Origin of the sequence: Streptomyces sp. NPDC048424, from assembly GCF_040651555.1 — a bacterium.
Taxonomy (GTDB): Bacteria; Actinomycetota; Actinomycetes; order Streptomycetales; family Streptomycetaceae; genus Streptomyces.
Genome location: NZ_JBEZKE010000001.1, coordinates 224774 through 281305, shown reverse-complemented (window position 1 = coordinate 281305; position 56532 = coordinate 224774). Strand labels below are relative to the sequence as shown.

Annotated in this window: 51 protein-coding genes and 1 tRNA gene (2 of these 52 only partly in view); 24 read left to right on the top strand and 28 right to left on the bottom strand. The window is 69.1% G+C overall.

Annotated features, from left to right (window positions below; genetic code table 11):
* Together grpE and dnaK are read right to left on the bottom strand one after the other, a co-directional pair.
* Positions 1-556, bottom strand: the 5' portion of a protein-coding gene (grpE, locus tag AB0D29_RS01370) for a nucleotide exchange factor GrpE (RefSeq protein ID WP_362851608.1). 95 nt of this gene lie to the left of the window's left edge; the window shows 556 of its 651 coding nt (coding positions 1-556); its start codon is at positions 554-556; its stop codon lies off the left edge, out of view.
* Positions 556-2403 carry a molecular chaperone DnaK gene (gene dnaK, locus AB0D29_RS01365; protein ID WP_362851607.1) on the bottom strand — a complete coding sequence of 616 codons (1848 nt, stop codon included), beginning with the start codon at positions 2401-2403 and terminating at the stop codon, positions 556-558. The genes grpE and dnaK overlap by 1 nt, the downstream gene beginning before the upstream one ends.
* Before the next feature lie 243 nt (positions 2404-2646).
* On the opposite strand from dnaK, the gene AB0D29_RS01360 reads away from it, so the two are divergent.
* Both AB0D29_RS01360 and AB0D29_RS01355 read left to right on the top strand, forming a co-directional pair.
* The gene (locus tag AB0D29_RS01360) at positions 2647-3183 is read left to right on the top strand and encodes a sugar transferase (RefSeq protein ID WP_362851606.1); all 537 of its coding nucleotides are present in this window, start codon (positions 2647-2649) and stop codon (positions 3181-3183) included.
* Between the two features lie 110 nt (positions 3184-3293).
* Positions 3294-5873, top strand: a complete 2580-nt coding sequence (locus AB0D29_RS01355) for a (Fe-S)-binding protein (RefSeq protein ID WP_362851605.1) — start codon at positions 3294-3296, stop codon at positions 5871-5873.
* Positions 5874-5964: 91 nt separating this feature from the next.
* Here the strand turns inward: AB0D29_RS01355 and AB0D29_RS01350 are convergent, their stop codons facing one another.
* Positions 5965-6990: a hypothetical protein gene (locus AB0D29_RS01350; RefSeq protein ID WP_362851604.1), complete on the bottom strand. Its 1026-nt coding sequence runs from the start codon at positions 6988-6990 to the stop codon at positions 5965-5967.
* 246 nt (positions 6991-7236) lie between these two features.
* On the opposite strand from AB0D29_RS01350, the gene AB0D29_RS01345 reads away from it, so the two are divergent.
* Entirely contained in the window at positions 7237-8169 is a 933-nt protein-coding gene (locus tag AB0D29_RS01345) for a Yip1 family protein (RefSeq protein WP_362851603.1), read from the top strand.
* Between the two features lie 83 nt (positions 8170-8252).
* Here AB0D29_RS01345 and AB0D29_RS01340 read toward each other — a convergent pair whose 3' ends face one another.
* Both AB0D29_RS01340 and dcd read right to left on the bottom strand, forming a co-directional pair.
* Complete coding sequence (locus AB0D29_RS01340) at positions 8253-8753, bottom strand: phosphoribosyltransferase (protein WP_362811234.1); 501 nt, start codon at positions 8751-8753, stop codon at positions 8253-8255.
* Entirely contained in the window at positions 8750-9337 is a 588-nt protein-coding gene (gene dcd / locus AB0D29_RS01335; protein ID WP_030709189.1) for a dCTP deaminase, read from the bottom strand. The genes AB0D29_RS01340 and dcd overlap by 4 nt, the downstream gene beginning before the upstream one ends.
* 457 nt (positions 9338-9794) lie before the next feature.
* Here dcd and AB0D29_RS01330 point away from each other — a divergent pair.
* Positions 9795-9865 (top strand) — tRNA-Gly (locus tag AB0D29_RS01330).
* Positions 9866-10159: 294 nt separating this feature from the next.
* On the opposite strand, the gene AB0D29_RS01325 is transcribed toward AB0D29_RS01330, so the two are convergent.
* On the bottom strand, positions 10160-10822 hold the full coding sequence (locus AB0D29_RS01325; protein ID WP_362851601.1) for an HSP18 transcriptional regulator: 663 nt from the start codon (positions 10820-10822) through the stop codon (positions 10160-10162).
* Between the two features lie 129 nt (positions 10823-10951).
* Here AB0D29_RS01325 and AB0D29_RS01320 point away from each other — a divergent pair, with 129 nt between their 5' ends.
* From AB0D29_RS01320 to AB0D29_RS01305, 4 genes are all read left to right on the top strand, one after another.
* A complete protein-coding gene (locus tag AB0D29_RS01320) occupies positions 10952-11386 on the top strand; it encodes an Hsp20/alpha crystallin family protein (protein WP_362851599.1) in 435 nt (144 codons plus the stop codon).
* Positions 11387-11485: 99 nt separating this feature from the next.
* On the top strand, positions 11486-11881 hold the full coding sequence (locus AB0D29_RS01315) for a DUF2267 domain-containing protein (protein WP_362851597.1): 396 nt from the start codon (positions 11486-11488) through the stop codon (positions 11879-11881).
* 50 nt (positions 11882-11931) lie between these two features.
* Positions 11932-12375, top strand: coding sequence for a DUF2267 domain-containing protein (locus AB0D29_RS01310; protein WP_362851595.1), 444 nt, complete (start codon positions 11932-11934; stop codon positions 12373-12375).
* A gap of 802 nt (positions 12376-13177) precedes the next feature.
* On the top strand, positions 13178-13492 hold the full coding sequence (locus tag AB0D29_RS01305; RefSeq protein WP_362851593.1) for a MerR family transcriptional regulator: 315 nt from the start codon (positions 13178-13180) through the stop codon (positions 13490-13492).
* 30 nt (positions 13493-13522) lie between these two features.
* Here AB0D29_RS01305 and AB0D29_RS01300 read toward each other — a convergent pair whose 3' ends face one another.
* Positions 13523-14365, bottom strand: coding sequence for a 4'-phosphopantetheinyl transferase superfamily protein (locus AB0D29_RS01300; protein WP_362851591.1), 843 nt, complete (start codon positions 14363-14365; stop codon positions 13523-13525).
* A 372-nt stretch (positions 14366-14737) separates the two neighbouring features.
* On the opposite strand from AB0D29_RS01300, the gene AB0D29_RS01295 reads away from it, so the two are divergent.
* The 3 genes from AB0D29_RS01295 (at position 14738) to AB0D29_RS01285 (ending at position 17669) form a co-directional block, all read left to right on the top strand.
* On the top strand, positions 14738-15436 hold the full coding sequence (locus tag AB0D29_RS01295; RefSeq protein ID WP_362851589.1) for a lysophospholipid acyltransferase family protein: 699 nt from the start codon (positions 14738-14740) through the stop codon (positions 15434-15436).
* A gap of 146 nt (positions 15437-15582) precedes the next feature.
* Positions 15583-16263 carry a TetR/AcrR family transcriptional regulator gene (locus tag AB0D29_RS01290; RefSeq protein WP_362851587.1) on the top strand — a complete coding sequence of 227 codons (681 nt, stop codon included), beginning with the start codon at positions 15583-15585 and terminating at the stop codon, positions 16261-16263.
* Positions 16260-17669, top strand: a complete 1410-nt coding sequence (locus AB0D29_RS01285; protein WP_362851585.1) for an MFS transporter — start codon at positions 16260-16262, stop codon at positions 17667-17669. Before AB0D29_RS01290 ends, AB0D29_RS01285 begins: the two co-directional genes overlap by 4 nt.
* 508 nt (positions 17670-18177) lie before the next feature.
* Here the strand turns inward: AB0D29_RS01285 and AB0D29_RS01280 are convergent.
* The 11 genes from AB0D29_RS01280 to AB0D29_RS01230 form a co-directional block, all read right to left on the bottom strand.
* Positions 18178-18825: a VTT domain-containing protein gene (locus AB0D29_RS01280; RefSeq protein ID WP_362851583.1), complete on the bottom strand. Its 648-nt coding sequence runs from the start codon at positions 18823-18825 to the stop codon at positions 18178-18180.
* Between the two features lie 271 nt (positions 18826-19096).
* Positions 19097-19930 carry an SDR family oxidoreductase gene (locus AB0D29_RS01275; RefSeq protein WP_362851581.1) on the bottom strand — a complete coding sequence of 278 codons (834 nt, stop codon included), beginning with the start codon at positions 19928-19930 and terminating at the stop codon, positions 19097-19099.
* Entirely contained in the window at positions 19927-21111 is a 1185-nt protein-coding gene (locus AB0D29_RS01270) for an acyl-CoA dehydrogenase family protein (RefSeq protein ID WP_362851579.1), read from the bottom strand. The genes AB0D29_RS01275 and AB0D29_RS01270 overlap by 4 nt, the downstream gene beginning before the upstream one ends.
* Positions 21108-24059: a 3-phosphoshikimate 1-carboxyvinyltransferase gene (gene aroA / locus AB0D29_RS01265; RefSeq protein WP_362851577.1), complete on the bottom strand. Its 2952-nt coding sequence runs from the start codon at positions 24057-24059 to the stop codon at positions 21108-21110. The genes AB0D29_RS01270 and aroA overlap by 4 nt, the downstream gene beginning before the upstream one ends.
* A gap of 44 nt (positions 24060-24103) precedes the next feature.
* Positions 24104-24358: an acyl carrier protein gene (locus AB0D29_RS01260; protein WP_362851575.1), complete on the bottom strand. Its 255-nt coding sequence runs from the start codon at positions 24356-24358 to the stop codon at positions 24104-24106.
* A gap of 2 nt (positions 24359-24360) precedes the next feature.
* Entirely contained in the window at positions 24361-25437 is a 1077-nt protein-coding gene (locus AB0D29_RS01255) for a beta-ketoacyl-ACP synthase III (protein ID WP_362851573.1), read from the bottom strand.
* Entirely contained in the window at positions 25434-26486 is a 1053-nt protein-coding gene (locus AB0D29_RS01250) for a ketoacyl-ACP synthase III (RefSeq protein WP_362851571.1), read from the bottom strand. The genes AB0D29_RS01255 and AB0D29_RS01250 overlap by 4 nt, the downstream gene beginning before the upstream one ends.
* A 61-nt stretch (positions 26487-26547) precedes the next feature.
* On the bottom strand, positions 26548-27735 hold the full coding sequence (locus tag AB0D29_RS01245; RefSeq protein ID WP_362851569.1) for a beta-ketoacyl synthase N-terminal-like domain-containing protein: 1188 nt from the start codon (positions 27733-27735) through the stop codon (positions 26548-26550).
* Positions 27732-28952, bottom strand: a complete 1221-nt coding sequence (locus AB0D29_RS01240) for a beta-ketoacyl-[acyl-carrier-protein] synthase family protein (protein ID WP_362851567.1) — start codon at positions 28950-28952, stop codon at positions 27732-27734. Before AB0D29_RS01240 ends, AB0D29_RS01245 begins: the two co-directional genes overlap by 4 nt.
* A gap of 36 nt (positions 28953-28988) precedes the next feature.
* Entirely contained in the window at positions 28989-29783 is a 795-nt protein-coding gene (locus AB0D29_RS01235; RefSeq protein ID WP_362851565.1) for an SDR family oxidoreductase, read from the bottom strand.
* Positions 29784-29854: 71 nt separating this feature from the next.
* Positions 29855-30706 carry an alpha/beta fold hydrolase gene (locus AB0D29_RS01230; protein WP_362851563.1) on the bottom strand — a complete coding sequence of 284 codons (852 nt, stop codon included), beginning with the start codon at positions 30704-30706 and terminating at the stop codon, positions 29855-29857.
* A gap of 515 nt (positions 30707-31221) precedes the next feature.
* Between AB0D29_RS01230 and AB0D29_RS01225 the strand changes: the two genes are divergently transcribed.
* From AB0D29_RS01225 to AB0D29_RS01200, 6 genes are all read left to right on the top strand, one after another.
* Entirely contained in the window at positions 31222-32481 is a 1260-nt protein-coding gene (locus AB0D29_RS01225; protein WP_362851561.1) for an acyltransferase, read from the top strand.
* The gene (locus AB0D29_RS01220; RefSeq protein WP_362851559.1) at positions 32478-33719 is read left to right on the top strand and encodes an NAD(P)/FAD-dependent oxidoreductase; all 1242 of its coding nucleotides are present in this window, start codon (positions 32478-32480) and stop codon (positions 33717-33719) included. Before AB0D29_RS01225 ends, AB0D29_RS01220 begins: the two co-directional genes overlap by 4 nt.
* Entirely contained in the window at positions 33716-34696 is a 981-nt protein-coding gene (locus AB0D29_RS01215) for a ketoacyl-ACP synthase III (protein ID WP_362851557.1), read from the top strand. The genes AB0D29_RS01220 and AB0D29_RS01215 overlap by 4 nt, the downstream gene beginning before the upstream one ends.
* A gap of 100 nt (positions 34697-34796) precedes the next feature.
* Positions 34797-36029 carry a cytochrome P450 gene (locus AB0D29_RS01210; protein WP_362851555.1) on the top strand — a complete coding sequence of 411 codons (1233 nt, stop codon included), beginning with the start codon at positions 34797-34799 and terminating at the stop codon, positions 36027-36029.
* 53 nt (positions 36030-36082) lie between these two features.
* A complete protein-coding gene (locus AB0D29_RS01205) occupies positions 36083-36853 on the top strand; it encodes an aldo/keto reductase (RefSeq protein ID WP_362851795.1) in 771 nt (256 codons plus the stop codon).
* A gap of 137 nt (positions 36854-36990) precedes the next feature.
* Positions 36991-37662 (top strand): lysophospholipid acyltransferase family protein, encoded by a 672-nt coding sequence (locus AB0D29_RS01200; RefSeq protein WP_362851553.1) that lies wholly within the window; start codon positions 36991-36993, stop codon positions 37660-37662.
* Between the two features lie 291 nt (positions 37663-37953).
* Here AB0D29_RS01200 and fabG read toward each other — a convergent pair whose 3' ends face one another.
* The 6 genes from fabG to AB0D29_RS01170 form a co-directional block, all read right to left on the bottom strand.
* A complete protein-coding gene (fabG, locus tag AB0D29_RS01195) occupies positions 37954-38700 on the bottom strand; it encodes a 3-oxoacyl-[acyl-carrier-protein] reductase (RefSeq protein ID WP_362851551.1) in 747 nt (248 codons plus the stop codon).
* 3 nt (positions 38701-38703) lie between these two features.
* Positions 38704-38961 (bottom strand): phosphopantetheine-binding protein, encoded by a 258-nt coding sequence (locus AB0D29_RS01190; protein ID WP_362851549.1) that lies wholly within the window; start codon positions 38959-38961, stop codon positions 38704-38706.
* Between the two features lie 103 nt (positions 38962-39064).
* Positions 39065-40045: a beta-ketoacyl synthase N-terminal-like domain-containing protein gene (locus AB0D29_RS01185; RefSeq protein ID WP_362851547.1), complete on the bottom strand. Its 981-nt coding sequence runs from the start codon at positions 40043-40045 to the stop codon at positions 39065-39067.
* Positions 40045-41217, bottom strand: coding sequence for a beta-ketoacyl synthase N-terminal-like domain-containing protein (locus AB0D29_RS01180; protein WP_362851545.1), 1173 nt, complete (start codon positions 41215-41217; stop codon positions 40045-40047). Before AB0D29_RS01180 ends, AB0D29_RS01185 begins: the two co-directional genes overlap by 1 nt.
* A 5-nt stretch (positions 41218-41222) precedes the next feature.
* Positions 41223-41900, bottom strand: coding sequence for a lysophospholipid acyltransferase family protein (locus AB0D29_RS01175; protein WP_362851543.1), 678 nt, complete (start codon positions 41898-41900; stop codon positions 41223-41225).
* Positions 41901-41973: 73 nt separating this feature from the next.
* The gene (locus AB0D29_RS01170) at positions 41974-42843 is read right to left on the bottom strand and encodes a sterol desaturase family protein (protein ID WP_362851541.1); all 870 of its coding nucleotides are present in this window, start codon (positions 42841-42843) and stop codon (positions 41974-41976) included.
* A gap of 429 nt (positions 42844-43272) precedes the next feature.
* On the opposite strand from AB0D29_RS01170, the gene AB0D29_RS01165 reads away from it, so the two are divergent.
* The 4 genes from AB0D29_RS01165 to AB0D29_RS01150 are packed head-to-tail and all read left to right on the top strand — an operon-like array spanning position 43273 to position 48883.
* Positions 43273-44259, top strand: a complete 987-nt coding sequence (locus AB0D29_RS01165) for an isocitrate lyase/phosphoenolpyruvate mutase family protein (RefSeq protein WP_362851539.1) — start codon at positions 43273-43275, stop codon at positions 44257-44259.
* Positions 44256-45380, top strand: coding sequence for a phosphonopyruvate decarboxylase (gene aepY / locus AB0D29_RS01160; protein WP_362851537.1), 1125 nt, complete (start codon positions 44256-44258; stop codon positions 45378-45380). Before AB0D29_RS01165 ends, aepY begins: the two co-directional genes overlap by 4 nt.
* On the top strand, positions 45377-46543 hold the full coding sequence (locus AB0D29_RS01155; RefSeq protein WP_362851535.1) for an aminotransferase class V-fold PLP-dependent enzyme: 1167 nt from the start codon (positions 45377-45379) through the stop codon (positions 46541-46543). Before aepY ends, AB0D29_RS01155 begins: the two co-directional genes overlap by 4 nt.
* A 51-nt stretch (positions 46544-46594) precedes the next feature.
* Entirely contained in the window at positions 46595-48883 is a 2289-nt protein-coding gene (locus tag AB0D29_RS01150) for an FAD/NAD(P)-binding protein (RefSeq protein WP_362851533.1), read from the top strand.
* Between the two features lie 65 nt (positions 48884-48948).
* On the opposite strand, the gene AB0D29_RS01145 is transcribed toward AB0D29_RS01150, so the two are convergent.
* The 3 genes from AB0D29_RS01145 to AB0D29_RS01135 form a co-directional block, all read right to left on the bottom strand.
* Entirely contained in the window at positions 48949-50697 is a 1749-nt protein-coding gene (locus tag AB0D29_RS01145; protein WP_362851531.1) for a 3-hydroxyacyl-CoA dehydrogenase family protein, read from the bottom strand.
* A gap of 41 nt (positions 50698-50738) precedes the next feature.
* The gene (gene ccrA, locus AB0D29_RS01140) at positions 50739-52082 is read right to left on the bottom strand and encodes a crotonyl-CoA carboxylase/reductase (RefSeq protein WP_362851529.1); all 1344 of its coding nucleotides are present in this window, start codon (positions 52080-52082) and stop codon (positions 50739-50741) included.
* A 316-nt stretch (positions 52083-52398) separates the two neighbouring features.
* Positions 52399-53169: a BTAD domain-containing putative transcriptional regulator gene (locus AB0D29_RS01135; protein WP_362851527.1), complete on the bottom strand. Its 771-nt coding sequence runs from the start codon at positions 53167-53169 to the stop codon at positions 52399-52401.
* A gap of 505 nt (positions 53170-53674) precedes the next feature.
* On the opposite strand from AB0D29_RS01135, the gene AB0D29_RS01130 reads away from it, so the two are divergent.
* From AB0D29_RS01130 to AB0D29_RS01120, 3 genes are all read left to right on the top strand, one after another.
* On the top strand, positions 53675-54184 hold the full coding sequence (locus tag AB0D29_RS01130; RefSeq protein WP_362851525.1) for a helix-turn-helix domain-containing protein: 510 nt from the start codon (positions 53675-53677) through the stop codon (positions 54182-54184).
* Positions 54185-54258: 74 nt separating this feature from the next.
* Entirely contained in the window at positions 54259-54948 is a 690-nt protein-coding gene (locus AB0D29_RS01125) for a hypothetical protein (RefSeq protein ID WP_362851523.1), read from the top strand.
* On the top strand, positions 54945-56129 hold the full coding sequence (locus AB0D29_RS01120; RefSeq protein WP_362851521.1) for an MAB_1171c family putative transporter: 1185 nt from the start codon (positions 54945-54947) through the stop codon (positions 56127-56129). The genes AB0D29_RS01125 and AB0D29_RS01120 overlap by 4 nt, the downstream gene beginning before the upstream one ends.
* Before the next feature lie 40 nt (positions 56130-56169).
* Here the strand turns inward: AB0D29_RS01120 and AB0D29_RS01115 are convergent, their stop codons facing one another.
* On the bottom strand, positions 56170-56532 hold the 3' portion of the coding sequence (locus AB0D29_RS01115) for a cupin domain-containing protein (protein WP_362851519.1). Its footprint extends 117 nt past the window's final position; the window shows 363 of its 480 coding nt (coding positions 118-480); its start codon lies beyond the right edge, outside the window; its stop codon occupies positions 56170-56172.

The following is a 56532-nucleotide window of genomic DNA, read 5'->3' as shown; positions in this document are numbered from 1 at the left end:
CCGCGACCCGTGCGGGACGGATCGTACGCTCGCCGATCCGGTACCCCGGCTGCAGGATCGCCACGCAGGTCGTCTCGGTGACGTCCGGCGCGTACGAGTGCATCAGGGCCTCGTGGATCGTCGGGTCGAAGGGCTCGCCCTCCTTGCCGAACTGCTGCAGCCCCATCTTGGCGGCCACCGTCTCCAGCGACTCGGCCACCGACTTGAAGCCGCCGACCAGCTCGCCATGCTCCCGCGCCCGGCCGATGTCGTCCAGGGTCGGGAGGAGCTCCGTCAGGAGGGACGCGACCGCGATCTCCTTGACGGTGATCCGGTCCCGCTCCACCCGGCGGCGGTAGTTCTGGTACTCCGCCTGGAGCCGCTGGAGGTCCGCGGTGCGCTCGGAGAGCGCCGTACGGGCCTGGTCCAGCTGCGCGAGCAGCGCCACATCCTGTGCTGCGTCCCCGGCCGGGGCCGCCGCCTCCTCCTTGGCGGAGTCGGCGGCCTGCGGCTCGTCGGGCGTGCCGTCGACGGGGACTTCGGGCTTCTCGTCAAAACCCGGGGTCTCCTCCGACATCAGGCAGCGCCACCCTTCGGCTTCTCGTCGTCGACGATCTCGGCGTCGACGACGTCGTCGTCGGCCTTGGCCTCGCCCGCGTCACCGGCGGCGCCGGCCGCACCCTGGGCGGCCTGGGCGTCGGCGTAGATCGCCTGGCCGAGCTTCTGGCTGACCGCGGCGAGCTTCTCGGTCGCGGTGCGGATCTCGGCGGTGTCCTCGCCCTTGAGGGTCTCCTTCAGCTCGGAGACGGCGGCCTCGACCTCGGTCTTGACGTCGGCCGGGACCTTGTCCTCGTTGTCCTTGACGAACTTCTCCGTCTGGTAGACGAGCTGCTCGCCCTGGTTGCGGGACTCGGCCGCCTCCTTGCGACGGAGGTCCTCGTCCGCGTACTGCTCCGCCTCCTGGCGCATGCGGTCGACCTCGTCCTTGCCGAGCGAAGAGCCGCCGGTGACGGTCATCTTCTGCTCCTTGCCCGTGCCGAGGTCCTTCGCGGTCACGTGCATGATGCCGTTCGCGTCGATGTCGAAGGAGACCTCGATCTGCGGGACGCCACGCGGGGCCGGCGGCAGGCCGGTCAGCTCGAACATGCCGAGCTTCTTGTTGTACGCCGCGATCTCGCGCTCGCCCTGGTAGACCTGGATCTGCACGGACGGCTGGTTGTCCTCGGCCGTCGTGAAGATCTCGGACCGCTTGGTCGGGATCGTGGTGTTGCGCTCGATGAGCTTGGTCATGATGCCGCCCTTGGTCTCGATGCCGAGGGACAGCGGGGTCACGTCGAGGAGCAGGACGTCCTTGACCTCACCCTTGAGCACACCGGCCTGGAGGGTGGCGCCGATGGCGACGACCTCGTCCGGGTTGACGCCCTTGTTGGCGTCCTGACCGCCGGTGAGCTCCTTGACGAGCTCGGCGACGGCCGGCATGCGGGTGGAGCCGCCGACCAGGACCACGTGGTCGATCTCGGACAGCGCGATGCCGGCGTCCTTGATGACGTTGTGGAACGGGGTCTTGCAGCGGTCGAGCAGGTCCGCGGTCAGCTGCTGGAACTGGGCGCGCGTGAGCTTCTCGTCCAGGTGCAGCGGGCCCTCGGCGGAAGCCGTGATGTAGGGCAGGTTGATCGTGGTCTCCGTGGAGGAGGACAGCTCGATCTTCGCCTTCTCGGCGGCCTCGCGCAGGCGCTGGAGCGCCATCTTGTCCTTGGAGAGGTCCACGCCGTGACCGTTGGCGAACTGCTTCACCAGGTAGTCGACGACGCGCTGGTCCCAGTCGTCACCACCGAGGTGGTTGTCACCGTTGGTGGCCTTCACCTCGACGACGCCGTCGCCGATCTCCAGGAGCGACACGTCGAAGGTGCCGCCACCGAGGTCGAAGACGAGAATGGTCTGGTCGTCCTTGTCGAGACCGTAGGCCAGGGCGGCGGCGGTCGGCTCGTTGACGATGCGCAGGACGTTCAGACCCGCGATCTCACCGGCCTCCTTCGTCGCCTGACGCTCGGAGTCGTTGAAGTAGGCCGGGACGGTGATGACCGCGTCCGTGACCTTCTCACCCAGGTACGCCTCGGCGTCGCGCTTCAGCTTCTGCAGGATGAAGGCGCTCATCTGCTGCGGGTTGAAGTCCTTGCCATCCAGGTTGATCTTCCAGTCAGTGCCCATGTGGCGCTTGACGGAGCGGATGGTCCGGTCCACGTTCGTGACCGCCTGGCGCTTGGCCACCTCGCCGACGAGGACCTCGCCGTTCTTGGCGAAGGCGACGACGGACGGCGTGGTCCTGGCGCCCTCGGCGTTGGTGATGACGGTGGGCTCGCCGCCTTCCAGAACGCTGACGACGGAGTTAGTGGTGCCCAGGTCGATGCCGACCGCACGTGCCATTTCGATTCCTCCAGCTGACTTGAGTGGAACAGACTCAACCATGCCGTATCGCTGCGCCGGCGTCAACAGAGCTGAGTCGAGTCGGCTCAACCTTTAGGCTGCACTTACGCGCAACCACACGGGGCTCCGCCCCGGACCCCGCGCCTCAAACGCCGGCGGGGCTGCATTTCAGCGGCGGCCGAACGGGTCACCGTGGCCGCGCGCCACCGCAAGACCGCCGGAGGCATACGGCAGCGTGCTGGCATGCCCCTGCTCCTGCCCCTCCCCGCCCTGCCGGGGCTCCGGCCGGCCCCGCCGCCGGCCAAGCGGGTGGTGGACCTGCTCGGGGCGGTGATCCTGCTCGCGGCGCTCGGCCTGCCGCTCGCCGGCGCCACCGCACTGCTGTACGCGACCCACGGCCGCCGCCCCTTCGTGCGGGAGGCGGCCGTCGGCCTGGCCGGGAGGCCGTTCCGGACGTGGCGGCTGCGCACCGCCGACACGGGCCGGCTCGGCGCCGCCCTGGACCGCTGCGCCCTCGACGCGCTCCCCCAGCTGCTCAACGTGCTCCGCGGCGAGATGTCACTGGTCGGGCCGCGCCCGGAGGCCCGTACGGACCGCCCCGACCGGCTCCTCGTACGGCCCGGAATGACCGGATTGTGGCAGGTGAGCGCGCGCTCGGACCTCCCCTGGGAGGAGATGGCCCTGCTGGACCGGCATTATGTGGAGAACCACTGGCTCGGGATGGACCTCGCGATCCTTGCGCAGACCCCGCGGGCAGCCTGCAGACAAAGGCTCGCCTGAGCGACACAGATCACCGCACGCTCGGCTACATTGCGGCGTCGGGAGTGGGTAACCTCAAGCCTTGACTTCATAAGTTACCGCTTAGTAAGTGCCGCCCGAGGAGCCCTCCCATGCAACTCGCCGCGATCATCGTGTCGCTGGTCCTGACCGTGGTCGGCGTCGCGCTGCTCGCCCGAGCCGTGGCGCAGATCTACCGTTTCGTGAAGATCGGCCAGCCCGTGCCGGCCGGCAGCCGCACGGACGACCCGAAGGCCCGATCCCTCACCCTCGTCCGGGAGTTCCTCGGCCACAGCCGGATGAACCGCTGGGGCATCGTCGGCTTCGCGCACTGGTTCGTCGCGATCGGCTTCCTGACGCTGCCGCCCACCCTCGCGCAGGCGTACGGCCAGCTCTTCCAGGCCGACTGGACCCTGCCGATCGTCGGCGGGTTCCTGCCGTTCGAGCTCTACATCGAGTTCATCGGCCTGATGACGGTCGTCGGCATCGTCATCCTCATGGCGATCCGACTGCTCAGCCTGCCCTCGCGGGCCGGCCGCAAGTCGCGCTTCACCGGCTCGAAGGCCTGGCAGGCGTACTTCGTCGAGTACATCATCCTGACCATCGGCCTCGCGATCCTGTGCCTGCGCGGCCTCGAGGGCGCGATCCACCACGTGGACTCGTACGAGCCGGCGTACTTCGTCTCGTACCCGCTGGTCCTGGCCTTCAAGGGGCTCTCGGCGAGCGCACTGCAGAACGCCATCTACTTCACCGCGATGATCAAGATCGGCACCTCGCTGATCTGGATGATCGTCGTCTCGCTCAACACCAACATGGGTGTCGCCTGGCACCGCTTCCTCGGCTTCCCGAACATCTGGTTCAAGCGGAACGCGGACGGCGCGACCGCGCTCGGCGCGCTCCAGCCGATGACCAGCGGCGGCAAGGAGATCGACTTCGAGGACCCGGGCGAGGACGACGTCTTCGGCGTCTCCCAGGTCGAGCAGTTCTCCTGGAAGGGCATCCTCGACTTCTCCACGTGTACGGAGTGCGGTCGCTGCCAGTCGCAGTGCCCGGCCTGGAACACCGGCAAGCCGCTGTCCCCGAAGCTGCTGATCATGTCGCTGCGCGACCACGCGCACGCCAAGGCCCCGTACCTGCTCGCCGGCGGCGGCAAGGACATGGAGGGCAACGAGAAGGCCACGGCGGAGCAGCTGAAGGACGTCCCGGCCGCGGCCATCGCGGAGGCCGAGCGCCCGCTGATCGGCACCGTCGAGGAGAACGGCGTCATCGACCCGGACGTGCTGTGGTCCTGCACGACCTGCGGTGCGTGCGTGGAGCAGTGCCCGGTCGACATCGAGCACATCGACCACATCGTCGACATGCGCCGCTACCAGGTGATGATCGAGAGCGCCTTCCCGTCCGAGGCGGGCACGATGCTCAAGAACCTGGAGAAGAAGGGCAACCCCTGGGGCCTGGCGAAGAAGCAGCGCGTCGAGTGGACCAAGGAGGTGGACTTCGAGGTCCCGATCATCGGGAAGGACGCGGAGGACCTCTCCGAGTTCGACTACCTCTACTGGGTCGGCTGCGCCGGCGCCCTGGAGGACCGGGCCAAGAAGACCACGAAGGCCTTCGCGGAGCTGCTGAACATCGCGGGCGTCAAGTTCGCGATCATGGGCGGCGACGAGAAGTGCACCGGTGACTCGCCGCGCCGCCTGGGCAACGAGCCGCTGTTCCAGCAGCTGGGCCAGGAGAACGTGGCCATGCTGAACATGGCCTTCGGCGAGGACGACGACGACCCGGAGACGAAGAAGCCGAAGTCGGCGAAGCGGATCGTCTCGACCTGCCCGCACTGCTTCAACACCATCGCGAACGAGTACCCGCAGCTGGGCGGCGAGTACGAGGTCATCCACCACACGCAGCTGCTGCAGCACCTGATCGACGAGGGCCGCCTCACGCCGGTCACGCCGGTGGACGGTCTGATCACGTACCACGACCCGTGCTACCTGGGCCGGCACAACAAGGTCTACACGCCGCCGCGCGAGATCATGTCGGCCGTGCCGGGCCTGCGTCAGCAGGAGATGCACCGCCACAAGGAGCGGGGCTTCTGCTGTGGCGCCGGTGGCGCGCGGATGTGGATGGAGGAGCGGATCGGCAAGCGCATCAACAACGAGCGTGTCGACGAGGCCCTGTCCCTGAACCCCGACATCGTCTCCACCGCCTGCCCGTTCTGCCTCGTGATGCTCACCGACTCGGTGAACGGCAAGAAGAACGACGGCCAGGCGAAGGAACACGTCCAGGTCGTCGACGTGGCGCAGCTGCTGCTGGAGTCGGTCAAGGCGCCCGGCCCCACGGAGGCCGAGCTCGCGGCCGCGGAGGCGGAGGCGGAAGCCGAGGCGGCCGCCGCGGCGGAGGCCGAGGCCGCTGCTGCCGCTGCTGCCACTGCGAAGGCCGAGGCGGAAGCCAAGGCGAAGGCGGAGGCCGAGGCCGCTGCTGCCGCGGCGAAGGCCGAGGCGGACGCGAAGGCCAAGGCGGAAGCCAAGGCGGACGCGGAAGCCAAGACCGCTGACGAAGCCGAGCCTGAGGCTGAGGCCGAGGCGGAGGCTGCGGTCGAGGCCGCGCCTGCGGCCGAGGCGGAGGCTGATGCCAAGCCCGAGGCGGAGCCCGCCGCGGAGTCCGAGGCGGAGGCAGAGGCCAAGCCCGAGGACGCCAAGTAGCACCAGCCCGCACCACGCGGAACGCCGGAACGGCCGGTCCCCCACACGGGGGACCGGCCGTTCCGGCGTTCCGGGCCGCGAGAGGCGGGGCTCAGCCCTCGCCCCCCGCGCGGCGGCGGCGCAGCAGCGCGAAGCCGAGGCCGGCCGCACCCGCCGAGGCCATGCTGCCGCCCGCGGCGACCAGCACCGGGCTCTCGCCCCCGGACGGGTCGACCCCCTCCGCGCCGGCCTTCACCGCGCCCTTCGGAACGACCCTGACGTCCCGCTTCTCGTCCCGCTTCTCGTCCTTCTTCACCGGGTCGACCGTGTACTTCTCGATCAGCCTGCCGCTGAAGTCGTACACCCAGCTGTTCCCGCCGCCCTTGCCGTCGATGACGACGAACTTCACGCGCTTGCCGTCCTGAACGAGCTTGTACGTCCAGCCGTCGTTCTGCGTGCTGGGCCGCTTCAGGTCGATCGTGCCGAGGGCGTTGCCGTTCGGCGTGGAGATCTCGACGCGCTTGCCGTTCGGGCCGTCGACCAGCTTGGCGATCCGTCCGTCGGGCATCGTGACGCGCACCGAGCTCTCCTTCTTGACGTCCTTCGCGACGTCCTTCTCGACGTCCGGCTTGGGCTTCGGCTTCGGCGCGACCTCCATCCACGAGGTCACGGTGCCGTTCGGCTGGAGCACGACGTGCAGGCCGTTGTTCTGCCCGTACGCCGCGGCACCGCCCTTGCTGACCAGCGTGTCCAGCTTGGTCGAGCCGGCGAAGACGTCGGCTTCGAAGTGGTTGTCGCCGATCTTGTAGACCTTGGCGACCGAGCCGTCCGCCAGCTTCACGGTGGTGACGTACGCACGGACGCCCGGCTTCGGCTTCGGCGTGACCGGCGGCGTCGTGGGCCGCGGCGTCGGCGGCACGGACGGGTCGACGGACGGGTCGACCGACGGCTCCACGGGCGGCTCCACGGACGGGTCCACCGACGGGTCGACCGCCGGCTGCTCGATGCCCGGCAGTACCTCCGGCTCCGGAACGGCCGGGGAGTCCGCGAAGGCGGATCCGACCGGGAGGGCCAGGACGGTGGCCGCGCCGGCGACGACGGCGGCGGTACGGAGGGTGGTTCGGCGGGTGCTGCGCATGATGTGTGCTCTTCCTCGGGCTCGTTCGTGCTGCGGGGCGGCGACGGATACGAAGCTACGGGCCCGATATGTGCGTATTCCGTCGGCAATGTAACGAAGAGCCGCAGACTGTGGCGCAGCCGCGTAAACCGGACACTCGGTAAGGCCCTCGGGGTACCCCTAGGGGATGTCACAGGTCAGCCGCAAAGGGTGCGTGTTCCGGGCGACCGTCCACAGGGGCTCGCCGGACCAGGTACGTTCGATCACGTGGCTGGATTCAGGATCGGACGCGGCCGGGACAACAACCGCACTCCGCAACAACCCCCGCAGCAGCAGCAGTCGTACGGCCGGCAGCAACCACCGCCGCCGTACGGCCAGCAGCCCTACCCTCCCGCCGGAGGCCCACCTGCGCAGCAGCAGTGGCCGCAGCCGGGCGCCGGGGGCCACGGCGAGCCGGAGTACTTCGACCCGTACGGGCAGCAGCAACCGCCGCACCCGCCGGGCCCGCAGCAGTCCCCGTACGGCCACGGAGGCCACGGCGGTGGCGGCGGCTACACGAACGACGCCCCCGGGCACACCCAGATGTTCGCGGTCGGCGAGGACCCGTACGGCCAGGCCGCGACCTACCACGCGGGTGCGGCCGCGGCCGCGCCGTCCGGGCCGCGACTGCCGTGGAAGGAACTCCTCCGCGGCATCGTGACCCGGCCGGGCCAGACCTTCCTCCAGATGCGCGACTACGCCGTCTGGGGCCCCGCGCTGACCGTGACCTTCCTCTACGGGCTCCTCGCGGTCTTCGGCCTCGACGACGCCCGCGAGGACGCGATCAACGCGACCCTGTCGAAGGCCGTCCCGATCGTCCTCTCCGCGGGCGTCGCCTTCGTCATCTGCGGTCTGATCCTGGGCGCGGTCACCCACACGCTCGCCCGCCAGATGGGCGGCGACGGCACGTGGCAGCCGACGGTCGGCCTGTCCATGCTGATCATGTCCATCACGGACGCGCCGCGCCTGCTGTTCGCGGTGTTCCTCGGCGGCGACAACATGGTCGTGCAGGTGCTGGGCTGGGCCACCTGGGTGGCGGCCGGAGCGCTCTTCACCTCGCTGATCAGCAAGTCGCACGACCTGCCGTGGCCGAAGGCGCTGGGCGCCTCCGCCATCCAGCTGATCGCACTGCTGTCGATCATCAAGCTGGGCACCATCTAGCCCTCGCACCGCATGCGAAAGGCCCGCCGCGCAGTCTCTGCGCGGCGGGCCTTTCGCATGGTTCGGACACTCGATGTCCGGGCCTAGGCGTCGAGGACCTGACCCTCACGCTTCACGACGGGCGGTTCGACCGACCAGGGGAAATTGATCCACTCGTCGGTCTTCTTCCACACGTACTCGCACTTCACGAGCGAGTGGGACTTCTCGTAGATGACGGCGGAGCGCACCTCGGCGACGTGGCCCAGGCAGAAGTCGTGGACGAGCTTCAGCGTCTTGCCCGTGTCGGCCACGTCATCGGCGATGAGGACCTTCTTGTTCGTGAAGTCGATCGCCTCGGGCACGGGCGCCAGCATGACCGGCATCTCCAGCGTGGTGCCCACACCGGTGTAGAACTCGACGTTCACGAGGTGGATGTTCTTGCAGTCGAGCGCGTAGGCCAGCCCGCCCGCGACGAACACGCCGCCGCGGGCGATGCTCAGGATGATGTCGGGCTCGTACCCGTCGTCGGCGATGGTCTGCGCGAGCTGTCGCACGGCCCGCCCGAACCCCTCGTAGTCGAGGTTCTCGCGTACTACGTCACTCATGCGTCGTGCCTCACCTGGGTGCGGTGGAAGTTCTGGAAGGAGCGCGAGGCGGTCGGCCCGCGCTGCCCCTGGTACCTGGACCCGTAGCGCTCGCTGCCGTACGGGAACTCCGCGGGCGAGCTGAGCCGGAACATGCACAGCTGCCCGATCTTCATGCCCGGCCAGAGCTTGATCGGCAGCGTGGCGAGGTTCGACAGCTCCAGGGTCACGTGGCCCGAGAACCCGGGGTCGATGAACCCGGCGGTCGAATGCGTCACCAGGCCGAGGCGGCCCAGACTGGACTTCCCCTCCAGTCTGGAGGCGATGTCGTCGGGCAGCGAGATGACCTCGTACGTGGACGCGAGCACGAACTCACCGGGGTGCAGGATGAAGGCCTCGTCCCCCTCCGGCTCGACCATCCGGGTCAGGTCCGCCTGCTCGATCGCCGGATCGATGTGGGCGTACCGGTGATTCTCGAACACCCGGAAGAACCGGTCGAGACGTACATCGATGCTGGAGGGCTGCACCATCGACTCCTCGAACGGGTCGATGCGAACCCGTCCGCTGTCGATCTCGGCCCGGATGTCTTTGTCAGAGAGAAGCACGTCCCGAGGATACGCAGAGCGCGCGGGCCACCCCCAATCGAGAGCGGCGCCCGCGCGCCCGTCCGCTATCGCTTGACCGCCGTCCCGACGGGCACGGCGTGCCGCAACCGCGCGCACCGCGGACACCGCAGCAACCGCCCGGGCCCGATCCGGCCGGCACCGAGGTGCTGCAGCGGGAAGGAGGCGGTACTGAAAACGTGCCCTTCGGCACAACGGACGACGGTGTGCTCCATCGAGTCCCTTTCCCCAACGAGCCGTACTGCGACGAATCGCCACATTAGGGGATGATCGGCACCCACTCCAGCCGCCGCTCCGCACCCACACGGTACGCCCCAACTCCCGCACCCACACGCCTCGGTGCACACCACACACGACATCGACCCCGCGGCAAATTCACCGGGGGTCGATCATGAGGTAGAGTGGGCGACGATGGAGCTCCAGGCAACTGGCCCATCATGCGGATGTAGTTTAATGGTAGAACATGAGCTTCCCAAGCTTATAGCGCGGGTTCGATTCCCGTCATCCGCTCGTGAACGAAGGCCCAGGTCAACGACCTGGGCCTTCTTCGTTGTCTAGACCTCTCAACCCTTGCCGTGCCCTCCGCATGCCCCAAGTCACCGAAATGCCCTGGCCGGAGGGCGTTCCGTGCACCACTTGGCACCATCGGGTGCGAATTCGCGCCCCCAAAGAGGCAGTTGACGGACGGTGTCCGCTCAGGCGGCAACTACTCGCGCGCACGCCGGGCGGACCAATGCAGACCAATGGGGGCGGCCAGTGGTCCTCCCGACGCCCGTGGGCCCGTCGATGTTTCGTGGTTCCGTGTCACGTGTTGCGCTGGTCATGGGTGTCCTGGCGGAGCTGGTCCGTGTGCTGGGCCAGGGCGTCAATACGTTGGGCGAGCTCGGCGTCCTCGGGTCGCAGATGGTCCCGGGTGGCGGTCAGAGGGCGAACGAGACTGGCGGCGTCGTTGTCGGCGAGGGCCAGGTTCAGGTCGCCGATGGCGCCCTGGGCGTTGGCGGGGAGGCCGGTGAGGGCGGTGACCTGCCCGGCGAGTCGGCGCAGGTCGGCCGCGTTGTCGCGGGCCCAGGCGTTTACGTTGCGGTCGGCGGCGCGGGTGTCACGGGTGGCCTGGACGCGCTGTTCCCCGGTGGTTCCGGCGGTGCCGGGGCGCAGGCGCAGGTAGCGGCGTTCGGCGGCCTGCCGACTGGCGACCCCGAGCGGTCCCGCGAGATCGGCCCAGCTCGCCCCGTGCCCGCGGGCGGTTTCGATCAGTCCGCTCTCCCAGCCGGCGAGCTGCTCACGGACCTCGCGCAGCGTCAGCAGTGCAGCCAGAGCCGGGTGCGGGCCCGAGTCCGGCGCGGGCGGCGAAGCGGCTGTTCTCGCGGAGGGTTGCTGCGCGTCCTTGACGGCCTGGTTGATGGCCTCCAGTGCCGCGGCGGCAGCCAGGAAGGGGACTGGTGTGGTCGGCTCGGCGGCCTCGTTCATTGCGTTCTCCGTGGCTCTGTCATCCTCCAGATGACTCCTTGCTTGTCATCGTTTCGATGACATGTTACAACGGGAGCACGTTGAAGCGCATTGGCAGTTCCTGCCTGAACCAACTGGAGGTGTTTCGCGATGTTGATGCGCACAGACCCGTTCCGCGAGATGGACCGGATCGTCCAGCAGCTGTCGGGTGCGTCGGGCACATGGTCGAAGCCGTCCGTGATGCCGATGGACGCCTACCGCGAGGGCGACGTCTACGTGATCGCCTTCGACCTGCCCGGCGTGAGCACCGAGGCGATCGACATCGACGTCGAGCGGAACATGCTGACCGTCAAGGCGGAGCGCCGTCCGGCCGCCAAGGGGGACACCGTGCAGATGGAGCTCTCCGAGCGGCCCCTGGGCGTCTTCTCCCGCCAGATCATGCTGGCCGACACCCTGGACACCGAGCACATCGAGGCCGACTACGACGCGGGTGTCCTGACCCTGCGGATCCCGATCGCCGAGCGCGCCAAGCCGCGGAAGATCAGCATCGGCGGCGAGTCCGGCCGCAAGCAGATCTCCGGCTGAAAAGCCCGGCACCAGCGGCGGAGGACGGGGAACCGATTCCCCCTCCGGCACCCCGTCCTCCGCGCTCTCGCCCCTTCACCCCTATCCGGAGGTGACGTGATGACGATGCGCCGGGAAGCGTTCCTGGACCACGTCCAGGAACGCGGCGAGTATCAGACTCGGGAGGAGGCCGAACGGGCAGCCCGCGTCGTCCTGGCCCTGCTGGGCGCACACCTGGTCGGCACCGTGCGGGCCGAGCTCGCCGCCCGCCTCCCCGAGACGTACGCCCTGGTCCTCCTCAACCCCCTGCAGGCCGCCGAACCGCTCTCACCGGAACGCTTCATCCGCGCGACTGCGGCCTGGATCGAAGGCGCCACCGAGAAGACGGCCCTGTGGGACATCGGCGCGGTCCTCTCCACCGTGGCCGCCGCGGCGGGAGACGTCCTCATGCGCGAGGTCCTGCTGCAGCTCCCGCCCGGCTACGACCTCCTCTTCGGCCACCCCCAGCCCACCTGACCGCGGCCGGCACGAACCGAGCCCTCGAAGAGAAAGGCAACCTCAGCACCATGTACGACCAGCCTCGAGCGAACCCGTCCCTCGCGGCCATGACGTTCGACCAGATGCTGGAACGCGTGCGCTACGAAGGCGCCTATCCCACCCGCGAACGCGCCGAGGAAGCCGTCCGCACCGTCCTGGCCGCCCTCGGGCGGCAGATCACAGGAGACGAACGCGTCGACCTCGCGCAGTGCCTGCCCGTCGAGGCCGCCCTCACCCTGACCGCCCAGATCCCCGACACCGAACAACTCACCGGCTGGGGCTTCGTCAAAGACCTGGCCGCCCGAACCGGGGGCACCCCGGCCACCGCACGCTGGGACACCGGCGCCGTACTCGCCGTCGTCTCCCGGCTCGCAGGCTCCGACCTCCTCGCCCGAATCCTCCACCGGCTTCCCGGCGGCTACGCACTCCTCTTCGGCCAGGCAGAACTGCGGCAGCCCCAGCCCGCCGCCTGATCCCGCCCCACCTCGCGCGGATACGGGGTTGCGTTCGACCCCGATTAACTCATCGTCGAACACACGAAAATCTATGATGGCCGCAGTAGACATTCGATTGCGGCATGGCTATGGTTTCTCTCGTAGCCAAGATCGAGCAAGGCCCGGAGAGACGAACTGCCGGGCATCGGTTCACGCAGTGCGCAGGGCGGTGCGGTGGTGGAGTTCCGAAGCCAGAGCAGTTGCAGGACGGCGACGGGACTGACGACCGGACCGGGCGGCCCGCAGTGATCAGGGGCTGCCACGAGCAGTACCGCAGTTGCCGCAGTGGCGGTTCGGTAAGTGCAGTTCGCAGCACCAGCAGTGCAGTCAGTGAGCGGTACCTCGGTAAAGGCGTCGGCTGCGGGCGCGCGTACCGGGAAGTTCGGCAGTGGGGTTCCAAGCCAGAGCAGACGCAGGATGGGCGACGGGGCTGGCTGCCGGAGAGTGGCGCTACCGCAGGCCACTGAGCAGTTCGCATCAACAGCAGTACGTAGTCCCCCGTTTGGCAAGTGATCGGTCCAGAGGGAAGAACGGAGGAGTTGACCGCCATCAGGATCGCCCGGGTCGAAGGCTGAGCCCGGGTACCGCAGGACATCGATAGTGAGGTGGTCTCCGGTCAAGCAACCGCGATCCCCGCGCCCCCGGCCGAGTGCAGGCCTGGTCCGCGGAAACAGAAGGCCGACGCAGTACTAGGGTCGGCGGATGGTGTAGCAGTTCCTTCGGGGCCCTGGTGCCGTACGGCACCAGGGCCCCTCCACGCGTTCCACAGAGAGAGGTGCAGATGACAGCACACGAATCGTTCGACGATCGTCTCGACGACGACGACTACCCCGCTTACACCATGGGCCGGGCCGCAGCCATGCTGGGCACCACCCAAAGCTTCCTCCGCGCCATCGGAGAAGCCCGCCTCATCACCCCGCTCCGCTCAGCGGGCGGACACCGCCGCTACTCCCGTTACCAGCTGCGCATCGCCGCCCGCGCGCGAGAGCTCGTCGACCAGGGCACCCCCGTCGAGGCTGCCTGTCGCATCGTCATCCTCGAAGACCAGCTCGCGGAAGCCCAACGCATCAACGCCGAATACCGCCATCGAGAGTGACCGAGGTCCGGCGCAGCGCCGCGTACGTGGTCAGCACGCTTTCGGCGGTGCGGACGTGCTTGCCGGGCTTGGCGTAGCGGATGTGGCGCTCGGAGACGAGCCGACGGATGGAGGCGCGCCGATACCCACCTCAGTGCACCGCCCCAGTACTTCTGTCGTGAACAGTCGCTGGGGCACGGGAACCGGCGCGCGCGAGTTCCCGTGCCGGCGCACCGCAACGGCCAGCCGATGCCCGGTTCCCGTCGTGGACAACCCGAACTGCCAGCGACCGGCTTCGGGCCCGGGCAGCCGCGGGTCGTTCAGTACCACCTTTCCCCTGGAGTCGGGCCCCAGCTGAAAGGCATCGAACCCGTACTGGAGCCCGACTCCGAGGGCCTTCGTATAGGCCTCCTTGAGTACCCAGACGTCAAGGAAGTCCCGAGCTCGTCGGACAGGGTCAGCAGCTTCCAGCCTGGCCCGCTCGGCAGGCGTGAACCGCTCCATTGCGTACCCCGCCACATTCGGGTCCACATCCGTACGCTCGACGTCCACGCCACACAGCAGCCCGTCGGTCACCGCGCAGACGATGAGTCCATCGGTGTGGCTGAGGTTGAAGCGCAGCCCGCTCGGGTTCGGCAGCAGTTCGGGGCGCCCGAAGTCGCCTTGCATGAAGCAGAGTTGCTGCGCCGGCGTGCTGGTGTAGGCCCCCAGAACAGAGCGGCACAGCAATCGGGCACCCAGGTGACGTCGCCGTGCCGCTTCCGACCGCAGTCTGGTCCAGCGCGCGTGCTCATCCGCGGACAGGACGGAGCGAGCCTGCTCGGTCAGCCCGTCGACCTCGGCTTCCGGGAGCAACCAGACCTCGGCGCCCGTGAGGGGACCTTGTGGGTTCACACCGGTGCCTCTGCACGCACCGTGCGGTGAATCGCCGGAGCTCCGACGTCAGCGGCGCGGAGGTCGTACACGGCCCTGGCACGGGCCGCCGCGTCCGTACCGAGTTCGTCCGAGGGCCGGTGTGCCATGCCCACCAGACCTTTCCTCCGTACGGCGACGCCCTCGAGGCTGACGACGGTGTTGACGTCGACGAAGTGTACTGCCGCCAGGCTGAAGCACGTCGGCTTAAGCGGCTGAGAGCACGCCGCTAAAGCCCGGCTTATTTCGGGCTGACCGACAGGGGCCCTCGTGTAAAACGGGTCCATGCGGAGAAAAGGCCAGTCGTCGACTCCCGCCGAAGGTGGGCCCAGTCGTACGTATGCGTTCGGCGCCGTGATCGTGCGTACACTCTTGCGGCTCGTCGCACGCAGGGAATGGCGGGGTGCCCACCATCTCCCCGCTCAGGGCGGATATGTCGTAGCGCTCAACCACATATCGCATGTGGATCCGTTCGCCTATGGACACTTCCAGTACAAGAACGGCTTGCCGCCCAGATTCCTGGTCAAGTCCTCGGTCTTCAGAGTGCCGGTGGTCGGAGCCTTCCTGCGGGCCACCGGTCAGATTCCCGTGGAACGCAACAGCCACCGAGCGGCGGACGCGCTGCACGCTGCCGTCGCAGCGCTCGAACGCGGACGATGCGTGGCCATCTACCCGGAGGGGACCCTCACCTCCGACCCCGATCTGTGGCCGGGACGGCCCAAGACCGGCGCGGCCAGGCTGGCGTTGAGCACCGGCGCGCCGGTCATCCCGGTGGCGCAGTGGGGTGCGCACAAGATCCTTCCTCCTTATGGCAACGGCAAGCGGCGTCTGCTGCCGCGCCCCACGTTGGTCGTCGCCGCGGGCCCTCCCGTTGACCTTTCCGACTTCCACGGCACCGAACTCACGGCGCCGGTATTGCGCCAGGCCAGCGAACGGATCATGGGCGCCGTGACGGAGCTGCTGGAGGAGATCCGAGAGGAGAAGCGGCCGACTCCGGTGGCTGATTCCATTGCAGCGCCGCCACTCCATGATGAGAACCGCCGCAGCGGTTGACGGCATTCGACGGGGCTGCAGGCAGGCCGGCCCTCGCGAACTCGGGTGCGAGAGCTCAATCAGGCTTCAGCACAGCACGGTTGAGCTGACCACTCGGGAACCCTCACTAGTAGACACTGTCTACGACTGTGATGTAGAAACTGTCCATGGAACGTGAGAACTCCCTCCGGGATCGGCTGATCGATGTCGGGGTGGACCTTGTGATGACCGAGGGAACGAGCTCGCTGGGGCTTCGGGAGATCGCCCGTCGGGCCGGGGTGTCGCATGGCGCACCGCGCCGGTACTTCCCGACTCACCATGCCCTGCTCTCCGCCATCGCCCACCGAGGCCTCGCGGACCTCAAGGACCGGTTCACCGCCGTGACGAGGGGCATTCCGTCAGCGCGTGGCCAGTTGGAGACGCTCGGCAAGACGTACATCGGGTACGCGCTGGAATGCCGCGGCATGTTCGAACTCCTGCTGCGCCACGACCTGCTCGACAGCCAGCGGCATACATCGGACGAGCCGCGGCTGCGGGAGCTGACCCTTCCGCTCTTCGGGATCATCGTCGAACTCGTCTCCCGGCACCGCGAGGAGGAAAAGGGGACGCTCCCCCTCGGCACGACGAGGGACATGCCCCCGCCGGCCGTCTCGGCTGGGCTGCTCTGGGCCAATCTGCACGGCATCGCCCAGCTGTGGGCCTGGGGCAGCCTGCCCCTGGCCCTCGGCACCGCCGGGACCGGCGGTGCCGAGAGCGGCGGTGCCGAGACCGGCGGTGCCGAGAGCGGCGTGCTCGACACGCTCGTCTCCGTGGCTATGGACACCCATCTTGGACCGGTGAACCCTTGACCGAGACCGTACGGCAGCGCCTCGCACTCGTAGTGAGTGTCGCCGGCGCGATGATCGTCGCACTCGACGGAACCGTGCTGACCGTGGCGCAGCCCGAGCTGCAACGCGACCTCGGCGCCAGTGTCGAGCAAGTCCAGTGGACCAGCACCGGCTACATGCTCGCGGTGGCTGCGCTCCTCGTCATCGCCGGACGCCTCGGCGACCGGTACGGGCACCAGCGGCTGCTGCTCTTCGGCGTACTGGGCTTCGGGGCCACTTCGGGCGGCATCGTGCTCGCGCCCGACGTCGGCTGGGTGATCGGACTACGCGTGCTGCAAGGCGTGTTCGGCGCCCTCCTGCAACCGGCAACGCTCGCCCTGCTGAGACTCGCCTACCCGGCGGACAAGCTCAACGCACCGGTCGCCATCCGCACCAGTTCGATCGGGGTGGCCGCGGCCACAGGTCCGGTCCTCGGCGGCTTCCTCGTCACCCATTTCGGTTGGCGTGCGGTGTTCACGGTGAACGTGCCGATCGCGATCGTGATCGCTGTCATCGTCCTCTTCGTTCGGGTTCCGGCGCCGTCCGGCGGCGATCGCCAGCGGCTCGATCTGCTGGGCTCGGCCCTGCTCGCGGCCACGCTCACGGTCTTCGTCCACACCCTTGGCGCCATTCCCCGCGGCGGGTGGAGCTCGGCTTCGACGCTCCTGGGGTTCTTCGCCACCGCGGGACTTGCCGTCGCGCTCGTCGTGCACGAACGCCGCACCGCGAACCCGATCGTGCCCCCTGCCGTGCTGAGATCCGTACCAGTGACGGCCTCCATGGTGATCCTGCTCCTCACCACCAGCGGCATGTTCGGCGCCCTGTTCGTGGGCACGTTCTCCCTCCAAGACGTGCTCGGGCTCGACCCGTTCGCAGCCGGACTGCGGGTCCTTCCGATGACCGTGCTGATGGTGGTCGGAGCCCCTGCCGCCGCCGGGGCGTTGAGCCGGTACGGCGCACGCCGCTGCGCGATCGCAGGTACGCTCCTCGTCGCCTTCGGCATCGTGGGCCTGGTCCGGATCGAATCGGCGGGCACGTGGTGGATCACCGGCCTCTCCTTCGCCGTGCTCGGCGCGGGATTCGCCACCGTGATGGTCACCGCCACCGGCACCGTCGTCGGCGATGCGCCTGCCGGCTACGCCGGGGTCGTCGGCGGGCTCAAGCAGACAGCGATGAACATCGGCCCGACCCTCGGTATCACCGTCGCCGCAACCATGATGGTGGTGGAGCCCTCCTACGGCGGGGTACCGGCAGCGGCCTCGAGCCCGGCCGTCTCCCTCGGACTGGGGCACACCCTGCTCGTCCTGGCCGCGATCGCCGCCCTGGCCGCGCTGCCGGGGTGGCTGCTCCCCTCGAGAGCGTCCCGCACCATGGAAGTCGCGAACTGATCCGGGTCCTACGCACAGCGGTGGTCGCCCGGCCCGAGAAATTCGGACCGGGCGACCACCAGGGTGGGTCCATGCCGGCGAGGAAGGCGGGCGCGAACACCACTAGACAGCTTGGGCGTTCGGAGGTCAGGCCGCCGCGGTGAGCGCAACCGGGAAGTGCGGTGCTCAGATCAGGCAGGCGATGGTTCTGCAGGCAGCAGGCAGGAGAGATGTCTGCTCCGAGGAGGGCGGCCGTCATCGGTCTCATCAGAAGCTTCGCCGCGGCCCAGCCCTAGACGCCCGGCTCCGAGCAGCTACGTTGATCTGACGCGACTGGGCAGCGCAAGCACGTGGCTGGCCCGGGCCGGCTTGAACAGATGGCAAAAGCGGCCACTCCTGGTCGTGGAGTGGCCGCGATCACGCGGGGGATCGGCAGCGGCGGGGCCAGTGCCCGCCGGGCATAGGCCGGCTCCACCTCCGTGGCGAAGCGTCGGTCAGCCAGGCGTTGGACCAGGCGCCCGATGGTGCGTCAGCGAGCGGTACGACGGGAACGGACCACCTCGATCAGCACGGGCGAGAACGAGACGATCATGATCAGGGCGATCACCGGGAGCATGTAGTCGTCGATGCTGCCCTTGAGCGAGTCGCCGAGTCGGTAGCCGAGGAGGATGATCCCCACCGTCCACACGATTCCGCCGATCACGTTCCACATGAAGAAGGTGCCTCCCCGCACGCCCAGGAGTCCGGCCACGGGGTTGAGGAAGGTGCGCACGATCGGCACGAAGCGGGCGAGCACGATGGCCTTCCCGGCGCCGTACCGGTTGAAGTACGTCTCTGCCTGCGCGACATGCGCCTGCTTGAACATGCGCGAGTTGGGGCGTGCGAACAGCTTCGGTCCGAGCCGCGCGCCCATCAGGTGGCCGAGTTGTGCGCCGCAGACCGCAGCCACGGGCGCCCCGATCAGCAGCGCGGGCAGCGAGAGGTGGAAGTCGGGGCGGCCGAAGACCTCTGCCGCCGCTCCCGAGGCACCGACCCCGGCGAGGAAGAGCAGCGAGTCGCCGGGCAGGAAGAAGCCCATCAGCAGTCCGGTCTCGACGAAGATGATGGCCAGGATGCCTATGAGTCCGAACGCCATGATCAGCGACTGGGCGTCCAGCACGTTTACAGCAAGGTCCATGTGGACCCCCCCTCATGAAGGTTGGTGTGGGTAGCGGTGGCGCCCCTCTTCGGCGGCACCGGGTGGAGATGAGTCGTGTGCGGCCAGATGCCGACCGAGCACAGACGGACGAAGCGGATCCCCGGCCGGCAGGCGGGCTGCCGAACCCCCCGCGCACGCCCTCCTCCACCGCCCGCACCGCTTCAAGGCCGTGGGAGTCGGCTGCGCCGCCCGTCGATCAGTGCGCGACGCCCACCGCGGCCGGCACCGGGCGGAAGACGCGCTCCGGCACCTAGCCCTTCTCTGTGGGTCGCTCGCCCAGGATGAGCGGCGCCGAGGTGTCGGCGAAGAACGGCGGGGCGATCACGCTCAGCCCGCCGTCCACCGCCAAGGTCTGGCCCGTGATGTACTCGGCCCCCGGCGAGAGGAGGAAGGCGATGGTGTCGGCCACCTCCTGGACCGAACCTGGCCGCCCCTTCGGGATGCGCTCCAGCACCGTGGCCATGTCGGCCATCCCCGGCACCCCGTAGAAGAACTCCAGGGAGTCGGAGTCGATCAGGCCACCGTTGACGGCGTTCACATTGATGCCGTACGGGGCGAACTCAACGGCCATGTACCGGACCCAGGACTCGATGGCGGCCTTCATCGAGCCGAGGGCGGCGTACGTCGGGTAGGCGCGGATGCTGCCGTAGCTCGACAGGGCCACGATCCGCCCGCCGTCGTCCATCAGCCGGACCGCCTGCTGCGCGCCCAGCACGAACGACCGCAGGTTCATGGCGTGGGTACGGTCCAGATGGTGGGGCTCCAGGTCGAGGATGTTCTTGAAGACGCCGGCCGCGGCATTGGAGACGAAGTAGTCGAGCCGCCCGAATTCGGCCTTCACCGTGGCGAAGAGGCTCTCCACGCCCTCGACCGTCTCGATGTCGGCCTGTACTGCCAGGCCCCGGCCGCCCGCCTCCTCCAGTTCGGCCACGGTCTTCTCGGCGAGGTCGGCGTTCTTCTTGTAGTTCACCACCACGGTGGCGCCGTCCCGGCCGAGGGTGAGCGCGAGCGCCCGCCCAATGCCGCGAGAGGCGCCGGTGATCAGTGCCACACGGTCCTGGGACGTCCTCTTCCGCTCGGTCATCGGGCTGCCTCCGTACGATTCAGGAGCTCGCGGAAGACGACGGTCTTCTGGATCTCGTTGGTGCCTTCCTCGAAGCGCTGGGCCCGGGCGTCCCGGTAGACCCGCTCGATCGGGCTGGACTTCCAGTAGCCGGAACCGCCGTGCACCTGCAGCGCCTTGTCGGTGACCCGCCCGAGCATGTCGACCGCCGTCAACTTGGCCATCGACGAAAGCATCGCGGCGTCGTCCGCCCCGGCCTCCCAGCAGCGAGCCGCGTGCAGGGTGAGCTGCTTCGCCGCCTCGATGTCCGCCTCGTTCTCTGCCAGCATGAACTGGAGCGCCTGCCGCGAGGTCAGCGGCCGGCCGAAGGTGACCCTGTTCCGGGCGTACTCCAGCGCCAGCTCCTGGGCGCGGCGGGCCAGTCCCACGCAGCTCATCGCCACCGAGATGCGTGAAGGTGTCAGGAAGCCGCCCAACGCGACTGCGAGGCCGTCCCCTTCGGCACCGAGCCTGTTCGCCACCGGAACCGGCGTCCGGTCGAAGGTCAGGCGGGCGTGGTCCGTGCCGGTGACGCCCATGGTCTGTGAGGTGTCCTCGACGGTCACCCCGGCCGCGTCCCGCGGCACCATGAGGGCGACGGTTCCCTCATGTCCGGTACTGCCGGCCAGCCGCGCGGCCAGCAGCCAGTAGTCGCACCGCACGCCAAAGGTGATGAGGTGCTTGGTGCCGGTCAGGTAGTACGTGTCGCCTTCCCGAACGACGCTGGAACGGATGTCGGCGCCGGAGCCGGCGTCCGGCTCGGTCAGCGTGAAGGCGACCTTGAGCCGGCCGGCGATGGAAGGCAGCACGAACCGCTCGCGCTGTTCAGGGGTGGCGAACTGGTCCATCGCCCGCCAGGTCCCGTTGACCACGTGCACCACCATGCGCAGGGAGCCGTGGCTGCGGGAGAACAGCTCCATCACGTCCATCCACTGCGGGAAGGAGAGACCACGCCCGCCGTACTCGCGGGGAGCGGCAAGCGACAGGTAGCCGCGCTCGCGAAGCTCGGTCCAGAGCTCCTCGGGGACGGTACCTGTGCTCTCGATCCGGTGGGCCCACTCCTCGGCGGGTCCTGCGACGTACGCGGCGACTTCGGCCCGCAGTTGCTCGAACTCGGCCGGTGCGATGCCCGGCCCAGCCGGTGCGACCTCGGTGATGCTCATGCCTTCTGCTCCTCGAGTGGTGCGGGGCAGAGGGCCTCGGCCCGCTGCCTGAGAACGAATTTCTGGACCTTGCCGGCCGGATTGCGAGGCAGCCGGTCGACCAGCTCGAGACGTTCCGGCCAGTAGTGCTTGGAGACCTGGTGGTAGTCCAGGTGCTTGCGCATCGCCTCCAGGTCGAGGTCTGCGCCGTCGACGAGCGCCGCGAAGGCGCAGGCGCGTTCGCCGAGCCGCTCGTCCGGTGTGCCGACCACCGCGACCTCGTCCACCGACGGATGCTGGTGCAGCAGTTCCTCGATCTCAGCGACGGGGACCTTCTCCCCACCACGGTTGATCACGTCCTTGACCCGGCCGGTGATGCGGACGTAGCCGTCGGAATCGATGACGGCGAGGTCCCCGGTGCGGTACCAGCCGTCGCTCGTCCAGGCTTCGGCCGTCAGGTCGGGACGGTCCAGGTAGCCCACGAAACAGGTCGGGGATTGGACCTCGAAGTTGCCCTCACGTCCCGCCGGCAGCGTCCGTCCCGCGTCGTCGGTCACCCTGAGCTCGACCCCGGGCATGGCCCGGCCGTCGGTGCCCCACACCTTCTCGGGTGGATCGTTCGGCGCGGAGAGCGATCCCAAGCAGGTCTCCGTGGTGCCGAACGCGCCACAGACCGTCGTGCCGAGGACGGTGGTGGCCCGGTCGGCCAGGCTCCGCGGCAGGGCGGCTCCGGCCACGACGATCGTCCGCAGCGTCTCCGGGGCCCGGCCCCCCGCCTCGACCTCTTTGACCAGGTCGGCCAGGAACGGCGTGGCCGCCTGGACGAAGGTGGCTCCGTGCTTGACGACCGCCTCCAGGGCGGTGCGCGGGTTCCAGTGCGCCTGGACCAACTGGGGTACCCCAAGGGTGACGGCCAGCCACATCCCGTAGAGGAAACCCGTCTGGTGTGCCAGCGGCGACGGGATGAAGACCACGTCGCGGTCGTCCAGTCCGAGCCGTTCGGCCTGCAGCCGGACGGCGTGACCGAGGGTGTCGTGCCGATGCAGGACACCCTTCGGCTCACCGGTGGTCCCAGAGGTGAAGAGCAACTGCGCCAGGGCGTCGGGGGCCGGCTGCCGAGCGGCGAGCGCCACGGTGTCGACGGGGGTGGCGGCGGTCGCGGCGCCCCAGTCGGACCAGGTCAGTCCCTCGCCGTCGGCGGGGAGGTCCACCGCTCCCCCGTCGGCCGAAACCACGGCCACGTGACGGACCTGGGACCGGCCTGCCGGGTCCTCGGCGAACCAGGACGCGGTTTCCCCCCGGTGGTCCCGGTTCCTGAACCTGTCCGCGATCAGCAGCACGCGCGCGCCGGAGCGGCGCAGCGCGAAGGCCATCTCCCGCTGCCGGAGGATCGGCATGAGCGGGCAGCAGACGGCGCCGATGCGCAGTGCGGCGAGCGAAACCTCCACGAACGCGGCCCAGTTGGGAAGTTGGTAGGCGACCGCTTCGCCGGGCTGCACGCCGAGGGCCAGCAGGGTGGCGGCCGCGCGGTCGACCCGCTCGTCGAGCTCTCGCCAGGTTGTCTCGGCGGCGTACCCGTCCCGCACGTCCACCAGGGCGGTGCCGTCCGGGCGGTGCTTGGCCCAGTGGCGCAGCTGCTCGGGAAGCGAGGCGGGCGGAGGGACAGCGGGCCCCGGCTCGACGGACAGCCGCAGCCCCAGGCCGGTCAGGTCCTCCAGGAATCCCGGGTAGGAGATCTCGTAGGCCTTCGGGTACGTAAGGGTGGTGACGCCGTGCGCCTTCGTGCCGGCCAGCGCGAGCGACATGAGGATCCGGTGGTCGTTGTACGAGGAGACGCGCGCGCCCGTGAAGGCCGTCACCCCACGCACACGCAGCGTGTCGCCCTCGACAGTGAGGTCGGCGCCCATGGCGTTCAGTTGGAGCATCGCGGCGACTCGGTCGGACTCCTTCAACCGGACGTGCCCGATGTGCTCGAAGACCGTCTCCCCCTCGGCCAGGCCGGCCAGGGTGCAGAGCACCGGGAGCATGTCCGGGACCTCCCGGCAGTCCACGGTCGTGCCGCGCAGCCGGATGCCGTCGTGGCGGATGCGGACGCCGTCGGCCTCTCCCTCGAGCGCCATCGGCACCCCCATGCGCCGGACGACGTCGAGGAAGCCGATCTCCGGGTGGTCGGCCGAGTCGCCGTCGAGCCGCGTGATCCCGCGCAGCAGCACGTCGGAAGGGTGGATGGCGGCGGCCGCGATCCCGAACGCGGCGGAGCCGAGGTCCGGCGGAAGGGTCAGGTCGGTCGGCCGGGCGCTCTGCCCCGGAGCGATGTCGAACCGCCGCCAGTCGTCGGACACGGTCACCTGGAGACCGAAGCGGCGCATCATGGTGACCGTCAGTTCCACGTACGGGCGCTCGTTCAGCTCGCCGGACACCTCCACGACGGTGGGGCCGGAGGCGAAGGGTGCGAGCAGGAGCAGCCCCGAGATCCACTGCGACAGCGTGCCGGGTATCACCACCCGGCCTCCGGTGGGCCGGCCCGGGGTCAGATGGACGGGCGGGCAGCCGTCGGCCGAGTCCAGTTCCACCCCCAGCTGGCGCAGCGCGTCGAGCAGCGGTCCGACCGGCCTGCGGCGGAAGTACTTCTGTCCGGTCACGGTGACCGGGGACTCCGCCAGTGAGGCGAGGCCGAGCATGAGGTACAGCGTGGTGCCGGAACTGCCGGCCGAGACGGTCTGCCGACGCGGCCGGTAGCGGCCGCCCCGCACCACGTACGTGTCGCCCTCGACGCTGATCCGGGTACCGAGGTCGCGCAGCAGGCGGACGGTGTACTGCACGTGGCGGGCGTCCGAGACCCCCTTGATCCGGCTGGTGCCCTCGGCGAGCGAGGCGAGGATCAGCGCGCGGTGGACGTGGTACTTGGAGGTGGGGACCAGCAGCTCGCCGCGCAGCGGCTTTCTGGTCGGCCTGACCATGAGATGCATGAACTGCCTTTCCGGCTCTCTGAGTCGGGACGGAGGGTGGCCGCTCAGGCCGGAATCTCACCGTGCTCGATGTAGGCGACGGCCTGTCCGACGGTGGTGAGGCGGTCGAAGACGTCGTTGGGCACATCGGTGCCGAGGCGGCGCTGGATCAGGACGAACAGCGAGACGATGGCCAGCGAGTCCATGCCCAGGTCGTCGATGAACGAGCTCTCCAGCGAGACGTCCTCGGCCGGAACACCGGCGACCTCGTCGAGGATTTCCTTGAGGACCTGCAGGGTGTCGCTCTGAACAGCGGTCATGATCAGTTCTCCTTGGTCGGATGGGCCGGCGCGGTGGTGGCCTGTACGGGCGGTCCGGCGGGCGCCGGTGGCAGTCGGACGACCTGGCCGCCCCAGACGAGGCCGGTGCCGAAGGACAGCAGCAGGGCGAGCCCGCCCGGCCTGGCCTGGCCCGAGGCGAGCAGCTCCTGCATGGCGAGCGGGATCGACACCGCGGAGGTGTTGCCGTGGATCTCGACGCTGCGGGCCACCGCCACGTGGTCGGGGATCCTGAGCTCTTTGACCAGTTCGTCGATGATCCGCATGTTGGCCTGGTGCGGGATGAAGGAGTCGAGGTCCCGGACGGTCACACCGGCCTGCTCCAACGTCCGAGCGGCGATGGGGCCGAGCTGATACGCGGCCCACCGGAACACCTCCCGGCCGTCCATGGTGATCACCGGCCACTCGGGGGCGGGCGCGTCGCGCAGCGCCGCCCAGGAGTGGCTCTGCCGGATGGTCTCCTTGTGCGAGCCGTCGGAACCCCAGACCACCGGGCCCACGCCCGGCTGGTCGCAGGGGCCGACCACGGCGGCGCCGGCTCCGTCGCCGAAGAGGAAAGCGGTGCCGCTGTCCTCCTGGTCGAGCAGTTCGGAGAGCCGTTCCACGGCGATCACCAGCACGTACCGGGCGCTCCCGGCGGCGACCATGTCGGACGCCAGCGACAGCCCGTAGCAGAAGCCGGCGCACCCGGCCGAGATGTCGAATGCGCCCGGTGCGGCGGCGCCGATCCTGTCCGCGACGCCGGCCGCGAGTGAGGGGAACTGGTGCAGGTGGGAGACGGTGGACACGATCACGCAGCCGACCTCGGAGGCGGCGATCCCGGCGTGTTCCAAGGCCCGCTCGGCGGCCGTGGCGGCCATGAACTCCACCGTCTCCGTCGGCTCGGCCCAGTAGCGGAACCGGATCCCGGAGCGGCTGCGAATCCATTCGTCCGACGTATCGATCCGCTCGCAGATCATCTCGTTGGTGATCTGCCGCGACGGCAGGTACGTGCCGATGCCGAGCAGACCCGTCAGGGCTCCCCGGAAGGCCGAACCGTGTTCTGACAAAGGGGTGTTCACGCGGTCGCCGCCCCCTCGAAGTCCTCAGGCCCACACCAGCGGACCAGCGCCGCGCCGATGCTCAGGCCCGAACCGAACGCGGCGAGCACCACCTGGTCACCCGGGGAGAGCCGGCCGAGGTCATCCGCCTCCCGCAGTACCAGCGGAACGCTGGCACCCGAAGTGTTGCCGTACTTCTGGATGTTGGTGACCGTGCGGTCGTCCGGTACACCAAGGGCGGCCATGATGCCGCGGACGATGTAGAGGTTGGCCTGGTGCAGGGCGAACAGGTCGACGTCCGACACGTCCTGCCCTGCCCGCGCGAGCAACTCCTGGATGATTTTGGGCACTTCACCGACGGCGAAGTCGTGCACGGCCTTGCCCGAGAGCGTGGCGAAGTTGTCGCCGAAGGCACTGGTCAGCCGGCGCCCGTCGCGCAGCGTCCGCTTCTCGCGCGCCACCCAGACCGCCTCGTAGCGGGACGGGTCGCTGTGCAGCAGCGTGAGGCCCACCCCTCGGTCGGGACGGCAGCGCTCCAGCAGGTAGCAGGCCGCGCCGTCGCCGAAGATCACCGCCGGTCCGGGGTCCTTCCAGTCCATGGTCCGGGTGTTGACGTCGGCGAGCACCACGGCTACCCGGCGGTATTCCCCGGAGGCGAGGTACTTGGCGCCGACGTCCAGCGCGAACACGCCTCCCGGGCAGGCCCCGCTGTTGATGTCGAATCCGGTGGCTCCGTGCGCGCCGGCCTTCTCGATCACCCGCATCGCCGTGGGCGGTGCCATGTTGTCCGGTGTGTAGGTTCCGCAGATGACGAGATCCACCTCGGACGGGCTGACGCCCGCCCGGGCGCACGCGTCCTTGAACGCGGCGGCCCCCAGGTCCGAGGTCCACTCGTCCTCGGCGGCCATCCGGCGGGTCTCCACGCCGATGTTTTCCCTGATCCAGTCGTCCCGGGTGAGGAGGACCTCCTCCAGGTCGGAATTGGTGACCACCTTCTCGGGGAGATATCCGCCGACCGCCCGAATTCCCACGCCCCAGGACCGCGCCAGCGGTGTTCCGGATATGTCCATTCAAGATTCCCTGTTCGATTCCATGAGCCGGTTCAGATGGTTCGGCGTGCGCGGCACCTGTTCACGCCCCGCCCCCGGCCCCTGGGGGACGGAGCACCAGGGCCGCCGCCTGACCCCCGGCATCGGTGGTGAGCACCAGTGCGGGAGCGAGAGGCAGCTGCTGTGCCCGAGCGGCGACGCCGATCGTTGGCAAGCACGGATCCCATCCGGTGAACCCGCAGGTCGGCGGTGCCAAGCCGGCCTCCAGAGCGCGCACCGTGAGCGCGAGCTGCACCACGCCGCTGGCGCCCGCACAGTCGCCGAGCGCCCCGAAGGGGCTGAAGACGGGAACGGATGGACCCATCACCTCGTGCAGGGCGCGTGCTTCTGGACCGTCGACCCCGGGGCAGCCCGTGGCCGAGGAGCAGACGAGGCCGATGTCGTCGGCGTCGAGCCCGGCCTCGCGAAGCGCCGCGAGCGCGGCACGCACCGCCGCGTCCTGTCCGGCGTCGCCTCTGACCGTGCTCCAGCCCGGCACCTCGGCGAGCACCCGCGCACCGCGGTCGCGCGCCCTGTCGAGGCTTTCGAGCACCAGCACGACGACGGCCTCTCCCGGCACGGCGCCTCCGTGCCCCGCGGAGAAGGGCCCCGTCCCCGGCCGGTCCACCCGGGCGGCCGTGGGGTCCAGAGTTTCGACAGCGGCGACGAGAACGGCCTCCGCCGCGCCCGTAAGCACCTGATCGGCACCCACGGCCAACGCGTGGCTGCCCGAGCAACGTCCTGCGGTGACCGTCACGATGCTGCCCTCCGCCCGTGCGGAGACCGAGAGTTCGGAGGCCACGGCGTTGAGACTCGCTTGGGGGCCGGAAGACGGACTCACGAGTGCCGGGCCGTGGATCACGCCGTCGTGCAGCACCCGCAGATAGTCGTCGAGGCCGGCGGTGGTGGTCCCGAGGACGACGCCCACGTCGGCGGGCGTCGGCGCACCGCCGACGTCGAAGCCGGCATCCCGCCAGGCGAGCGCCCCTACCCGGGAGACGAGCAGGGATTCCCGGCTCAGCGCGCGGAGCCGTTTCCTCTCGAACGCCGCTACCTCCGGCAGATCGGAGGAGAGAACCGCGGCGAAGCCGGCCCCGCTGAAGGGACCGCCGCCGTAGGTCGTGGTGGCGACGGCCGTGCTGCCGCCGAGCAGAGCCTCCCACGTCGCGTCCAGTCCGGCACCCAGCGAGCTGGCGACGGCCATTCCCGTGATGGCCACGGAACGGGTCATCGAGCCCTCCTGGAACCGAACCGGGTGAAGACGGTGCACCCCGTGTTGCCACCGAATCCGAAGGCGTTGTTGACGGCCACGTCCACGCGCGCCTCACGGGCCTCGACGGACACGAGGTCCATTGCGCACTCCGGGTCCACGTCGACCAGGTTGGCCGTCGGCGGGATCACCCCGTCACGTATGGCCAGTACGCAGCCGACCGCCTCGATGGCGCTTGCCGCACCCTGGGCGTGTCCGAGCGCCCCCTTCAGCGACGAGACCGCCGGAGTACGCGCACCGAAGACATCCCGGATCGCGCGGGCTTCGACCCGGTCGTTCGACGCGGTGCCCGTGCCGTGCGCGCTGATGTAGTCGACCTGGTCGACCGGAACGCCGGCCTGCGCCAGAGCCCGCTCCATCGAGCGCCGCGCACCACGCCCCTCGGGGTGCGGCGCAGTCATGTGGTAGGCGTCGGAGGCACTGGACCAGCCCGCGAGCTCGGCGTAGATCCGTGCACCGCGGCGGCGGGCGTGCTCGTACGACTCCAGCACCAGCGCGGCCGAGCCCTCGGCAACGAGCAATCCCGCACGGTTGCGGTCGAACGGCCGGGCCACGTCCGGCGCGAGCGATCGCAGGCTGGTGAACAGCATGAGGAGCGCGGACGACATCTCGTCCACCCCGCCGGCGATCATGACGTCGGCACGGTTGGCCCTGATGGTGTCGGCGGCGTACGCCAGCGCGCTGTTCCCGGAGGCACAGGCGCTGCTGACCACCGAGCTCGGGCCCATGAAGCCGAGTTCTCGGGATACGGCGTCGGCGAGGTCCACCAACGGGGGAGCCGGGTCGAGCCCGTCCGTGTCGGCCGGCGGCTCACCGCGGTGGAACCGCAGGACGCCCGCCTCCACCGCGGCGCGATTGCCGAGCAGGGTGCCCATGCAGACGCCGGCGCGGGTCGGGTCCGAGGTCCACGGCCGCACACCTGCATCGGCGGCCGCCGCGAGGCTCGCGGCCACGGCCAGCTGTGTGCTGCGCGGCAGACCCGATCGCGCGTCGCCGAACCCCTTGACCTCACCCCCCATTCCATGGGGAAAGCCCGATACGTCGCACAGCGTGATGGGTCCGGTACCGACCGCTCCCTTCACCGCCGCGTCCCAAAACTCCCCGACCGTAGTGCCGATCGGCGTCAGCGCGCCGACCCCTGTCACCACGACCGCTGCGGACTGCCCGCGTGCAACCATTTCCTGTGGTTCCCCTCGTGTGGTGGCCTCGACCTCCTAGACCAGTCCTTCGCCGCCGTCCACGCTGATGACGTTTCCGGTGAGCCATGACGAGTCGCTCGCCGACAGCAGCACGACGGCTTCGGCGATGTCCTCCGGGACGGTGGCCCGGCCGTGCGGATTGGCCTGCGTCGCCCGCTGGATGAGGTCGTCGCAGCCGGGGATGCGCTCCAGCGCAGGTGTCTTGGTGACGCCCGCCCGTAGCGCGTTGACCGCGATGCCGGAGGGAGCGAGTTCGACCGCCAGCTGCCGCACGTGCGAGACGAGCGCGGACTTGGCCGCCGACACGGCTCCGTAGTGCGAGATGACCCGGTTGTCACCGTGGCTGGTCAGGGTGAAGACCTTGGCGCCCCGTGGCAGCAGCCCCGCGGTGTGGAGGTCCCTGACCCAGTAGACGAGGCTGTGCGCCATCACGTCGCTGGTCATGTCCATCTGGCGGGGGGTGATGACGCTCGGCTCGCCGTCGCTCGGGATGAACGGCAGCAGGCTGCCGAAGGCAAGGGAGTGCAGTACTACCCGCACACCGGCGTCGCCGGTGACCTCCGTCAGCTTCTCCACCAGCTCCGCCCGCGTCGTCTTGCTGGCGGCGTTGGCATTGTGGAAGGAGACCTGCGCCCCCAGCTCACGGAGTTCATCCGTGAGTTCGTCGATCGCTTCCAGCCTGTCCGCGGAGTCGAAGTGAACGCCGAAGATGTTCGCGCCCGCCTTCGCCATCGCCAGCGCGGTGGCCCGGCCCATCCCGCTCGACGCGCCGAGAATCAGACACCAAGTTCCCTTGGCCGAAGTCAACATGTGTACCTCTCACTGTGTGCCGGGCGAATGCCCTTGGGTCGGCCGCCTTCCGCGGCGCCTTGCCGGCCGTCTCACCCTGCGGAAGGGAATGTCTCGCGGATCAGGTCGTTCACGGCCGCGGCGAACCTCTGCGGTTGCTCCTCCATCGGCAGGTGGCCGCAGTCCTGGAAGACGCGCAACCGTGCGTCGGGCAGCGCCGCGGCGAGCCCGCGGGCGTCGTCCAACGGCGCGAACGGATCCCCGTCACCGGCCACGACGAGCACCGGCAGATCGAGGGCTGCCGTGTCCAGGAAGGGACTGCGCAGGTAGGTCTCGAAGAAGCGCAGAAAGCCGTACGCCCCCACGCGGTCACGGACACGCAGCGCCATGTCGCGACGTACGTCGTCGTCGAGGGGCCGCCTGGAGCCGACGCGCAGGCATTCGTCGAGGAAGCCGTGGTACGAGTTCAGGTAGTGGGTCGCGGTGTGCCAGGCGAAGTCCGCCGGACTGCGTCGGTGGAACGGTGCGACGACCACAGCTGCTGCGGGACGCACCGCGCGGTCCATGGCGGCCAGGGACTCCAGGGCGAGCCCGGTGGAGAAGGAGTGTGCGATCAGAACGTCCACCCCGCCAGGCACCGCGTCCAGCGCCTGTCCGATCCACGCGACCTGATCGCCCCGGTGGCTCCAGGTCTCCTTGCCGGCGGCTCCCCAGGGCATGAGGGCCGCCCAGAACTCGACTTCGGGCGCCGCGAGCCGTGCGCAGTCGTGCCATACGGTGTCGGTCCCGGCCAGCCCGTGCAGCGCCAGAACGCGAACGGGCTCGCCTGCCGACGCCTGCCGTGTCCTGCGAACGAGAACCTCGTCCGCGTACGGCCCGGCATTGCGGCGGATCTTCCGCTGATTTCTGTCGCTTGTCTCCGGAGCCTCATGCCGTGCAGACACCGTCGTCCCGCCCCTCCGTTTTTCCTGGTTCGCAGATCATTGGGCTTTCGGCTGGCGGCGACTCCAGATGGCCCCGCAGCCAGTTCTCTCCAATGCGTTGAACGAAAATTATCACGCTGCACTAAAAGCCGTGATAAGCCTTCCTATCAATCACGCTTTTGCGGCTGGCCGTGCAGCACTTTGAGTGCCCTCCACGGCGGGCAAGCGGTCTACCAGGCGCGGCGTCGCCCGCCGTGGCCTGCGTCGGAGCCTTGTCGCAGCGGCCTTTGGAGCCTGGCCGACGGCAAGGCGGGAAGCCCTGGAAAGACCTCACTAATGACGGACTACGCCTCTCGCTAAAGCCGACCAAGGAGGCGGATAAAGCCAAGCCCGGGCGCCTTGAAACGGTCCCGAATCATTGGTCATAGTGGTCGCCCGGCGTGGGAGCGTGTCGTCGCGACTCATCAGCCACGTGCTGTACCGGGCGCGCGATCGCCGGCGCACGAGAGACAACCGATAGAGATACGTGGGTGAATATGCTGACCTCCGCAGAGGCGACGGCCGAATCGCGTCCTGCCCGGCGACCGCACGCACCGCCGCTGCTCGACTCATTGACAGGGCTGCGTGGCCTGGCCGCGATCCTGGTGTTCGGCTTTCACTTCACGACGTTCCAGTTCGTCTTCGGTCCGACGGGCGGCCTGGAATTCGCCCCGCTGTCGCGCCCCCGCTTCCTCACCATGAGCGGGAACTTCGCGGTGGGCAGCTTCTTCATCCTCAGCGGCTTCGTCCTGGCCCTCACCACACGTGAGGGGACGAGCCTCGCCAACTTCTGCGCCAAGCGCGTCGGGAAGCTGTATCCGGTCTACTTCGTCACGACCGCGCTGTCCATCGGTGCCATCTTGGTGCTCGGGATGCCGATCACCACGGAAAACATCGTCCTGCACCTGACACTGCTGCAGTCGTGGGTCCCCTTCCAGGAGATCTACACCGGCGTCAACCCGGTCACCTGGTCGCTGAGCACCGAAGCATTCTTCTATCTCCTGTTCCCGCTCGCGCTGTTCGTCGTGCAGCGCCTGACCTCGCGGGCCCTGTACTGGGTTCTCGGTGCCGCCGTCTTCCTCGAGTTCGCGCTGCCGCTGTACGTGATGCACTACTTCACGGTGAAGACGTCGAGCGGCCACCTGGAGTACTTCAGCACCGGGTCCCAGGGCGGCGACCTCGTCTACTGGCTCACCCTGCCCTTCCCGCCGTACCGCTTCCTCGAGTTCCTCGTCGGGATGGTGTGCTGCATCCTCCTCAACCGGGGAGTGCTTCCGACCATCCGGCAGAGGTGGGCGTGGGCCTGGTGCGCCGTCGCCTATGTGATCGGTACGTACAGTGACGGTCCGCTCCAGCGGACGGCGGTGGGCTTCGTCGCGCTGCCCTTCCTGGTGGTCGCCCTGGCACAGGCCGATCTCGCGGGCCGCTGGTCGCTGCTGCGCGGCAAGGTCTTCGTGGGGCTGGGGAAGCTGTCCTACGGCATGTACGCGATCCAGCTCCTGGTGGTCCTGCCGTCCGAGCCGTTCGTCATGCGCTGGTTGTCGTCCCTGTTCGGGGTCTCGACGTCCACGCTCGGCGAGCCGGTGTGGAAGATGCTGGTCATGGTCGCCTACTTCGGCCTCGTGATTCTCCTGTCGGTGCCGATCTACCGGTACATCGAGGTTCCGGCATACGACTTCGCCAAGCGGCTGTATCGGTCCCGCAAGGGTTCGCCGATGTTCGCCGCACCGGAGTCCGCGGGAAAGTCGAGCCTGTGAAGGTCTGCGTGATCGGCTCCGGGATCTTCGGCATCGCGGCCGTCCGGGAAATCTCACGGCACCTTCCGGAGTGGTCCGTGCACTGGGTGTCGGAGGACCCCGAGGCCGGCGGCCTGTGGAACACCGCCTCCAAGCGGAGCCGTGTGTACGACACGCTGTTCCTCAACACCTCACGGCAGCGCAGCGCCTTCGCCGGCACGGCGATCCCGGCCGAGCCGTCGGTGCACTTCGTCCACCACTCGCTCTACTCGGCCTACCTCGCCCAAGTGGCCGCCGAGTGTCAGGGCCCGCAGCGCCACTGGGAGTGCCGAGTGGACTCCGTGTCCGCCCGGGAGGGCGGTGGCTGGCTCGTGCGGTGGTACGACCGCGCCGGAGCCGTGACGGAGGAGGAGTTCGACGCCGTCGTCGACGCCACCGGCCACAACGTCGATGCCGTGTGGCCGGACGTGCCGCGTGCGGCCGAACCGGCGTACGCGCTCAGCCACTCCGCCGAGTACAAGAACGCCGAGCCGTACCGGGGGAAGAGAGTCCTCGTCATCGGCAACGGCGCCTCGGCCGTGGACATCGCGTGCGAGCTGATCACCGCCGCATCGCGGGTGGAGATCAGCATCAGGACCCCGAAGTGGTACCTGCCCAAGGTGCTGCTGGGCAAGCCGATCGACCACTCGGGCGGCGGGTTGAGCCACGCCCCGCTGGTGGGCCGCGTGATCGCCAGAGTGGGGGAGTCAGTCGTCCGCCGCGTGGTGGGCTCCCACGACTTCTTCGGACTGGGCGCCCCCAAGAGCCCGCTCGCCGATTCGACGCCGGTGTTGAGCGACCACTTCCTCCCCCATATCAGCCACGGCCGTCTGCACACGCGCACCGGGGTGGTCGCCCTCGAACAGGACTCCGTCCGCTTCGCCGACGGCACCGAAGGCACGTTTGACGCGGTCATCGCGGCGACGGGGTTCCAGGACGCCTCCCCGCACCTGCCCTCCGACGTGCGCGACACGCTGAGTCGGCACCGGCTCGGCTTGTCCCTGGAGGCACCGGGGTCGCCGGGGCTGTATCTGCTCAACCGCTTCCGCTGCGGTGACTCGGCGGTCAAGTGCGCCGAAGTCCAGGCCGCGGCAGTCGCGCGCAGCCTGCCGAGTTCACGCTCCCGTTCCGGCGCACCTCCGGACCTCGCGGGTCCGGAGGTCGCCGGACGCCGGATAACCGCACGCACTCTACGGAAGGTCTACGAGGGATACCGATGAAGACAATGCCGGGGAAGCTGGGTGCCATCGGGCTGGGCTGGTACGTGCCCGATCGGCGCATCGACAATGAGACGGTCTCACGGTGGTGCGACGTGACCCCGGAGTGGATCACTGGGCGTACCGGGGTGGAGGAGCGCCGGTACGCCGACGACGGAGAGTCGACCTCCACGATGGCGGCCAAGGCTCTCGCCATCGCCCTGGAGGACGCTGGACTGCACGGCAGCGAGCTGGCCGCCGTCATCGTCTGCACCTCTACCCCAGACCAACCGCAGCCGCCCACAGCGGCGTTCGTCCTCGCCGAACTCAAGCTGACGGACATACCGGCCTTCGACGTCAACGGGGTGTGCGCCGGTTTCCTCTACGGTCTGGGCGCTGCCGACGGATGGCGCAGGCGCGGACCGGTGGCCCTCATCGGCGCCGACAAGTACTCGACCATCCTCAACCCGGTGGACCGCAGGACCGTCAGCCTCTTCGGCGACGGGGCGGGCGCGGTCATCCTCGACGCCCTGCCCGCCGGCTCCGAGGGTGTCAGCGTGGTGGCGAGGTGCCAGGCCGAGCACGTGAACCTGGTGCGCGTACGCGGCGGCGGCAGCAGCCTGCCGCTCCGGAACGCGCACGACCCCATGGCGGACCGGTTCGAAATGGACGGGCGGGGGGTCGTTGCCTGGGCGGAGTCCGCACTCCCCCCGGTGGCCGCCCAGGCGTGCGCCGAGGCCGGCGTGGCGCTGGGGGACATAGACCGGTTCGTATTCCACCAAGGCAGCGGCCGGATGGTCGAGTTCTGCGCCAAGTGGCTCGACGTACCCATGGACAAGGTGGCAGTGACGGCTGACCGGTTCGGCAACACGGGCGCCGCCACGATCCCCCTGACGCTCGCCATCGAGGCCGGAGCGGGACGCATCACGAGGGGCGACCGCGTGATGATCGCCGGACTCGGCGGGGGAACCGCGGCCTGCGCCACGGTGATCACGTGGTGAACCGGCAGGTATCTACGGAAAGCACGGCTGCCGCAGCCGCCGGCCCGCGTCACCGCGTGTGCCGTCCCCTCGGCGGCGGCCAGGATTCAAGGTGAGGCAAATGACGAACGACACGGGCACCGAACCGACCGACCTTCCGCGACTGCCGCAGGGAACGCCCGCAGGGTGTCCCTACGCCCCGCCGGAGTCGGTGGCATCGCTTCGGGAAACCGCTCCGCTGACACGGGTGGAGCTCCCCGACGGTGAGCCGGCCTGGCTCGCCACGAGCTACGAACTCGTACGGGAGGTCCTCACCCACCCGGGATTCAGCGCCAACCCGAAAGCTGACGGCTTTCCGCGGTGGAACCTGCCGGGAGGCACCGACCTGCCGCTGAGCATGACGCACGCGGATCCACCGGTGCACAGCCGGCTGCGCGCGCCGGTGGCCGGCGAGTTCACCCCCCGGCGCATCCGCCGGCTCCGCCCTGACATCGAGCGCATCACCCTTGAGCGTTGTGCCGCCATCGAGGCGCTGCCGCAACCCGTCGACCTGGTCACCGAGTTCGCGACCCCCATCCCGGCTCTCGCGATCAGCCTGCTGCTCGGCGTGCCCGCCGACGACCTGGCCGACTTCGAGCGGAACATCCGCCTCGTCCTCGCCCACGACGACCTGGAGTCGAGCGAGCGCGACCAGGCCAAGCTCGAACTGCTGTCCGCCGTGACCAAGCTGATCGCGGACAAGCGCGCCCAGGCGGACGACAACCTGCTGAGCAGACTGATCACCGAGAACCCGGACATGAGCGACATGGAGTTGGTGTCGTTCGTGGCACTGCTGCTGTTCGCCGGGTTCTCCACCACCGCGCACATGATCGAGCTCAGCGCTCTGACACTGATCCAGCGCCCGGATCTGGCGGAGCGGGCGCGCAACGACCTGTCGGTGATCCCGGCCCTGGTGGACGAGTTGCTGCGGTACCACTCGATCGCCCGAGACTCGCCGAGGAGGGCGGCGCTCGAGGACATCGAACTGGGCGGGGTCACGATCCGGGCGGGCGAGGGCGTCATCGCCTCGGTCCAGGCGGCGAACTGGGACGGGGCTGCGTTCCCCGAACCGGACACGATCGACCTCGACCGGCCCCGGACGCCGCGGCACCTCGCCTTCGGCCACGGGATCCACGTATGCCTGGGGGCGACCCTCGCCAAGCTCGAGCTCGAAGTGGTCCTGGAGGAACTCGTCACGCGCTACCCGAACATGAAGCTGGCCATCCCGGACGAGGAAATCCGGTTCCGGACCACGACCCATCTCCACGGGTGCTATTCGCTGCCCGTGGACCTCGGGCTGGAGGCCGGTGCGTGAAGCCCACCGTGACCCTCAACCAGGGTCTGGAGGTCCCCCGACTCGGTCTGGGCATGTGGCAGATCCCGGACGGTGACGCCGAGTCCCTCGTGGGCACCGCGCTGGAGGTCGGTTATCGCGGCATCGACACCGCCACGAGCTACCGCAACGAACGCGGCGTCGGCGCCGCCGTGGCCGCGTCCGGCATTCCGCGCGACGAGATCGTCGTCACGACCAAGCTCTGGAACAGCGACCACGGTACCGACGAAGCGCTGCGGGCCTTCGATGCCAGCCTCGAACGGCTCGGCATGGACCGGGTCGACATCTACCTCATCCACTGGCCGCTTCCGCTGCGGGACCGGTACCTGGAGACCTGGCGCGTCCTGGAGAAGCTCCACGCTGAGGGACGGATACGCGCGATCGGCGTCTCCAACTTCACCGCCGGCCAGCTCCGCCGGCTCATGGACTGCTGCGACATGGTCCCGGCCGTCAACCAGGTCGAGCTCCACCCCGGCTTCCAGCAGGCGCAGCTGCGTGAGTTCCACGCCGCGCACGGCATCGCCACACAGGCGTGGAGCCCGCTCGGTTCAGGGCAGGGCCTCCTCGACCTGCCGGTCCTGGGCGAGATCGCCCGGGCGCACGGCCGCTCGCCGGCACAGGTGGTGATCCGCTGGCATCTGCAACTCGGCAACCTCGTAATCCCCAGATCGTCCGCAGTCGCCAGGATCAAGGAAAACTTCGACGTCTTCGACTTTTCCCTGGACGAACACGAGATGGCCAGGATCGCGTCGCTCGACACCGGTCAGCGGCAAGGACCCGATCCCGACACCTTCGACTACGGGTAGATTCCGCCGCTCGGCGGCGGACGAAGGGTAAGAGCGCTGTCACGGCGCGCACGCGGCGGCTCACGGCGGTGGTACCGGCTGTGAGCCGCCGCGGAGCGGGGGCCGCGCAGATCAGACGAGTCATAGAGGAAAAGACGATGATGTATGAGCACGTGAAGCGGCTGTCCGGACCGCTGCTGCGTACCGCGGTACGACTCGAAGCCGTGGGCCTGGAGAATGTGCCGCGGTCGAACGGCGTCATACTCGCGTCCAACCACCTGTCCATCGTGGACTCCACATTCCTGCCGCTGGTGCTGGACCGGCAGGTGACCTTCATGGCGAAGTCGGAATACTTCGCGGGAGGCCCCTGGCCGATGCGGATCATCTCGTCCTTCATGCAGGGCAGCGGGCAGGTTCCGGTCGACCGTGAGAACCAACGGGCCGCCGTGGCCTCGCTCGACGCGTGTCTTCGGGTGGTGAAGGACGGCGGAATCTTCTGCATCTACCCCGAGGGCACACGCTCCCCGGACGGCCGGCTCTACCGGGCCAAAACAGGCGTGGCATGGCTGGCTCTCACATCCGGCGCGCCCGTGGTGCCGGTGGCCATGAGCGGCACCGACCGCGTCCTGCCGCCCACGCGCGCACTTCCGCGTCCGGCCAAGGTCAAAGTCACCTTCGGCAAGCCCGTTGACCTCTCCGCGTACGAGGGCTCCGCCGGTGACGCCCGTGCCCGCAGGGCCGTCTCCGACCTGATCACGCAGCGCATCGCAGAGGTCTCCGGCCAGGAGTACGTGCCCGTTTACGCGGCGAAGGCGAAGGAGCAGGGCTGACCTGTACGGCAAAGGAGCCGCGTGCAGTGGGCGGTTTCCAGGGATCGTCGCAACACGTGGTTGTGTTGATCAGGCCGCGAGAGATCATGCAAGCGCTCGGCTGGGGTTTCCCAGTCGAGCGTTTGGCGTGGGGTCGGGGGTTCGTGTTCTCGTTCGAGCCGCGCTGCCGGGTACTCGCCGGGATGCCGGCTGCGGCGGATCTCCCGGCTGACGGTGGAGGGCCGGGCGGGGGCGCCACCGTGATGATCGGTGACGCCCCGACGTCCCGGACCGCGGGCCCTTTGCCGTACGTCAGTCGGGGATTCCGCCGTCGACGTGCAGTACGTGTCCGGTGATGTACGAGGAGCGGGGCGAAGCGAGGAACGCCACGGCCTCCGCCACCTCCTGCGCGGTCCCCAGCCTCCCGACCGGGATCTTCTTCACCGTCTTGTCGCGAACCGCCTCGCTCACGGAGTCGGTCATGTCCGTCGCGATGAATCCGGGCGCCACGACATTGGCGCGCACGCCGAACCGGCCCACCTCCTTCGCCAGCGACTTGGTGAATCCGATGATCCCGGCCTTTGACGCGGCGTAGTTCGTCTGCGCCGCGTTGCCGTACACGCCCGTCACCGAGGAGATGGTGACGATGCTGCCGGTACCCCGCTTCATGAACTCGAAGATCGCCGCGCGGCACACGTTGTAGGTACCCGTCAGGTTCGTCTGGATGACGGTGTGCCAGTCGTCCGCACCCATCCTCAGCAGCGGCGCGTCACGGATGACCCCGGCGTTGGAAACCAGGACGTCGATCGGACCCAGGGTTTCCTCGGTCTGCCTCAGGTACGCGCGTACCGCCGCCTCGTCGGTCACGTCGACCTGGGCGGCCGACACCCGGACGCCGTGCGCCCGGGCAAGGCTCTCGATCTCCTCGGCCGCGTTCGACGCCGTCTGGAAGCAGTAGCTGACGTGGTAGCCGTCAGCCAGCAGCCGTTCCACCACGGCCCGTCCGATGCCTCGGGACCCGCCGGTGACGACGGCGACGCGGGTGGTGTCCTCAGCCATGGCTCAAACGCTTTCGAGCTTGGTCGCGAGCAGGCCGTAGGTGCTCCGCAGGGAGCGGACCTCCTGCATGTGCTCCTCCCCGATCTTGACCTGGTACTTGCGCTCCAGGGAGACCAGGATCTCCAGCGCCAGCAGGGAGTCCATGTCCAGGTCTTCGACGAAGTCGGCGTCGTCGGTCACCTCGGCGGTGTCGATGTCGAGGATGTTGGCGATCGTCTCGCGGAGGTCCTCGATGTCCAGTGCGACGGATTGCTGCACCATGTCGTCTCTCTTTCTCATATCGTGTGCTGTGTGATGGGGTGCCGCGGAACGGGATGTTCGGGCGGTCCGCCCTGCGGCGCGGAGGGCGGTGCGCCCTCGGCGTTCAGTCGACCTGCGGTAGGTGGCCGGGCAGCGGCTTGGTGGTCGTCATGGCCATGGCGACGTTGCCTTCCCTGGCCGCGGTGACCACCAGCCGGGCTCGCCCGCAACCGGACCGGACGCCCTCGGCGAGCAGTTCCACGGCCTCCAGTGACCCGGCGCGCGGTACGTCCGTCGCCGGGGGCACGTCAGGTCCCCTCCGACCGCGGACCGCGTCAAAGACGGCCCGTGCGACCGGCGATCCGTCCGCCACCAGGCGGACGTCGATGGCGTCGGCCCCGTCGAGCCCCGCCGTAACGGCGTCGAGGGCCGAGACCACGATCCGCTCCGCCCGCTCGCGGCCTGCGGCCGTCGACAGCGCACGCGGCGGCAGGAACAGCAGGCACGACCGCAACAGCGTCGTCCCCGGCCCGGCCGATGCGCGAGGGCGCAGTACGAGGACGGCGGCGCCGGTCTCGGGCAGCGCGTCCGCCGCATACGGATCCGGCGCCTCGGTCGCGCCGGCGAGCACGACCTCCGCCCGCCCGCCCGCCACTTCGTGGGCGGCCAGGTGCAGCGCCTCCACGCCGGCCACCCGTGGTGATGTGACCGTCAGGTTGAAGCCCTTGAGCAGGTGCTCGGTGGAGAGCCGGGCGCCGACCAGATTCACCGAGAAGAAGGGCGCCGTCATGGGGCTGACGAAGTCGGCCCCCTCGGTCCGAGTCGTCCGGTCGATGACGGAGTGCAACTCGGCCACCGCGCTGTTCGTCCCGATCACGGCGCCGCGCCGCTCCTCGGGACACGACTCCAGCAGACCGTCGCCGCCCGCAACGGCCGCCTTGGCCGCTGCCAGCAGGTACTGGCACGCCACGGGCAGGTATTTGTAGCCGCGCGGACCCAACTGCGATCTGTGGTCGAACCAGGCCTCACCGGGCGCGACGCCGACGGGCGGCACGGTGACCCCGACGCCGCTCACCGCCGCCTCGGCGACGTGGGGTCGCAGCATCACGGGACTCCTCCGTCGAGTACGAGCGACACGTTGCTGCCTCCGAAGGCATAGGAATTGATCAGTACACCCGGTCGGGGCAGCGGCGTCGGGCCGCCCTGCGGGAGCCACACGTCGCACGCCGGGTCCTGCCGTACCAGGGCGATGTTCGGCGGCACCTGCCCGTGCCGCAGGACGAGGGCCGCGGAGACCGCGCTGAAGGCGGCCGCGGCACCGGCTGTGTGCCCGATGTAGGCCTTGAGGCTGAACAGCGGCGTGGAATCGCACCGCTGCCCCAGCACCTCGCGCAGGGTCTCCGACTCCAGCAGGTCGTTCGGCTGGGTCCCGGTGCCGTGCGGGATCACGCAGCCGATCGCCTCGGGCCCGCACCCCGCGTCCCGCAGCGCCTCCCGCGCCGCACGCACCAACTGGCGGCGGCCCGGATCGGGCGCGGTGGTGTGGTAGGCGTCGCAACTCCATGCGGTGCCGGACAGCCTGCCGTAGGTACGGCGGCGCGCCGCCGCCCGAGCGGACTGCACGACGAGCATGGCCGCGCCCTCGCCGAAGACGGTCCCCTTGCGGTCGGTTTCGAAGGGGCGGCAGCCGTCCGGATCGATGGCTCCCAGCCGGTTGAAGGCGGCGATCGGTACACCGGCGCTTCCTTCGGCCCCGCCGACGAGCACAGTCTCCGCCTCACCGCGCCGGATGAGGTCCATCGCGACGCTCAGGGCGTAGCCGCTGGCGGCGCAGGCGTTGCTCACGCTGATGTTCGCCCCGAAGGAGCCCAGCGCATTGCCGACGGCCGAGGCGACGGAGAAGGACGGCGTCCATACCGCGTCATCGGGCACACCCGCTCGGAAGGCGTCCTCGCGTTCCTCGCACATCCCTATGGCCGTGGCGATGACCACGGCCATGCCGGCGACCTCTTCGTCGGTCAGGCCCGCGTCCACGACCGCCTGGCGGGCGGTGTGCACGGCGAACCTCGAGGCCCGGCCCCAGGTGGAGTCGTCCTCGGCGCGCACCGATGCGTCCGTGGCGGGCGGGACCTGGTAGGCGAGGGGAGCGCGGACATGTCCGGTCAGCGACTCCACTGGCGTGGGGCTGCTCCAGCCGGCCTGCAGGCCCTTCCAGAAGGCCTCGGGGCCGTCGCCGAGACAGCTGATGGCACCGAGGCCGGTGACGAAGACCTCCATGTCCGTCAGCCGCCCACGGTCGCTTCGGCGGCGGGCGTGCTCCTGGGGGCGTACCGGTGCACGTAGTCGAGACCGGCGAGCGTGTGCACCTGTTCCATGACGGAGTCGGTGACCAGCCGGCGGACCTTGTAATCGCCCTCGCGCCCGGCGAACTCGGGGAAGGTCATGGGCAAGCCGAAGTGCATGTCGAACCGGGTGACCCGCCACATCAGCCTGCCCACCGGCTGCACGCGGTCGGTTCCGGCCAGCCCGCAGGGGATCACGGGGGCGCCGGTGGCGAGCGCCAGCCAGCCCACCCCGGCACGGCCGCGGTAGACGCGCCCGTCGGGGGAGCGGGTGCCCTCGGGGTGGATCCCGAAGATCCGTCCTTCACCCAGCACCTCTTCGGCGCGCTTGAGGGCGTCCACGCCGCCCGCTCCGCCGTCACGCTTCACCGGGACGAAGCCGAGGGTGAAGAGGAGCCTTACGCGCAGCCGGTCCTTCAGCCCCGTGCCGTCGAGCCGCTCGGCCTTCCCGATGAACCAGACGGGTCGGTTGGCCATGAGGGAGATCAGGACGTGGTCGCAGAAGGAGAGATGGTTGGCCGCGATGATGCAGGGACCGGAGGCCGGGATGTTCCCCAGGCCGCTGATGCGCGGCCGGAACACCAGGCGCAGGAGGAGGGCGAGTACGGCCCTCAACATCGAACGGAACATCGGTCCCCTCTGAGTCTTGTGCAGCGTCGTGCCGTGAAGGATGCGGTGTGCCGGGGCGGGGTCAGTCGGCCGCCGTTGCCGTACCGGAGGCGGACCCGGCGACCGCGTTCGGTCGCGTCTCGCTGGGGCGCCACCCCGGGGGGCCGAAGACGTAGCCGAGGCGGTGGCGCCAGGTGCGCGCCTGACGGACGTCCCGGAACATGTTGGCGAACTCGTGCACCTGGATCTTCCAGATGTTGTACGTGTCGATCTGCTTCGTCAGCCCATAGGTGGGTCGTCCCAGTTCGGGCTGGAAGGTGCCGAACATCCGGTCCCAGATGATCAGGATGCTGGAGAAGTTCTTGTCGAGGTACTCCGGCTCGATGCCGTGGTGGACGCGGTGATGCGACGGCGTCACCAGGAGGAACTCGAACGGCCTGGGGAGCTTGCGGATCTTCTCGGTGTGGGCGAAGAGCCCGTAGAGGAGGTGGACGGACTGCGTGGCGAAGACGAGCGCCGGGTGCACTCCGAGCAGCGGCAGCGGCAGCCAGATCATCTTCTCGAACCACTGCGCCCACTTTCGGCGCAGTGCCGTGGAGAGGTTGAAGTACCGGCTGGAGTGGTGGACCTGGTGCCCCGCCCAGATCAACCGGACCGCGTGGGAGGCCCGGTGGTTCCAGTAGAGGAGGAAGTCCACCCCGAAGAACAGCACCACCCAGGTGCCCCAGAAGGACGGCGACAGGTGCCAGGGCGCCACGTACTCGTAGACCGGCACGTACAGCGCGAGGGCCACGACGCGCATGAGGGTGGACCACCCCAGCGCTCCCAGTCCGGTCGTGATGCTGGCGGCGTGGTCCTTGAGGTCGTAGCCCGTCAGTTCCTCGTCGTCGCTGAACCTGATGGCCACCAGTTCGATCAGGATCAGCAGGGCCACTGCCGGTATGGAATACACGGCCGGGTCGTGCAATCGCTCCACTATTTGGTCGAACATCGCCATCCCTTCAATCGCCTGGCACCGCACGGATAAACCCTGTGAAGCGGCTCCTCAGCCATATTTGCACAACGGCCTTAAACCATTCCTACTTGCTGTGCTGGCGTGCTGCTAAACCCACACTTAAGACTTGATGGCGTGGGGCCTTGTTCTCCTTTTCCCGGTGGGGCGACTGGCCGTAAGCTCTCGCCAGGCAAGGGCCCAGCCGCTCTCCCATCGACCGAACCCGAACGATCCCACGATCGGGCCATGTGATGCGATCGCAAGGTTTCAGCCTCTGTAGTCCTTGGCGGTCGGTTGCAGATAATCGTCCGGGCATTGCTCGTCGCGCGTCGACTCACAATGTCGTTGCGGCCCCTCTTCGATAACTCGCGCAGCGGGAGAACCGTCATGAATGAAACAGTAGGAATCGAGCAGCAGAACAACGGCAGGGCCGACTACGGCGGCCTTGGAAGTTCCGCCCGCCTTCGCGCTCTCCTCGAACGCCCGGGTGTGGTGCGGATCGTCGGCGCCCACAACCCGCTGGGCGCACGCCTCGCCGAGCGGGCCGGTTTCGACGGCGTCTGGTCGAGCGGTCTGGAGATCTCGGCATCGCAGGGCGTACCGGACACCGACATCCTCACGATGAGCGAACTGCTCTCGGTGGCCGGGGCAATGGCGGCGACCGTCAACGCCCCCGTCATCGCCGACGCCGACGCCGGCTACGGCAACGCGCACAACGTGATGAACATGGTCCGCCGTTACGAGGCGGCCGGCATCGCCGGCATATCGATCGAGGACAAGCGCTTCCCGAAGGTCAACAGCTTCATCCCAGGCCGACAGGAGCTCGCCCCCATTGGCGAGTTCTGCGGCAAGCTGGCCGCAGCCAAGGAAGCGCAGCGCGACCCGGACTTCGTGGTGATCGCCCGGATCGAGGCGCTCATCGCCGGGCAGGGCATGGACGAAGCGCTGCGGCGCGGTGAGGCGTACGTCAAGGCCGGCGCAGACGCGGTGTTGATCCATGCGAAGAGCGACTCGCCGGAGCCGGTGCTGGAGTTCCTCAACTCGTGGCAGCAGCCCACGCCCGTGGTGGTCGTGCCGACCACCTACCACACCATCACGGCCGACGAACTCGGCGCTGCGGGGGCCAAGATGGTCATCTACGCCAACCACGGCCTGCGCGCCGGGATCACCGCCGTCAGCAACACCTTCAGGACCATTCTCAATGACGGCCGCACCACTGGGATCGAGGAGCGGATCGCACCGCTCGCCACCGTCTTCGAGCTGCAGGGCATGAGCGAGCAGAAGCGGAACGAGGCCCGCTTCATCGAGGCCTACGAAACCGGGCACGAGGAGGACCTCACGCCGGTCGGCTCCGAGCGGGCGGCGCAGCGATGAGCGCACCCACCGTTCTCGGCCTCGACGCGACGACCGTGGTCGACCTGGTGCGCGAGCGTGGATTCGGGCCGTTCACCGGGGTGCCCTGCTCGTACCTGGGACCGGTCATCAGCTGTCTTCAGGACCTGTATCCGCAGGAGTACCTCATCGCCGCGAACGAGGGCGAGGCGGTGGCCGTGGCCGCCGGTGCGCGGCTCGCCGGGCGCACGCCGGTGGTGATTTTGCAGAATTCCGGACTCGGCAACGCCGTCAACCCGCTGACCTCGCTGTGCCACACGCTTCGGCTCCCGGTCCTGCTCTTCGTCACCTGGCGCGGCCGGCCCGGCTCCCCGGACGAGCCGCAGCACGAGCTGATGGGCGAGATCACCCCTCAGATGCTGACGGCCATGCGGATCAGGAACGAGATCCTCCCCGACGAACCCGCATTGCTGGCGGCACGGCTCGACGAGGCCAAGGCCCATATGGAGGCCACCGGGCTGCCCTTCGCCTTCGTCGTTCCCAAGGGATCCGTCGCCCCGTACGCCGCCGGCCCACCGCCCCGTGAGCGCAGCGGCCTGATGCTGCGCGCTGAGGCGATCAGTCGTGTCGTACAGAGCATGGACCCGGCCTCCTGCCTGGTCGCCACCACCGGCAAGACGGCCCGGGAGCTGGAGCGGGACTGGGACCGCGGGCGGAACCTGTACGTGGTCGGTTCGATGGGCTGCGCCTCCAGCGTCGCCCTCGGGGTGGCGCTGCACGCCAGGGACCGCAACGTGGTGGTGCTCGACGGCGACGGCGCGGCGCTCATGCGACTGGAGGCCATGGCTGCCATCGGTCGTCTGGCACCGCCCAACCTGTTGCACATCCTGCTCGACAACGAGTCCTACGAGTCCACCGGTGGGCAGCCCACCGCCTCCGCCGCCGTCGACTTCGGCGCGATCGCGCGGGCCTGCGGCTATCGAGCAGCCCATGACGTGACCAAGGCCGTCGAACTCACCGCCGCGGTGGCGGCCGCCCAGGGCGCCGGGGGCCCCCAGCTGATCCGGGTGCGGATCGCCTCCGGATCCGATCCGCGGCTCGGCCGTCCGGCCCTGTCCCCGCCCGCTTCGGCGACCCGGTTCATGGAGGCGATCTCCGCATGACATTCGGCATCGCGGAGGGCCTGAGCGTGCACTCCGAAGAAGGCCTCGGCGTCGGCCCCGACGGACGGGCGCGCAGGCTGGTCCTGATGAACCCCGGTCCGGTGATGACCGACGAGCGGGTCCGTTCCGCGCTCGCCGGACCCGACATGTGTCACCGGGAACCGGAGTTCTCCCGGCTGCTGACCCGGGTACGGCGCAAGACGACCGCGATCTGCGGGGGCGGCGACGACCACACGGCCGTGATACTCACCGGCTCCGGAACCTGCGCGGTAGAAGCGGTGATCAGCTCCGCGGTCCCCGAGGCAGGCGGACTGCTGGTGATCGACAACGGCCACTACGGCGAGCGGCTGCACCACATCGCGAGGGCGCACGCCGTCCGGACCCACCGCTGGGAACTCGGTTGGGGTACGCCGGTGGACCTTGAGGCACTCGACCGGCTGCTGGCCGCGGATCCGGGACTGACGCACGTGGGCGTAGTGCACCACGAGACGAGCACCGGCATGCTCAACGACGTGGCCGCGGTGACCGCGGTCGCCCACGCGCACGGGCGCGAGGTCGTCGTGGACGCGGTCAGCAGTGTCGGAGCCGAGGCCCTCTCCCTGCACGACGACGCACCCGACTGGCTCGCCGGCTCGTCCAACAAGTGCCTCGAAGGAGCACCCGGTCTGAGCTTCGTCGCGGCCCGGAAAGCCGCCTTCGACGCACTGGGTGGCAGGCCGCGCCGCACCTACTACCTGGACCTGCACAGGCACTACCGGGCACAGGAAGAGGCGGCCGCTCCCGCCTTCACACCCGGCATCCCGGCCTTCTACGCCTTCGATGCCGCGCTCGACCTCGCGCTGGCGGAGGGCCGTGAAGCCCGCCTGGCCCGCTACACGCGGCTTGCGCAGCGGCTGCGCAGCGGCCTGGAGGAGATGGGCATGGAGCTCCTCCTGCCGCCGGAGCACAGGGCCGCCGCACTCACCGCCGTCCGCATCCCGCAGGGGCTCACCTACACCGAACTCCATGAAGGGCTGCGACGGGACGGCTTCGTCATCTACAGCGCCCAGGAGCAATTGGCCCAGCAGTTCTTCCGGTTGTCGACCATGGGATGCATGACGTCCGGGGAGATCGACTCCTTCCTCTCCGCCCTCGACCGCCTGATGACAGAACGCCATCGCTGACATTCGGTCGTTCCCTCGGCGGACGATCGCATCCACGAAGAGAGGTACCCGGTGACCGCCGCCCAAGCAGCCGCCTCCGAGCAGCCCGCGCCGCCCTTCAAACTCGCGCTGGTCGGAGGCGGGCCACGCGCCACCTACCTCCTGGAAAGGCTGTCGGCGACCATTGGCCGGCTGGATGCGGGACGGAGGCTGGAGGTGCACGTCTTCGAGCGCACCGGTGCGTTCGGCGCGGGACAGGCCCACGACCCCGCTCAGGCGCGGACCAGCTATCTCAACCGCATCGCCTGCCAGGTCGGGTTCGCGGCGGACGAGAGCGTCGTCGGCGCCGGCCCACTCCGGCAGGCGGCGGAGCGCCCCACGCTGTACGAGTGGTGCCGCCGCCAGTTCGCCCGCACCGGGGAGCCGGACTTCGCCATCGGCCCGGGGGACTGGCCCAAGCGCTACGTCCACGGGTTGGCCCTGCGCGAGATGTTCGACACCTTCGCCGAAGAGCTGCGTGCGCACCCGGCGGTGGAAGTGGAACTCCACACCGCCGAGGTGGTCGACGTGCGCCCGTCGGACGACTGCCTCCGCGTGATCACCGGCGAGGGGGCGGCCGCCCACCCGGCGGACGCGGTGGTGCTGCTGACCGGCCACACCAGCCACGACCCGCGGCGGGTGCCCCGTTCCCGGCAGCTGGCGGAGTTCGCCGAACGCACCGGCGCGCAGTACGTACCGCAGCCGTATCCCCTCGACGTCGCGCTCGACGTCGAGCACTGCGGCCCCGGTACGGTCGTCGGATGCGCCGGAATGGGTCTCACCGCCATCGACGCGATCCTCTATCTCACTGAGGGCCGCGGCGGCACGTTCCACAACGACCCGGTGGACGGGCTGGTCTACCGGCCCAGCGGCAACGAACCGGCCTCCATAGTCGCCTTCAGCGGTGCAGGTCTGTTCACTTTCGCAAGGCCCGACAACCACAAGGAGCGGGACGGCGGCCCCGGAGACCACACCGGGCGGTTCTTCACCACCGACGCCATCGATCGACTGCGGGCCAATGTAGGCCGACCGGTCGCGCACCGTTCGGGCAAGCAGCTCCAACTCGACTTCGACCAGGACGTCCTGCCACTGGCCGTCCTGGAGATGGCACATCTCCACTACGCCGCCCTGTTCGGCCCTGCCTCGGACCCATTTCTGACACGCGGGGCCGCGGTGTGCGCCGAGTCCTTCGTCGCAGGGCCGCGCGAGGCGAACGAGGACCCCGAGCAACTGCTGGGACCGGTCGAGGAGGCCGTCGGCGAGGTGGGGGCCCTCCTGGGGGAGGTGGTGCGGGGCACCGTCCCGGTACCGGCCGCGCAGGCGCGCGCAGACTGGCCGGTCCGCGAGGTGCTGCTCCACTGGGTGGAGACGGTGTACGGCCCCTCCGTGGCGTTCGAAGTGGCACACCGGCTCGACCGCGGACTGCCGCCGGGCCCTGCGCTCGAAGGAAGCGACTCTCCGTGGGGGCTCGAGACCGCCCCGGAGGGGAACCGGTTCAGTTGGTGGCGCACCGTCTCCCCCGTCGAACCGCAGGGGAGCGCCGCCGACCAGCGGAGTGCGGTGCTGCGTTTCATGGAGCACGACGGACTCTGGGCGCAACACGGGAACGTGCGCAACCCGCACAAGGCAGCCGCTGACGGCGTCTGGCGTGACCTGAGGTCCGTCATCTCCTACGCCGTCGACGACGCCGGACTCGTTCCACGGTCCCAGCGCCGATTCCTGGACCGCTATGTGCGCCACCACAACAGGCTGGCCAACGGGGCGGCCGCTGAGATCATGGACAAGGTCACCGCGCTCATCCGGCACGGCATAGTCGACGTCTCCACGGGCCCCGGTGCTCGCATTCGACTGGACGAGGAGCACGGGCGCCTGATGGTCGAGGGGCCCCGAACAGGGACCTCCCGCGAGCTCGACGTCCTTGTGGAGGCCCGGATCCACCCGTTCGATCCGCGGCTGGACGCCATGCCCCTGTACCGCAACCTCCTGGAGCGCGGGGTGGTTCGGCTGTGGATCAACAAGTCCGAGGATGGTGAGACCTTCGTGCCGGGCGGGCTGGACCTGACCCCGCAAGGGCATCCAGTGCGTGCCGACGGCAGCGTCGAGCCGCGTGTCACGGTGCTGGGAATCCCGTCCGAGGGAGCGCGGTCATTCCTGCTTTCGGCGCTGCGGCCCAATGCGGACCACTACGTGATGCACGACATCATGGCCTGGCTGGAGGGGTTCTGGGAGACGGTCGCCCCTCGATCAGTCCAGGTGACCGTGGACCAGCCCGACTCCATCGGCACTGGCCCGGCAGAAACCGTGGGTACGCGGGTGCAGTGACCTGCCGGCCGTTCTCGGGCCCCAGCTCGAAGTGGGGCCCGAGAACGCGTACCGCTGAGCGGCGGTCAGGGGTTCCTTCTCGTGGGAAGGAACCCCTGACCGCTCTTGCGGCCCAAATGGCCGCTGGCCACCAACTGCTCCAGCGCGGCCGGCGGCGCGTAGCAGGGCTCGGGGAACTCCTCGCTCAGCCGCCTCAGGATGGCCAACGAGACGTCGAGACCGATGGTGTCCAGCAGCTTGAACGGACCCATCGGATACCCGAAGCCGTTCTCCACCGCCGTGTCCAGCTCCTGCGGGTCCACGTCAGCGCGGTCCAATAGCCGTATCGCGTCGGCGAGATAGGGGAAGAGCAGGTGGTTCACGATGAACCCTGCCCGGTCCCCGCACGGGACGGCCGTCTTGCCGAGCTCGGCGCAGAAGGCGTTCGCGGTGCTCAGGGCTTGATCGCTGGTACGCGGCGCGCGCACCACCTCGACCAGCCTCATCACCGGGGCGGGATTGAAGAAGTGCAGTCCCAGCACGTCGTGGTCGCGCCCGGAGGCCTCGGCGCAGGCTGCGACGGAGAGACTGGAGGTGGTGGTCGCCAGCAGCGCCCCCGGGCGGCACACGCCCCCCAGCGTCGCGAACACCGCGCGCTTCACCTCGAGTTCCTCGGCCGTCGCCTCGATCACCACGTCGCAGTCGGCGATGGCCGCGAAGTCGTCCGCCGCGGTGAGCAGGGCCCGCACGGACGCCGCCGCTTCCGGCGTCCGCCTGCCCCTGGCCACCGACTTGGCCAGCGAGGAATCGACCGCGGCCAGCGCGAGATCCGCCTTGGCGCGGTCCCTGGCCACCAGGACCGTCGGCAGGCCGGCGGAGGCGGTCACCTCGGCAATGCCCCGCGCCATCGTCCCCGAGCCGATCACACCAACCGTCCGGACGGCGCAGTCCACCGGTTCGCTCGTCACGGAGTGCCGGACGCCCTCAGGCCGTCCGAGCGCGTCGTAGGCGTAGAAGCCCTGGCCGCCCGCTCGCCCCTCCAACCCGGCCTCGACCATCGTGGTGAGCAGCGGCGCGGGACGGTACGCGGCGTTGCCGGTGCTCGCGTACAGGGCGAGCAGCTTCGCGTGGACCGTGCCCAGGCCCACCTGGTCCACGGTCTCCAGCGGCCCGGCCGGAAGCCCGCAGCCCAGGCGCATGGCCGTGTCCACGGACTTCTGGTCGGCGTAGCCGGCCTCGACCATGGCGACTGCACGGTTGAGGTACGCGTAGACCAGCGGGGTGGCGTCTTCGCCGACGCGTGCGCCGAGCGGCTTGACGGCCAAACCGCTGTCGGCCACCACCGCGTCGAGCGCCGCAATGGCGTCATCACAGCTCAGCGCCGTCCGGACCGGCTCGACGGCGCTCCCGGGAGCCGGCGGGCGCGCGAACCGTAGTCCCAGCGTCCTGGCCGGGCGTCCCGAGGCGGTCGCGAGCCCGGCCAGCGGGACCGACGACGCCGTACTGACGAGCACGGTGCGGTCAGGGCACACGCTGTCGAGGCGCCGCAGCACGTCGATCTTGACCGACTGCTCGTCGGGTACCGCCTCGATGACCAGCATGGCCGCGCCCAGCGCGGCCACCTCATCGGTCAGCGTCCAACTGCCCTGACCGTCTCCGCTCTCCGTACCGCTTTCGGCGTCCGCCGCCTTCATCCGCCGATCGACGCGGGCCAGCACGTCGAGTTCGCTGTCCACCCCGATGACGTCGTACCCCGCGGACCGCACCATGGCCAGCAGGGCTTCCCCCACCGTGCCGAGGCCGACGATCCCCACTACCGATGACTTCTTCGCCATGACTTCGTCACTCTCCTCCGGAACGTTCGGCACCGGCGTTCTCAGTTCGCGGACACACGGAAGCGGTTGATCGCGTCGACATGCTTCGCCCGCATCTCCTGGTCGCGGACGCCGAGTCCCTCTTCCGGCGCGAGGGCGAGGACGCCGACCTTGCCCTGATGGAGGTTGCGGTGGACGTCGTAGGCGGCCTGGCCGGTCTCCTCCAGGGAGTAGACCTTCGACAGGGTCGGGTGGATCTTGCCCTTGGTGATCAGGCGGTTGGCCTCCCAGGCCTCGCGGTAGTTGGCGAAGTGCGAGCCGACGATCCGCTTCAGCGACATCCACAGGTAGCGGTTGTCGTACTGGTGCATGTAGCCGGAGGTCGAGGCGCAGGTGGTGATGGTGCCGCCCTTGCGGGTGACGTACACCGAGGCGCCGAAGGTCTCGCGGCCGGGGTGCTCGAAGACGATGTCGATGTCCTCGCCGCCGGTCAGCTCGCGGATCTTGGACCCGAAGCGCTTCCACTCGCGGGGGTCCTGGGTGTGCTCGTCCTTCCAGAACTTGTAGCCCTCGGCGTTGCGGTCGATGACCGCGGTGGCGCCCATGGACCGGCAGATGTCGGCCTTCTCGGGGGAGGAGACCACGCAGATCGGGTTGGCGCCGCCGGCGAGGGCGAACTGGGTGGCGTACGAGCCGAGCCCGCCGCTCGCGCCCCAGATCAGGACGTTGTCGCCCTGCTTCATGCCGGCGCCGTTGCGGGAGACCAGCTGGCGGTAGGCGGTGGAGTTGACCAGGCCGGGCGCCGCGGCCTCCTCCCAGCTGAGGTGGCCGGGCTTGGGCATCAGCTGGTTGGACTTGACGAGGGCGATCTCGGCCAGGCCGCCGAAGTTGGTCTCGAAGCCCCAGATGCGCTGCTCGGGGTCGAGCATCGTGTCGTTGTGGCCGTCGGAGGACTCCAGCTCGACCGACAGGCAGTGCGCGACGACCTCGTCGCCGGGCTTCCAGGAGTTCACGCCGGGGCCGGTGCGCAGGACGACGCCCGCGAGGTCGGAGCCGATGACGTGGTACGGCAGGTCGTGGCGCTTGGTGAGCTCCGAGAGGCGGCCGTAGCGCTCCAGGAAGTTGAACGTCGGAAGGGGTTCGAAGAGGGCCGACCAGACGGTGTTGTAATTCACCGAACTGGCCATCACCGCCACCAGAGCCTCGCCGGGACCGGGCTGCGGAGTCGGAACCTCTTGGAGGTGCAGCGACTTGCGGGGATCCTTTTCCGCGGTAGCCATGCCCTCGAACATTCCCACGTCTTCCTTGCGCAGGACGCAGGCCCGGTAGCTCTCCGGAACAGCGAGGGCGGCGAAATCGGAGGCTGCCGCATCATCGGAGAGGATGGCTTCCAGTATGTCTTTCACGTTCGGGTCCCTCTGAGTCTGTTATGTGTGTGGGAGTGGGCGAGGAGGTCGCCGTCGGCTCGGCAGCGCAGCACCGTCAACGCTGATTCCTGGATCTGACGGTCACAAAGCGCACACGACGCCGGAACTCGTCCGGTCTGCTTTCCACGTGCCGGTGGATCAGCCGACTCGGCGGAAGCCGCGGTCATCGCCGGGCCAGCACGCGGTGACCCGGCGGGCCGGGGCACGGGCCGTGTGCGGCCTCGACCGCGGCGCCCGGGTGGCCTTGGGCACCGTCGGTACCGAGTGGATTGAATGTCGTGTCGGCAACCCAAGGTCAGCAGGCGTACGCGGACCGAACGTCCTCCCACGAGTCGTCCAGCCATGCCTCGCGCGCAAGGATTGCTCGATGCAACTTCTGCAACTTCAGCCCGGGCTCGACCCCCAGCTCCTGAACGAGGATCTTTCGAATCCTGCCGTACTCTGCGAGCGATTCCGCGATGCGGCCGCTGCGATAGAGAGCGATCATCAGGTGCCAGTAGAGATTCTCGCGGGTCGGCTGCTCATCAATGAGCGAGTAGAGCTCGCCGATCAGTGAGTTGTGGCGACCGAGCTTGAGTTCGATCTCGAACTTCTGCTCGTAAGCGAAGGCGCGCTTCTCGTTCAACTGCCGACACAGGTTGTGGAAGAAGGGCACCGCGCGAAGATCTTCGAGAGCCGGTCCACGCCACAGCGCCAGCGCGGCATTGAGGGCCTCCGCCGCCTCCTCAAGCCGGTCCTGCGCATGGAGGCTGCGGAAGTGGCAGAGCAGGGACTCGAACCGGCGCAGGTCTAGCGTCTGGCTGCACAGGTCCAGCCGGTACCCGGGCGGCTGCGTGACGATCAGCTTCGGATCGACTCCCACGCTCGACAGATACTTCCGCAGCTGCGAAACGTATACGTGCAACGCCGTGGTGGCGCTCTGTGGAGGCGTCCCGGACCAGAGGGCTTCAATGAGGCGGTCCATCGAGACGGGCCGTGTGCTGTGCATGCACAGGTAAGCCAGGAGTGAGCGCAGCTTGAGCGCTCGAGGGCTCACACGCTGCCCGTCCTTCGTTTCAATCTCCAATGGTCCGAGTATCTGAAACTGCATCTTTCCCCCGTAACGTAACTCTATGGAAAACAGCGCATAAATCCGCGCGGTTGCACGCTGCCGGGCCCGAACGTTTTCGGCGGAGCGCCCCGTGCCTCCGTTCCGTGTTCGTGAGCCCGAAGCCCTCGCTCTCAGCCCTCCAGTGCTGCACCTCCCCGTACGAACCCGCCCGGCGAACTAGACGCTCCGCGTGCCTCTGCGTGCCGGTGCGGCTGCATACCGCAACAGGACGGCAGTCACGTCGGCGCGGCGTTCGGTGCGCACTCTCGCCGCACCCAGGCGACACATCTTGCCAACTAGACACTAGCTACCGTTGCGCTAGTGAACTAGACGCGAGGTGAATGTACGCGGCGACCACTCCGGCCTGTCAAGTGAACTTGATGCGAATCTGAGGTCGGTTGCGGACCATATCTAGCGAGGGAGACAATGAGACGCGGACGGACACGCGTCCGCGACCACACAGGCGGAGGGAGGCTGACGGATGAGCGGCAGGGGCTCGGCGAGCAGTCGGCGCACGATTGCGCAAAGACTGGACTACCTGATCGGAGCGATCCATCCCGCGGGACGCGGGCCCTTCACGTACCACGAGATCGCCGAGCTGATCAGGGACCGTGCCGGCGAAGGAGACCCCACGGTCTCGCACGGCACCGTCCAAGCGATCCGTACCGGCAAGGTCACCAACCCCAGCGTCGACTCGCTCCGCGCACTGGCTGACTTCTTCGGCGTGCCGACAGCCTACTTTCTTGATGACGACGTCTCAGAAGCCGTTGAGGACCGGATCCGGGAGATCAAGGAGAGCGCTGAAGCGGCCGAAGCCGCCGACGAACTCGCCGATGTCCTGCAGGACAGCGAGGTTCGCGCCGTGGCGTTCCGCCTCGGCGGCCTGTCGGCTCGATCGATTCGCGGAATCAAGAGCATCGTCGAGGGGTTCCGTCAAGCCGAGGGGCTGTCAGAAGTCAAGCTTCCCCCGTCGAAGCGCCGTCGCGGGTAGGTCGCAAGCACCGCATCGGCGAGAATGTCCGACCGGGCTGTGTCCGTGTCGGAAAAATGGCGGGGGAGCCGAGTATGAGGTGGTGGTGGCGCGGGCGCGGCGTCGTGCGCACGGAAGTTGCGGACGAGCTGATCATCCCTCAGCCGTTCAACCTGGAGGTCTTCTGCGCGAACATCTCTGCACAACGAGGACGCCCGCTCCTCGTGCTTCCCCTCGACGGCCCCGCTGATACCGACCTGCCGTGCGGCATCTGGGTGGGCCTCGACACGGCGGACTTGGTGTTCTACGAGGCCGGGGCCGCGGACATCCTCAAGATCCAGATCGTCCTGCACGAGGTCGCCCACATGCTGCTCGGCCACGTCACGCCCCAGCTGCACGTCAGCGGCGACGCCGACGACGAACTCGTCACCGTCTCCGAGCACTTCCGCCGATTCCTGGCGCGCACCAGCGAGTTCGAAAAGGGACCGCATCCCGATTTGTCCATCGCCGAGACCATGCGTGCCGAGGCCGCCCGGATCAAAGTGGCCGCCACCCGACCCACTTCCAGCGACATCGAACTGGGGCTGTCCACCGACCGCATCCTTCACCTGCTGGGCCGCACCAAGTTCGTGGACCGGCAGGAGGAAGAGGCAGAGACCCTGGCAACCCTCATCCTTGAACGCGCCAGCCGCAACGAGGCCATCTCCACCTCAAGTGACGCGTCGGACGTCCACGCCCTCGCCCGCCTCAACGACGCTCTCGGCCACCCAGGGGGAAGGTCGTGACAGCGGTAAAGAGCATCACTCTGATCATGCTGTGGGTCGTGGCGGCCTGGCGCCTTCCCGGAGCCATCCGCACGCCCAGGCAGCGTGCACTGTGGGTCGCCTTCGCATCGATTGCGGCGGCGATGACCCTCGGGGTGCCGGAAGTCATGCACGTGGCTGATGCCTTCGCCGGCGTCCATAACCTGGCCACCCTGGGCAAGAACCTGTTCGGCATCGTCGCATCCGCCGCGATTCTCGACTTCGTCACCGTCATCGCCCGGCCCGAGTCCGTCTCCGGCATGCGCCGCGTCCTGGTTCCGGCATCCGCGATCACCATGACGTCACTGACTCTTCTCTTCGCGCTCACCCCTCGGCCGGAAGAATCCGACAACTTCTTCGAGACGAACATGGGGTCTGCCCCGGGCACCGCCTACTACATCGTCTGCTTCGGGTCCCTCGGGCTGGCCATGGCCGTGGCCACTCGACTGTTCTGGGGAAGCAGCAGACATGCGGGCGCCCGATGGCTGCGCTGGGGCCTGCGGACACTCGGGGCGGGCAGTGCCTTCGGCCTGCTGTACAGCCTCTTCCGCAGCATCCTGATGCTGTTCGGCCTGTCGCACACCACCGTCGAAGCCGCGCGGGCCGACCAGGTCGCCGACATTCTCGAGTACACCTCCATCTCGCTGATCATCCTGGGAAGTTCCATACCTGCCATCGGCGTCCGGTGGCGCGTGCTGCGTGACTGGCGGTCGCTACGAGACATCCGTCCGCTGTGGGCAGTGCTCACCAGGGCCGTTCCCCACGTGGTGCTGGACATCCAGTCCATGCGTCCCGGCCCGCGGGTCCGGCTGCACCGAGCGGTGATCGAGATCCGTGACGCCACTCTGGTGCTGGCAGACTATGCCTCGACGGACCTTCGCGAACGAGCCGACGCTGCTGCCGAACAGTACGAACTCACCCCCGAACAGAGGTCCGCGCTGGCCGAGGCCATCGTGCTGCACACGGCCGTTGCCGCCAAGCTCGCCGGCACATCACCGGCACCGGCAGGCCATGCGCAACCGAGTCCGCAGCTCCCTGCGGATTTCGACTTCGACGTCGAGGTCGACAGGCTCCGCGCCATCAGCGAGGCCTACCACTCGCCCGCGGTCCATGCCCCGACCGCGTCTGCCCCCTCCACCACCGACACTCCGGTTGCCGGGTGATCGTCCAGATCTCTCGGGGCGACCCGCGGACCCTCGCGGGTCAGGCGTGCTTGTCCGAGGGCTGCCGGACCGGCTGGACCGACCAGTTCGGCGGCTCGTCCTTGCCCGCGTCCTCGTCGCGCTCCGCGTCGTCGGCCGTCGCCTGGATCTTGCCCGGCGCGTGGTGGACCGGCGCGTACACGGCGTAGAGCTGCAGGGGCTCGTCACCGATGTTGGTGACGTTGTGCCAAGTGCCGGCGGGCACGAAGATCGCCCAGCCGTCCTCGACCTCCCTGTCGAAGTCGAGTCGATCCTTCGTACGGCCCATCTGGACGCGGCCCCGGCCCGCGTCGAGCCGTAGGAACTGGTCGGTCTCCGGGTGCGCCTCCAAGCCGATGTCCGCACCCACGGGGATCGACATGAG

What these genes read in the sequence shown, in the direction of transcription:
- dnaK (WP_362851607.1), bottom strand. Translation starts at nt 2,403, where the DNA reads ATGGCACGTGCGGTCGGCATCGACCTGGGCACCACTAACTCCGTCGTC.
- AB0D29_RS01360 (WP_362851606.1), top strand. Translation starts at nt 2,647, where the DNA reads ATGCCCCTGCTCCTGCCCCTCCCCGCCCTGCCGGGGCTCCGGCCGGCC.
- AB0D29_RS01355 (WP_362851605.1), top strand. Translation starts at nt 3,294, where the DNA reads ATGCAACTCGCCGCGATCATCGTGTCGCTGGTCCTGACCGTGGTCGGC.
- AB0D29_RS01350 (WP_362851604.1), bottom strand. Translation starts at nt 6,990, where the DNA reads ATGCGCAGCACCCGCCGAACCACCCTCCGTACCGCCGCCGTCGTCGCC.
- AB0D29_RS01340 (WP_362811234.1), bottom strand. Translation starts at nt 8,753, where the DNA reads ATGAGTGACGTAGTACGCGAGAACCTCGACTACGAGGGGTTCGGGCGG.
- AB0D29_RS01325 (WP_362851601.1), bottom strand. Translation starts at nt 10,822, where the DNA reads ATGAACGAGGCCGCCGAGCCGACCACACCAGTCCCCTTCCTGGCTGCC.
- AB0D29_RS01320 (WP_362851599.1), top strand. Translation starts at nt 10,952, where the DNA reads ATGTTGATGCGCACAGACCCGTTCCGCGAGATGGACCGGATCGTCCAG.
- AB0D29_RS01315 (WP_362851597.1), top strand. Translation starts at nt 11,486, where the DNA reads ATGACGATGCGCCGGGAAGCGTTCCTGGACCACGTCCAGGAACGCGGC.
- AB0D29_RS01310 (WP_362851595.1), top strand. Translation starts at nt 11,932, where the DNA reads ATGTACGACCAGCCTCGAGCGAACCCGTCCCTCGCGGCCATGACGTTC.
- AB0D29_RS01305 (WP_362851593.1), top strand. Translation starts at nt 13,178, where the DNA reads ATGACAGCACACGAATCGTTCGACGATCGTCTCGACGACGACGACTAC.
- AB0D29_RS01290 (WP_362851587.1), top strand. Translation starts at nt 15,583, where the DNA reads ATGGAACGTGAGAACTCCCTCCGGGATCGGCTGATCGATGTCGGGGTG.
- AB0D29_RS01280 (WP_362851583.1), bottom strand. Translation starts at nt 18,825, where the DNA reads ATGGACCTTGCTGTAAACGTGCTGGACGCCCAGTCGCTGATCATGGCG.
- AB0D29_RS01275 (WP_362851581.1), bottom strand. Translation starts at nt 19,930, where the DNA reads ATGACCGAGCGGAAGAGGACGTCCCAGGACCGTGTGGCACTGATCACC.
- AB0D29_RS01270 (WP_362851579.1), bottom strand. Translation starts at nt 21,111, where the DNA reads ATGAGCATCACCGAGGTCGCACCGGCTGGGCCGGGCATCGCACCGGCC.
- aroA (WP_362851577.1), bottom strand. Translation starts at nt 24,059, where the DNA reads ATGCATCTCATGGTCAGGCCGACCAGAAAGCCGCTGCGCGGCGAGCTG.
- AB0D29_RS01260 (WP_362851575.1), bottom strand. Translation starts at nt 24,358, where the DNA reads ATGACCGCTGTTCAGAGCGACACCCTGCAGGTCCTCAAGGAAATCCTC.
- AB0D29_RS01250 (WP_362851571.1), bottom strand. Translation starts at nt 26,486, where the DNA reads ATGGACATATCCGGAACACCGCTGGCGCGGTCCTGGGGCGTGGGAATT.
- AB0D29_RS01245 (WP_362851569.1), bottom strand. Translation starts at nt 27,735, where the DNA reads ATGACCCGTTCCGTGGCCATCACGGGAATGGCCGTCGCCAGCTCGCTG.
- AB0D29_RS01240 (WP_362851567.1), bottom strand. Translation starts at nt 28,952, where the DNA reads ATGGTTGCACGCGGGCAGTCCGCAGCGGTCGTGGTGACAGGGGTCGGC.
- AB0D29_RS01235 (WP_362851565.1), bottom strand. Translation starts at nt 29,783, where the DNA reads ATGTTGACTTCGGCCAAGGGAACTTGGTGTCTGATTCTCGGCGCGTCG.
- AB0D29_RS01225 (WP_362851561.1), top strand. Translation starts at nt 31,222, where the DNA reads ATGCTGACCTCCGCAGAGGCGACGGCCGAATCGCGTCCTGCCCGGCGA.
- AB0D29_RS01215 (WP_362851557.1), top strand. Translation starts at nt 33,716, where the DNA reads ATGAAGACAATGCCGGGGAAGCTGGGTGCCATCGGGCTGGGCTGGTAC.
- AB0D29_RS01210 (WP_362851555.1), top strand. Translation starts at nt 34,797, where the DNA reads ATGACGAACGACACGGGCACCGAACCGACCGACCTTCCGCGACTGCCG.
- AB0D29_RS01205 (WP_362851795.1), top strand. Translation starts at nt 36,083, where the DNA reads ATGTGGCAGATCCCGGACGGTGACGCCGAGTCCCTCGTGGGCACCGCG.
- AB0D29_RS01200 (WP_362851553.1), top strand. Translation starts at nt 36,991, where the DNA reads ATGATGTATGAGCACGTGAAGCGGCTGTCCGGACCGCTGCTGCGTACC.
- fabG (WP_362851551.1), bottom strand. Translation starts at nt 38,700, where the DNA reads ATGGCTGAGGACACCACCCGCGTCGCCGTCGTCACCGGCGGGTCCCGA.
- AB0D29_RS01190 (WP_362851549.1), bottom strand. Translation starts at nt 38,961, where the DNA reads ATGGTGCAGCAATCCGTCGCACTGGACATCGAGGACCTCCGCGAGACG.
- AB0D29_RS01185 (WP_362851547.1), bottom strand. Translation starts at nt 40,045, where the DNA reads ATGCTGCGACCCCACGTCGCCGAGGCGGCGGTGAGCGGCGTCGGGGTC.
- AB0D29_RS01180 (WP_362851545.1), bottom strand. Translation starts at nt 41,217, where the DNA reads ATGGAGGTCTTCGTCACCGGCCTCGGTGCCATCAGCTGTCTCGGCGAC.
- AB0D29_RS01175 (WP_362851543.1), bottom strand. Translation starts at nt 41,900, where the DNA reads ATGTTGAGGGCCGTACTCGCCCTCCTCCTGCGCCTGGTGTTCCGGCCG.
- AB0D29_RS01165 (WP_362851539.1), top strand. Translation starts at nt 43,273, where the DNA reads ATGAATGAAACAGTAGGAATCGAGCAGCAGAACAACGGCAGGGCCGAC.
- aepY (WP_362851537.1), top strand. Translation starts at nt 44,256, where the DNA reads ATGAGCGCACCCACCGTTCTCGGCCTCGACGCGACGACCGTGGTCGAC.
- AB0D29_RS01155 (WP_362851535.1), top strand. Translation starts at nt 45,377, where the DNA reads ATGACATTCGGCATCGCGGAGGGCCTGAGCGTGCACTCCGAAGAAGGC.
- AB0D29_RS01145 (WP_362851531.1), bottom strand. Translation starts at nt 50,697, where the DNA reads ATGGCGAAGAAGTCATCGGTAGTGGGGATCGTCGGCCTCGGCACGGTG.
- AB0D29_RS01130 (WP_362851525.1), top strand. Translation starts at nt 53,675, where the DNA reads ATGAGCGGCAGGGGCTCGGCGAGCAGTCGGCGCACGATTGCGCAAAGA.
- AB0D29_RS01125 (WP_362851523.1), top strand. Translation starts at nt 54,259, where the DNA reads ATGAGGTGGTGGTGGCGCGGGCGCGGCGTCGTGCGCACGGAAGTTGCG.